Raw genomic sequence first — 57671 nt, 5'->3', positions numbered from 1 at the left:
AACTACGTAGATGTCTTCTGGCAGTTCTTTACCCGCTGGGACGTTGAGTAAGCTCATGTCGGTGTCCTTTAAAATGGATGGTAAACAAGTGGCAGGTATTATAGCCAACTCGCGCTGAATGTCTCCGCCTGTTTTCGCTTTCTCTCCCCGCTTTCTCCACTTTTCAGACCGATTCCATGACAGGAAAATCCATAAACTCAGCCGCATTTTTCATGGCGAAATGAAAGCGATTACAAACTTGTGATTAACGTTTTATTCACTTTTCTGAAGTGTGATGTAACGCAATTCGTTACATATTTCATGGGCTATAGTCATTTCGCAGAACATCTTTTAACCAACAATAAACACCCCTACGAGGACGCTCATATGTGGAAGCGCTTACTTCTTGTCACAGCAGTTTCGGCAGCCATGTCGTCTATGGCGATGGCCGCTCCCTTAACCGTAGGTTTTTCGCAGGTCGGCTCTGAATCTGGCTGGCGAGCGGCTGAAACCAACGTTGCCAAAAGCGAGGCTCAGAAACGCGGCATTACCCTGAAAATCGCCGATGGTCAGCAAAAACAAGAGAATCAGATCAAAGCCGTGCGCTCCTTTATCGCCCAGGGCGTGGATGCCATCTTTATTGCACCCGTCGTGGCGACCGGCTGGGAACCCGTCCTGAAGGAAGCGAAAGACGCTGAGATCCCGGTCTTCCTGCTCGACCGTTCCATCGACGTTAAAGACAAATCCCTCTATATGACCACCGTCACCGCCAACAACGTGCTGGAAGGGCAATTGATTGGCGACTGGCTGGTGAAGCAGGTTGACGGCAAGCCGTGTAACGTCGTTGAGCTGCAGGGCACCGTCGGCGCGAGCGTGGCCATCGACCGTAAAAAAGGCTTTGCTGAGGCCATCGCTAAAGCGCCAAACATCAAGATTATCCGCTCTCAGTCCGGCGACTTTACGCGCAGTAAAGGTAAAGAGGTCATGGAGAGCTTTATTAAGGCTGAAAACAACGGCAAGAACATCTGCATGGTTTACGCCCACAACGATGACATGGTGATCGGTGCGATTCAGGCAATTAAAGAAGCGGGCCTGAAGCCGGGCAAAGATATCCTCACCGGCTCTATCGACGGCGTGCCGGACATCTACAAAGCGATGATTGACGGTGAAGCCAACGCCAGCGTGGAGCTGACGCCAAACATGGCGGGCCCGGCATTCGACGCGCTGGAGAAATTCAAGAAAGACGGCACGATGCCTGAGAAGGTGACGGTCACCAAGTCCACGCTCTACCTGCCTGACACGGCGAAAGAAGAGTTAGAGAAGAAGAAAAATATGGGCTACTAAGACCCGCGCCCCTCACCCCAGCCCTCTCCCCGGAGGGGAGAGGGAGAAAGGCAGGGCGGAGCTGGATATTAACAATTGGCACGATCAATCCCCTCTCCCCTCCGGGGAGAGGGTCAGGGTGAGGGGGAAAACCATGACCACTGAACAACACCAGGAAATCCTCCGCACAGAGGGCTTAAGCAAATTCTTCCCCGGCGTAAAGGCGCTGGATAACGTTGATTTCAGCCTGCGGCGCGGTGAGATTATGGCGCTGCTGGGCGAGAACGGCGCGGGAAAATCGACGCTGATTAAATCCCTCACCGGCGTTTATCATGCCGATCGCGGCACCATCTGGCTGGAAGGCAACGCCATTTCGCCGAAAAATACCGCCCATGCCCAGCAGCTGGGGATCGGGACGGTGTACCAGGAAGTAAACCTGCTGCCGAATATGTCGGTGGCGGATAATCTGTTTATTGGCCGTGAGCCGCGACGTTTTGGCCTGCTGCGCCGCAAAGAGATGGAGGCGCGGGCGACAAAGCTGATGGAATCGTACGGCTTCTCCCTCGACGTCCGCGAGCCGCTGAACCGCTTTTCCGTGGCGATGCAGCAGATTGTCGCCATCTGTCGCGCGATCGATCTCTCCGCGAAGGTACTCATCCTCGACGAACCCACCGCCAGCCTCGATACCCAGGAAGTGGAGATGCTCTTTACCCTGATGCGCCAGCTGCGCGATCAGGGCGTCAGCCTGATCTTCGTTACCCACTTCCTCGATCAGGTATATGAGGTAAGCGATCGTATCACGGTGCTGCGCAACGGCAGTTTTGTCGGCTGCCGCGAAACCCGCGAGCTGCCGCAGATCGAACTGGTGAAAATGATGCTGGGTCGCGAGCTGGAAACTAACGCCCTTCAGCGCGCAGGGCGCACGCTGCTGAGCGAGAAACCGGTCGCCGCGTTCAGCGATTACGGCAAGAAAGGCGTGATATCGCCGTTTAATCTGGAAGTCCGCCCTGGCGAAATTGTCGGGCTGGCGGGCCTGCTGGGCTCCGGCCGGACCGAAACCGCCGAGGTGATCTTCGGGATCAAGCCGGCGGACAGCGGCACCGCGCTGATCAAGGGTAAACCGCAAACCTTACGATCGCCGCATCAGGCCTCCTGCCTGGGCGTCGGCTTCTGCCCGGAAGACCGAAAAACGGACGGCATTATTGCCGCGGCCTCGGTGCGGGAAAATATCATCCTGGCGCTGCAGGCACAGCGCGGCTGGCTGCGCCCGATCCCCCGTAAAGAGCAGAACGCGATTGCCGAGCGCTTCATCCGTCAGCTGGGCATTCGTACCCCGAGCGCGGAACAGCCTATTGAGTTTCTCTCCGGCGGTAACCAGCAGAAGGTTCTCCTCTCTCGCTGGCTGCTGACCAAACCGCAGTTCCTGATCCTCGACGAACCAACCCGCGGCATTGACGTGGGGGCGCACGCCGAAATTATCCGGCTTATCGAAACCCTGTGCGCGGACGGTCTGGCGCTGCTGGTTATTTCGTCCGAGCTGGAGGAGCTGGTGGGCTATGCCGATCGCGTCATCATCATGCGCGATCGCAAACAGGTGGCAGAGATCCCGCTGGATAAGCTGTCCGTTCCGGCGATCATGAATGCCATCGCGGCATAAGGAGTAAATCGTGATGCCCCGTTCGCTTTCGCAAACCGGTGAGTCAAAGCGCCGATTCAGCTGGCCAACCGGCACGCCGCAAATCGCAGCGCTGCTGGTTGTTCTGCTGGTTGATAGCCTGGTCGCGCCGCATTTCTTCCAGATTATCGTGCAGGATGGTCGCCTGTTTGGCAGCCCGATAGACATTCTAAACCGTGCCGCGCCGGTGGCGCTGCTGGCCATCGGGATGACGCTGGTCATCGCCACCGGCGGGATTGACCTCTCCGTAGGCGCGGTGATGGCTATCGCCGGGGCCACGGCAGCCTCCATGACCGTGTCCGGACACAGCCTGCCGGTGGTACTGCTGGCGGCCTTAGGCACCGGCGTGCTGGCCGGATTATGGAACGGCATTCTGGTGGCTGTGCTGAAAATTCAGCCCTTTGTCGCCACCCTTATCTTAATGGTGGCCGGGCGCGGCGTGGCGCAGCTGATCACCTCTGGGCAGATTGTCACCTTTAACTCTCCGAGCCTGGCGTGGATCGGGAGCGGCAACCTTCTGTTCTTCCCGACGCCGGTGATCGTTGCCCTGGCCACGCTCGTCGTCTTCTGGCTTTTCACCCGCAAAACGGCGCTGGGCATGTTCATTGAAGCCGTCGGGATCAACATCCGCGCCGCACGCAACGCCGGGGTCAACACCCGCCTGATGGTGATGCTGACCTACGTGCTGAGCGGCGTCTGCGCCGCCATCGCCGGGGTCATCGTCGCGGCGGATATTCGCGGGGCGGATGCCAACAACGCGGGACTGTGGCTGGAGCTGGACGCGATCCTCGCGGTGGTGATCGGCGGCGGGTCGCTGATGGGCGGGCGCTTTAACCTGCTGCTCTCGGTGATAGGCGCGCTGATCATTCAGGGAATGAACACCGGGATCCTGCTTTCGGGGTTTCAGCCGGAGCTCAACCAGGTGGTGAAAGCGGTGGTCGTGCTTTGCGTGCTGATCGTCCAGTCGCCGCGCTTTGTCAGCATCATTAAGGGGATCCGTGGCCATGATAAAACGTAATTTACCGTTGATGATCACGCTGGGCGTATTTGTGCTGGGGTACCTCTACTGTCTGACGCAGTTCCCCGGTTTTGCCTCCACGCGTGTGATCTGCAATATCCTGACCGATAACGCCTTTTTAGGCATCATCGCCGTCGGGATGACCTTTGTGATCCTCTCCGGCGGGATCGATCTCTCCGTCGGGTCAGTGATCGCGTTTACGGGCGTGTTCCTCGCGAAGGCGATCGGCTTCTGGGGGATCTCTCCGCTGGTGGCGTTTCCGCTGGTGCTGGCGATGGGCTGCGCGTTTGGCGCCTTTATGGGGCTGCTGATCGACGCGCTGAAAATCCCGGCGTTTATCATTACCCTCGCGGGTATGTTCTTCCTGCGCGGGGTGAGCTATCTGGTGTCGGAAGAGTCGATTCCGATTAACCATCCGGTGTATGACACGCTCTCCAGCCTGGCGTGGAAAATTCCCGGCGGCGGCCGCCTGAGCGCGATGGGGCTGCTGATGCTGGGCGTGGTGGTGATTGGCATCTTCCTCGCCCATCGTACCCGGTTTGGCAATCAGGTGTACGCCATCGGCGGTAGCGCTACGTCGGCAAACCTGATGGGGATCTCAACCCGCAGCACCACCATCCGCATCTATATGCTCTCGACCGGCCTGGCGACGCTGGCGGGTATCGTCTTCTCGGTGTATACCCAGGCGGGCTATGCCCTTGCAGGCGTGGGCGTTGAGCTGGATGCGATTGCTTCTGTGGTCATCGGCGGCACGCTGCTCAGTGGCGGGGTGGGCACGGTGCTGGGGACGCTGTTCGGCGTGGCCATCCAGGGGCTGATACAAACCTATATCAACTTTGACGGCACGCTCAGCTCCTGGTGGACGAAGATCGCCATCGGCATTCTGCTGTTTATTTTTATTGCCCTGCAGCGTGGCCTGACGGTGCTCTGGGAGAACCGTCAAAGCTCGCCTGTTACCCGCGTAAACACATCGGTAACAGAGCGATAACACGCTGAATTTGCTTAAAGTCTAAACATTTTCCGGTAGCGGCCGATACTCTTTTTTTATGCCCAGAAATATCTCGCTACCGGAAATAATATCATGCTTAAAACGCTATCGATTCGTACCGGCTTGCTCTCTTTACTGGCCGTTATGACCCTTCTGCTGCTGATTGTCAGCGGCATTGGCATTTATGCCCTCACACAGAGTTCTTCTTCACTGCAGCGTATTAATCACCTTCAGGGTGAGCAGATGGTGCAGCTTAATTCAGGCTATACGCTGATCCTGCGCGCGCGCAATGAGGCGGGCCAGGCCGTCCGCATGATGGAAATCGGCATGCTGGACGATGCGGCCAAAGCGGTAAAAAACATCAATCAGGAAGTTGCCCTGGCCCAGAAAACGCTGAAAGGCGTAATCGACGGCGGCGTGGCTGACGAGCAGGGGCAACAGCTGCTCGATAAAGTGGCGGCCAGCCTGGCGACGTATAGCCAGCAGGGGATCAACCCGATGCTGAAAACCCTGAATGACCAGAGCGCGGACGGGTATTACGATCTGCTGGAGAAGACGCTGATTCCGGTGGCGAAGCAGTTTGATAACGATATGCAGGCGTTTCAGAAATGGAGCGAAGCGCGTGGTCAGGCGGAAGTGAGTGCCGTGCAGGCGAGTAAAACCCACGTACTGATCCTGATTATCGTCGCCGCGCTGCTGACGGCGGGCATTATCGTGCTCGCCTGGCTGGTGCTGCGCCATATGCTGCTCAAGCCGCTCTCTGCATCGATCGCTCAGCTGGAGAACGTGGCGGCGGGTGATTTAACCCATACGCTGAATGCCCCCGCGAGCCAGGAGTTTAACCGCCTCAACGCGGTGATAGAGGAGATGCGACAGTCGCTGATGAACTCGGTTATGCGGGTACGCGATGCCAGCTCGCAAATTGACACCGGCAGCCGCGAGCTGACGCTGGGAAACCGCGATCTTGCAGAGCGTACGGAATCCACCGCCACGTCGCTGGAGCAGACGGCGGCCAGCATGGAACAGATCACCGCGACGGTGAAGCTCAACGCCGATAACGCCGAGCAGGCGCACCAGCTGGCGAAGTCGGTGTCCGACACGGCCGATCACGGCAGCGAAATGGTCTGCTACGTGATTGAAAAAATGCGCGATATCTCCGGCAGCTCGGCGCGCATCGCCGACATCCTGAGCGTGATCGACGGTATTGCTTTCCAGACCAATATCCTGGCGCTTAACGCCTCCGTGGAAGCGGCGCGCGCGGGCGAGCAGGGGCGCGGGTTTGCCGTCGTCGCGGGCGAAGTGCGAAACCTCGCCAGCCGCAGCGCCGACGCGGCGAAAGAGATCCGAACGCTTATCAGTGATTCGCAGACCCACGTTAATGAGGGCAGCGAGCTGGCCCAGCAGGCTGGCGAGACGATGGACGAAATCGCAACAGAAGTGCTGCGCATGACCAAACTGATGCGTGAGATTGCGACCGCGTCTCAGGAGCAGAGCCGCGGTATTGAGCAGGTGAATATTGCGGTGAATCAGATGGACGAAACCGCGCAGCAGAATGCGGCGCTGGTGCAGCAATCCTCCGCCGCGACCCGCTCCCTTGAGGAGCAGTCGCGTCAGCTGATGGAAGCCATGTCATCATTCAAAGTGGCGACTCAGACCGCTGCATAATATTACCCAGCCCCGGTACGTTCTGTGCCGGGGTTTTATTTTTCCCGGAATTAACTGCCGCAATATTATCGTGAATATCACCCATTAATATTTCCAGCGAGCTGGTTAAGGCTAACGCCTTTTCCGTCGGTTCAAGATATAAACCTTTGCGGAAAAATAACGGTTCATCAAAGAGTTGATTAAAACGCTTTAAGGCCAGACTCACCGCCGGACGTGACATCTCCAGACGCAAAGAGGCTTTTGCCATGCTGCCGCAGCGGACGATCTCAATAAATACAGGGATAAGATTTAAATCAATGCCGGTATTAGCACGGGAATAATTTTTCATTGCGATTCTGCTCCACGAAATATCTGTCAAACTGTTATGGAAATAATGCAGGAGCAGTGGTGAATATTAAAGCATGTTTTTTATAAACACTTATACGGTAAAATATATAAATGACCAGGGGAGCCAGAACGGCTCCCCTGTAGAGAGGCATTACGCGTCCGGGTACTCACGGATAAAACGCTCAACGTCTTCAACCATGTGGTTGTTGCCGACGAAGAATGAACGGCGCTGGTGAAGGCTTTCCGGCACGATATCCAGAATACGCTCTTTACCGTCGCTCGCCTTGCCGCCCGCCTGTTCGGCGAGGAACGCCATCGGGTTGCACTCGTACAGCAGGCGCAGCTTCCCGTCCGGGTGGCTGGCGGTGCTTGGGTAGAGGTAGATACCGCCTTTCAGCAGGTTACGGTGGAAATCCGCGACCAGAGAGCCAATATAGCGGGACGTGTACGGGCGCTGGGTCGCTTTATCTTCTTCCTGGCAGAATTTAATGTACTTCTTCACGCCGTTCGGGAAGCGGATGTAGTTGCCTTCGTTGATGGAGTAGGTATTGCCTTTCTCCGGGAAGCGCATGCGTTCCTGGCTCAGACAAAAAACGCCGAGTGAAGGATCGTACGTAAAGGCGTGAACCCCGCACCCGGTGGTGTACACCAGCATGGTGGAAGAGCCATAAACGACGTAACCGGCAGCAACCTGATTAATGCCCGGCTGCAGGAAATCTTCTTCGGTCACCGGCGTGCCAACAGGCGTGACGCGGCGGTAGATGGAGAAAATGGTACCGACAGAAACGTTAACGTCGATGTTTGAGGAGCCGTCGAGCGGATCCATCAGAACAACGTATTTAGCGTGTTCACACCCTTCGAAAACAACAATTTCATCTTCTTCTTCAGAGGCGATACCCGCAACGATGTCGCGCGCGCGCAGTGCAGCTTTCAATTTTTCATTTGCGAACAGATCGAGCTTCTGTTGAACCTCGCCCTGAACGTTCTCGGCACCGCTGGCACCCAGGATATCGACCAGACCGGCCTTGTTGATATCGCGGTGGATGATCTTAGCGCCCAGCTTTATTGCCGACAGCAAAGCAGTGAGTTCACCGGTAGCATGAGAGAACTCGTGCTGCTTTTCGACAATAAATTCACCTAACGTTTTCATAACACTTTCCCTGCATCTTTGTGAGTAGAGCGATTGTATGTTCACTAAAACGACTAAAGCCCAACAATCTTAACAAACATTCAAATATTAGCGCAGAGGTGAATCGCGCCAGCAACATACGGATTTACCTGAAATGCGTTTCACAGCCGCTAACATGTGAGTAAAATGTGCGCCACATTGAAGAAGGATAGTGACGTATGCGCATTCATATATTGGGGATTTGTGGCACTTTCATGGGCGGACTGGCAATGCTGGCGCGCTCGCTGGGCCATGAAGTGACAGGTTCGGACGCCAATGTGTATCCGCCAATGAGCACACTTCTGGAGAAACAGGGCATCTCGTTAATTCAGGGCTACGATGCCAGCCAGCTTGATCCCGAGCCGGACCTGGTGATCATCGGCAACGCCATGACCCGCGGCAATCCGTGCGTCGAGGCGGTTCTGGAACGCAATATTCCGTTCATGTCCGGCCCGCAGTGGCTGCATGACTTCGTCCTGCGCGACCGCTGGGTGGTTGCCGTTGCCGGTACGCATGGCAAAACCACGACCGCGGGCATGGCGACCTGGATCCTCGAAGCCTGCGGCTACAAGCCTGGCTTCGTGATTGGCGGCGTACCGGGTAATTTCGACGTTTCTGCGCGTCTGGGCGACAGCCCGTTCTTTGTGATCGAAGCCGACGAGTACGACTGCGCGTTCTTCGACAAGCGTTCCAAGTTCGTGCATTACTGCCCGCGCACGCTGATCCTCAACAACCTTGAGTTCGACCACGCGGATATTTTTGACGACCTGAAAGCGATCCAGAAACAGTTCCACCACCTGGTGCGCATTGTTCCGGGCCAGGGGCGCATCATCCTGCCGGAGAACGACATCAACCTGAAGCAGACGATGGCGATGGGCTGCTGGAGCGAGCAGGAGCTGGTGGGCGAGCAGGGCCACTGGCAGGCGAAAAAGCTCAACGCCGATGCCTCCGAGTGGGAAGTGCTGCTCGACGGTGAGAAAGTGGGTGAGGTGAAGTGGGGCCTGGTGGGCGAGCACAACATGCACAACGGCCTGATGGCTATTGCTGCGGCGCGTCACGTGGGCGTTCTGCCTGCGGATGCGGCCAATGCGCTGGGCTCGTTTATCAATGCCCGTCGCCGTCTGGAACTGCGCGGTGAAGCCCATGGCGTTACCGTGTATGACGATTTCGCGCACCACCCGACGGCCATTCTGGCAACGCTTGCCGCCCTGCGTGGCAAGGTCGGCGGGACAGCCCGCATCCTGGCGGTGCTGGAACCGCGCTCGAACACCATGAAGATGGGCATCTGCAAAGATGACCTCGCGCCGTCGTTAGGACGTGCCGATGAGGTCTTCCTGCTGCAGCCGCAGCATATTCCGTGGCAGGTGGCCGAAGTGGCCGACGCCTGCATTCAGCCTGCGCACTGGAGCGCGGATGTGGATGTCCTGGCGGATATGGTGGTGAAAGCCGCACAGCCTGGCGACCACATTCTGGTGATGAGCAACGGCGGTTTTGGTGGGATCCATCAGAAGCTGCTGGACGGTCTGGCGAAGAAAGCGGAAGCGGCCGCCGCAGAGTAAAAAAAGCCCGGTGGCGCTTGCGCTTACCGGGCCTACTTTCCCGTGTTTTCTCCCTCGCCCCTCTGGGGAGAGGGCTGGGGTGAGGGGAAGAGATTACTCTTCGTTCTCAGACAGCTCGCGCAGATACTGGAAAATCAGGCGCGCAGACTTCGGCGGCTTATTCCCTTCTTTCTCTTTCTGCGCGTTGCGGATCAAGGAACGCAGCTGCTGGCGGTCGGCATCCGGCCACAGGTTCAGCACTTCCGGTACGGCATCATCACCCTGTTCAATCAGGCGATCGCGGATCTGCTCAAGCTTATGGAAAAACGCAACCTGCTGGTTGTGGCGGTTTTTCAGCTTGTCCAGCGCCTGGCGGATCGGATCGACGTCGCGCTGACGCAGCATTTTCCCGATAAGCTGAAGCTGGCGACGACGGCCTTCTTTCTTGATTTTCTGTGCCAGTTCAATGGCATCACGCAGATCCTGGTCGAGCGGGATCTTGTCCAGCGCGTTTTTACCCAGTTCTACCATTTCTGCGCCAAGCTGTTTTAACTCTTCGGCGTCACGTTTAATTTCACTTTTACTGACCCAGATGATCTCATCATCTTCGTCTTCGATGTCATCACCGGGAACGTCGTCGAGCCAGTCTTCGGGCTGCTTAGTCATGTCAGGCTCCTTAAAAAAAGAGGCTAATGTTACCAGTTAAGACGCGCACTGAAAAACGGTTCTCTGTTAGACTTCAGATAACTCTCTCTTACAGTATGGCATTTGCGATGAAAGTAACCTCACAAGTTGAAGCGCAGCGTAAGATTCTTGAAGAAGCCGTCTCCACCGCGCTGATGCTTGCTTCAGAAAAATCAGATGGCGCCGAAGTGGCGGTCAGCAAAACCACCGGCATCAGCGTGAGTACCCGCTATGGTGAAGTGGAGAACGTAGAATTCAACAGCGATGGCGCGCTTGGGATCACGGTGTATCACCAGAATCGCAAAGGCAGCGCGTCATCCACCGATCTCAGCCCGGATGCCATTGCCCGTACGGTGCAGGCGGCGCTGGATATCGCCCGTTATACCTCCCCGGATCCTTACGCAGGCGTGGCGGATAAAGATCTGCTGGCGTTTGACGCGCCGGATCTCGATCTTTTCCACCCGGCAGAAGTGACCCCGGACGAAGCGATCGAGCTGGCCGCACGCGCCGAGCAGGCTTCCCTGCAGGCTGATAAGCGCATCACCAATACCGAAGGCGGCAGCTTCAACAGCCACTACGGCATTAAAGTCTTCGGCAACAGCCACGGCATGCTGCAGGGCTACTGCTCTACCCGTCATTCGCTCTCCAGCTGCGTGATCGCCGAAGAGAACGGTGACATGGAGCGCGACTACGCCTACACCATTGGCCGCGCGCTGGGGGACTTGCAGTCTCCTGAGTGGGTGGGTAAAGAGTGTGCCGAACGCACGCTGTCGCGCCTGTCGCCGCGTAAACTCTCCACCATGAAGGCCCCGGTCATTTTTGCCAACGAAGTGGCAACCGGTCTGTTTGGCCATCTGGTGGGCGCTATCGCAGGCGGCTCGGTTTACCGTAAATCGACCTTCCTGCTCGACTCGCTGGGCAAGCAGATCCTGCCGGAATGGCTCACCATTGAAGAACATCCGCACCTGCTTAAAGGGCTGGCCTCCACGCCGTTCGACAGTGAAGGCGTGCGCACCGAACGTCGCGATATCATCAAAGACGGTATTCTGACGCAGTGGCTGCTGACCAACTACTCCGCGCGCAAGCTGGGGCTGAAAAGCACCGGACACGCTGGCGGTATCCACAACTGGCGCATTGCCGGACAGGGCCTGAACTTTGAGCAGATGCTGAAAGAGATGGGCACCGGGCTGGTGGTCACCGAGCTGATGGGGCAGGGCGTAAGCGGCATCACCGGCGACTACTCGCGCGGCGCTGCGGGCTTCTGGGTGGAAAACGGCGAAATCCAGTATCCGGTAAGCGAGATTACGATTGCCGGCAACCTGAAGGACATGTGGCGGAATATCGTTACGGTCGGTAACGATATTGAAACACGTAGCAATATACAGTGTGGTTCTGTACTTCTGCCGGAAATGAAAATCGCCGGTCAGTAATACCCGTAAAGGCGTTTTAATAATAAAAAAGGAAGTGAGCAATGCGTAAACATCTGTTAGCGATCGTCGCGGCTTCAACGCTGGTTCTTGGCTCTTCTGCGTTTGCTGCCGATCTTGAAGACGACATGGGCATCCTCGGTCAAAACCTGAAGGTGGTGCAGAAAACCGACAATGCGGCTGAAATGAAAGACGCGCTGACCAAAATGCGTGAAGCGGCGCTGGACGCACAAAAAGCGACGCCTCCGAAGCTGGAAAGCAAAGCGGCAGACAGCGCAGAGATGAAAGACTACCGCCACGGCTTTGACGTGCTGGTCGGCCAGATCGACGGTGCGCTGAAGCTAGCTAACGAAGGCAAAGTGAAGGAAGCCCAGGCGGCGGCCGAGCAGTTTGTGACGACCCGTAACACGTATCACAAGAAATACCGTTAACCGATCGCGCATCTGACAAACAACCAGCGGGGGCCAGTGGCTCCCGTTTTTTTTACGCGGTAATAAGTAAACCCTATCGCCATCACATTTTTGCGTCACCACGCCTGAACGTTTCGTTTCCCCGGCGCGCGTTTTGCCGCTGGAATACGTGATATTCATCACGCAAATACCGGGATTAATTCAGATTCACCGCATTTATGTGGCACAGATCACTGCTGCGGCTCGCCTTTCCACTTCGAAGTGGAAAACAACTCGCTACAAACAATTCCCCCCCAACGTTAGTTTTATTCCAGAGCCATTAACGGGGTAAGACCAGTGATTAACGGAGCGGTAATGAACGACGTTGGGGAACAGGCGGAGCAAACAGAACAGCTCGCGAACACCATGCTGCAGCAGGTTTATGCCCTGCTGGCCCGGAACAACATCATCCCCAATGCGGTACAGGAGCAGATGCTCACTTCCCACGTGCGCGCAATGGCGCACCGGTCCGTGACCGGCGAGCCGCTGCCGGAGGTTGAAGCAGAGCTGTTTGACGAAATTTCACCGGATTCAATGCGGCTCGCCCGTGAAGTGGTCGCGCAGTTTGGCAATCTTCCTGATGAAGAAGCCTGGCTGCTCTCCGTTCACTTTGAAGTCGCGAAAGACAACCTTTAAGGAGCAACACATGGAACAGATTACAGTCGTGATTGGCGATCGCCTGGGTAAAGGTCAGAAAGTGGCTGCCGGTGTGGAAAAAGCAGGTGGACGCGCGGTGGTTGTGCCGGGCATGGCGGCGGACATGAAGCTCGGCGACATGATGAAGGCGGAAAACGCCACCTTCGGCATCTCCTTCTGCGGCAGCGGCGGCGCGGGTGCCATCACTGCCCAAACCAAATATGGCTACAAGGCCAAATACGGCATGCGTTCGGTGGAAGAAGGCGTGACCGCCATCAACGAAGGCTGCAACGTGCTGGGCTTTGGCTTTATGGATAAAGAAGAGCTGGGCGAGCGTCTGGTACAGGCGTGGCAGAAGAAATACGGCGCATAAGCATGAAAGAACAGTTCACAACCACGGTGAGAGTGAAGGGAAAAGGCGACGCCAAAGCGCGCGCCTTTGCCGACGCGCTCAACCACGTTCAGGCCGCGGTGATGAAAGCCTCACCGCATATCTTACTGCGTATTGAGCCACAGGATGTGCAGGTCGTTCAGGCGCAAGAAGCGGTGCGTAAAGAAGCGTTTCTGTTCTTCTTTCTGCGCCGGGAAAGACGCACCTACAGCGTGGAGCTGGATGTGACCGTCAACGTGACCGCTATCAATCTTGACCAGGTGGATTTCGTCACGCAACGCTGATTATTCATAAAAGGGCAGACTGATGTTCTTAATTATATTAATAAAATCGCTCATCATTGGCGGCCTGGTTGGCGTCGGTGTCGGAGCCGGGGCTGCACGCATGTTTCATGCGCCTACCACTCAGGGTATGGGCGCGTTTCGTACGTTGGGGGAACTGAACTCCTGTGAAGGGGATCCGGCGTCCCACTTCTCCTTTGGGTTAGGTTTCTTCTTTAACGCCTGGGCCTCTTCCGTGGCCGCAGGTGCCTTCACACAGGACGTTGACCACCGCATCATCCCGAACTGGGGTGCTGCTGCACTGATGATCAAAAACCGTAACGTCGGCGAAACGCTGCACGACCCGCGCAAAATGGCGATTGCCTGCGGCGTGATCGGCATGCTCGTCGTCACCTTCCTGAACCTGACCGCCTCCTCCGTTCCGGCAGCGCTCCAGGTCACCGCGGTCAAGGTGCTGGTGCCTGCGGCAAACCTGCTGGTGAACACCGTCATGCCGGTGATCTTCTGGCTGGCGGCCATCGACGCGGGTAAAAAGTCGGGCTTCTGGGCCACCATCTTTGGCGGCGCGGCGCAGCTGATTATGGGCAACGCCGTACCGGGCCTGGTGCTGGGGATCCTGATCGGGAAAGGCGTGGAAGAGAGCGGCTGGAACCACGTCACCAAAGTGATGATGGCGGCGATCGTCCTGCTCTTCGTGCTGAGCGGCTTCTTCCGCGGCTTCGACATGAAGATGATCGAATCCTTCCATCTGACCGTGCCGAACTGGCTCGACATGATCCACAACTCGCTCAGCGGTAAATAACAGGAGCCTCTAAATGGAACAGAATAAAGGTTTTTGGTATGCCGACTGGTCGTTCCCGATCTTCGTTGGCCTGCTCTCCTCCGGCGTCTTCGCCGGGACGCACATGTACTACCTCTACGGCATCGGTGCGTTTAACGAAGTGGCCTTCGTGGCGATGCTGAAAGCGGGGATAGATACCGGCGTCTACGGCGCGGTGGCGGCATTTGGCGCGAGCTTCCTGTTCGCCCGTATTATCGAAGGCTCGCTGGTGGGGATTCTCGATATCGGCGGTGCGATCCAGACCGGCGTGGGCCTCGGCGTTCCGGCGCTGCTGCTGGGCGCGGGCATCATGTTCCCGGTGACCAACTTCATTGCCGCGCTAATTACCGGCCTGGTGATTGGTCTGGCGATTGGCTACGTCATCATCCTGGCGCGTAAGTTCACCATCAACCAGAGCAACTCTACCTACGGTGCAGACGTAATGATGGGCGCGGGTAACGCCTCCGGCCGCTTCCTCGGGCCGTTGATTATCCTCAGCGCCATGACCGCCTCCATTCCTATCGGCGTCGGTTCCCTGCTGGGTGCGCTGGTGTTCTACATCTGGCAGAAGCCGATCACCGGTGGCGCCATTCTCGGCGCAATGCTGTTGGGCTGGCTGTTCCCGGTCGCCCTTTAATACCCGCGGGCGCTCAGGCGCCCGCCTTATCAGGAGATCCTCATGTTTGATTTACTCCTGCGCCGTGCGCGCCTTGCCGACGATACCCTGACCGATATCGCCATTCAGGACGGGAAGATCGCGGAGCTGGGCGAGATTAACGCCCCCGCGCATAAAACGGTTGAGCTGAACGGCGACGTGTTCGTCAGCGCAGGCTGGATTGACTCCCACGTTCACTGCTACCCGAACTCCCCGATTTACCACGACGAGCCCGACAGCGTGGGCATTGCTACCGGCGTCACCTCCGTGGTGGACGCGGGCAGTACCGGTGCCGACGACGTGGACGATTTCTACGACATCACCCGCAGGGCCTCTACCGAGGTGTTTGCCCTGCTGAACATCTCCCGCGTGGGGCTGATCGCTCAAAACGAGCTGGCCAACATGGCGAATATTGATGCCGACGCGGTGAAGCAGGCGGTGAAGCGCCACCCTGATTTTATCGTCGGCCTGAAGGCGCGCATGAGCAGCAGCGTGGTCGGTGAAAACGGCATTACGCCGCTGGAGCGGGCGAAAGCCATTCAGAAAGAGAACGGCGACCTGCCGCTGATGGTGCATATTGGCAACAACCCGCCGAACCTCGACGAAATTGCCGAGCTGCTGAGCTCCGGCGACATCATCACCCACTGCTACAACGGCAAGCCCAACCGCATTCTGACGCCCTCCGGCGAGCTGCGCGCCTCCATCACCTCCGCCCTGAAGCGCGGCGTGCGTCTGGACGTCGGCCACGGCACGGCGAGCTTCAGCTTTGAGGTGGCGAAACGCGCCATCGCGATGGGCATTCTGCCGCACACCATCAGCTCGGATATCTACTGCCGCAACCGCATCAACGGCCCGGTGGGCTCGCTGGCAAGCGTAATGTCTAAATTCCTGGCCATCGGCATGTCGCTGCCGCAGGTGATTGACTGCGTGACCGCGAACGCCGCCGACGGCCTGCGCCTTGCGCGCAAGGGCCGCATCCAGCCGGGTCTCGACGCCGACCTGACGCTGTTCACGCTCAAACGCCAGCCGACGGTGCTGACGGATGCTGAAAACGACAGCCTGCAGGCTGAACACATTCTGGTGCCGCTTGCCGCGATCCGCGCGGGCAAGGGCTACATGACCGAACAAGGGAGCACGGAACATGCCTTCGATTTATGAGAAGTACAACTTAAAGCAGGTTATCAACACCTCTGGCCGCATGACGGCGCTGGGCGTTTCCACGCCGCGCCCGGAAGTGGTGCAGGCGGCGATGGACGGCATGAATCACTATTTCGAGATGAAGGATCTGGTCAACAAAACCGGGGAATACATCGCGAAGCTGCTGGATGTGGAAGGCGCGACGGTGGTCTCCTGCGCGTCGGCGGGCATTGCCCAGTCCGTGGCGGCGGTGCTGGTGAAAGACAGCGACTGGCTGCTGGAAAACCTGCATGTGACTCCGATTGAGAACAACGAAATCGTCCTGCCGAAAGGCCACAACGTGAACTTTGGCGCGCCGGTGGGCACCATGGTGGCGCTGGGCGGCGGCAAGCTGGTGGAGGCGGGCTACGCCAACGAATGCTCTGCCGATCAGCTGGCGGCGGCGATCACTCCGCGCACCGCGGCGATCCTCTACATCAAATCTCACCACTGCGTGCAGAAAAGCATGCTCAGCGTCGAGCAGGCGGCGGTTGTGGCGCGCAAGCACGATCTCCCGCTGATCGTCGATGCGGCGGCGGAAGAAGATCTGCACGCGTACTACCGATCCGGCGCCGATCTGGTGATCTACAGCGGCGCGAAGGCGATTGAAGGCCCAACCAGCGGGCTGGTGATCGGCAAAACCCAGTACGTTGAATGGGTGAAGCGCCAGACCGCGGGCATTGGCCGCGCCATGAAAGTGGGCAAGGAGGGCATTCTTGGCCTGACCTGCGCCATCGAACACTACCTGACGGCGACCAAAGAGAGCGGGGCCGAGATGGTGGCGAAGATGACGCCGTTTATCGACGCGCTCAATACCCTGAACGGCGTGACCGCTCGCGTGGTCTGGGACAGCGCCGGTCGCGATATCGCCCGTACAGAGATTAAGTTCGACGAAGCCGCAACGGGCGTCGGCACGGGCGATCTGGTGGCGAAGCTGAAACAGGGGGAATACGCCATTTACTTCCGTGGCTACAAGGCCAACGAAGGGATTATCGAGGCGGACGTGCGCAGCGTGAACGCTGACCAGCTGAACATCGTGTACCGCCGCATTAGCGAAGTATTAGGACAGGAGAAAAAAGCATGAAACTGACCCCCAACTTTTACCGTGACCGCGTCTGCCTGAACGTGCTGGCAGGATCGAAAGCCAACGCCAGCGCCATTTACGAGGCGGCGGAAGGTCACGTGCTGGTGGGCGTGCTCTCCAAAAATTACCCGGACGTGGCGAGCGCCGTTGCCGATATGCGTGAATATGCCGCGCTGATTGATAACGCACTCTCCGTAGGCCTCGGCGCCGGGGATCCGAACCAGTCTGCTATGGTGAGTGAAATCTCCCGTCAGGTGCAGCCGCAGCACGTCAACCAGGTCTTCACCGGCGTGGCCACCAGCCGCGCGCTGCTGGGGCAGAATGAATCGGTGGTTAACGGTCTGGTCTCTCCGACCGGCACCGTGGGCATGGTCAAAATCTCCACCGGACCGCTGAGCAGTAACGCGCCGGACGGCATCGTACCGGTTGAAACCGCGATTGCCCTGCTGAAGGATTTCGGCGGCAGCTCCATCAAATACTTCCCGATGGGCGGCCTGAAGTGCCGTGACGAGTACAAAGCGGTGGCGGAAGCCTGCGCCCGTCACGACTTCTGGCTGGAGCCGACCGGGGGTATCGATCTGGAAAATTATGAGGAGATCCTGCAGATCGCCCTCGACGCGGGCGTGAGTAAAATCATCCCGCATATCTACAGCTCGATTATCGACAAAGCCAGCGGCGATACGCGCCCGGAAGACGTGCGTACGCTGCTTGCGATGACGAAGAAGCTGGTGAAGTAGTATCTGCCCTCACCCTAACCCTCTCCCTTTGGGAGAGGGCCGGGGTGAGGGAAAACAAACCGCACAAATATAAAGGAGCCACCATGCACACCCGTACCCTGCTTGTTGCTTCACTCTCAATGTTCGCCACCGCCGCCATCGCCCAGACGCAGTACGCCTGGGTGGGCACCTACAACCCCAACGGCGAAGGGCTGTACCGCTTTACCGTTGACCCGCAAAGCGGCGCGCTGGCGAATAAAACGCTGGTGAGCAAGCTGCCGAACGCTGCGCAGCTGGCCGTCTCGCACGACGGAAAAACGCTCTATCTGGCAAGCGAAGTGGAGCAGGGCGTGGTGCAGGCGCTGAGGGTGGGGGATAACGGCGCGCTGAGCGAGCTGAATCAGGTGGCCTCCGGCGGCGCGGGGCCGGTGTATCTTTCCCTGACGCCGAACGGTCGCCATCTGCTGGTGGCGAACTACGTCAGCGGATCTATCGCAGTGCTGCCCGTTAAAGCAGACGGCAGCCTGGGTGAGGCGACGGATAAGCATCAGGATCAGGGCGAGCCGGGCGCGGCGAAGCCGGAAGCGGCAGCGGAGGGCAGCTTTGCCATCAGCGATCATAACGGCCCCCACGCGCACATGATCGCCGCCGATCCGAGCGGGAAATACGTCTTTTCCACCGATCTTGGGCTGGATCGCCTCTACCAGTACCGTTTTGACGATCGAACAGGGAAGCTGACGCCGAACGATCCGCCGTTTATCAGCGCCTCCTCAAAAGGCGCCGGGCCGCGCCACTTTGTCTTTACGCCAAAAGGCGATGCCCTGTGGCTGATTAACGAAGAGGCATCTACGCTCACCCATTATACCGTGAGCGCCAACGGCACCTTAAAAGAGGGCAAAACGCTTTCAGCCCTGCCGGAAGGTTACAAAGGCACCAGCTTTGCTGCCGGGCTCGCATTAAGCGCCGACGGTAAACAGCTGTATGTGGCTAACCGTTTGCATAACAGCATCGGGCACTTTACCGTAACAGCGGAGGGCACGCTGACGCATCAGGACGACGTGTGGACGCGCGGCGACTACCCGCGCACCCTGACGCTTGATAAGCAGGGGCGCTGGCTGTACGTCATGAACCAGCGCAGCGACAACATTACCCGTTTCCGCGTGGCGCAGGACGGCAAATTGAGCTTCGAGCCAGACTACACACCGGTCGGCAGCCCATCCCAGATGGTCATTTCACCTTAAGCCGTAAGAGGACAAACCCGTGCGATTTCCGAACCAACGTTTAGCGCAACTGTTCGATCTGTTGCAAAACGAGACGCTGCCGCAGGACGAGCTGGCGCAGCGGCTGTCGGTCTCCACGAGAACCGTCCGTGCCGATATCACCGCCCTGAACGCGCTGCTGGCAGGCCACGGCGCGCAGTTTATATTGAGCCGGGGCAACGGCTACCAGCTCAAAATTGATGATGCCCAGCGCTACCAGCAGCTGCAGGCATCCCACCCGCGCGCGCTGCGTATTCCCCGGACCGGGCCGGAGCGCGTGCACTATCTGGTGGTGCGTTTTCTCACCTCGGCATTTTCTCTTAAGCTCGAGGATCTGGCTGACGAGTGGTTCGTCAGCCGCGCCACGCTGCAAAGCGACATGGCCGAAGTGCGCGAGTGGTTTCACCGCTACAACCTGACGCTGGAAACGCGTCCGCGCCACGGCATGAAGCTGTTTGGCAGCGAGATGTCGACCCGCGCCTGCCTGACCGATCTGCTCTGGGAGCTGGCGCAGCAGGACAGCCTGAACCCGCTGGTGACCGACGTGGCGCTGAATGCAGGCGTGGTGGAGCAGATGGTGCCTGTGCTGCACGAGGCGCTGACGCGTCATCACATCCGTCTGACCGATGAAGGCGAACTGTTCCTGCGCCTGTACTGCGCGGTGTCGGTGCGGCGCATCAGCGAGGGCTATCCGCTGCCGGAATTCCATGCCGAAGACGTGGAAGAGAACGTGCGCGAGGCGGCGAAGGATATCGCCGTTACTATCCAGCAGCTGGCGGGCAAAGCGCTTTCACCTTCGGAGGAGAGCTGGCTCTGCGTGCACATTGCGGCGCGGCAGATCCAGGAGATTGCCCCGAGCGCAATTAACGCGGATGACGACGAAGCGCTGGTCAACTACATCCTGCGCTATATCAACACCCACTATAACTACAACCTGCTCAGCGACGAGCAGCTGCACGCGGACCTGCTCACGCACATCAAGACGATGATCACCCGCGTGCGGTATCAAATCATGATCCCCAACCCGCTGCTGGATAACATCAAGCAGCACTACCCGATGGCGTGGGATATGACCCTCGCGGCGGTATCGAGCTGGGGAAAATACACGCCGTATGTGATCAGCGAAAACGAGATCGGCTTCCTGGTGCTGCATATCGGCGTCGGGCTGGAGCGCCATTACAACATCGGCTACCAGCGCCAGCCGCGCGTGCTGCTGGTGTGCGACGCCGGGAATGCCATGGTCCGCATGATTGAAGCGGTGCTGCAGCGTAAATACCCGCAGATTGAGGTGACGCGAACCCTCACCCTACGCGAGTACGAATTGGCCGACTCTATCGGCGAAGACTTCGTGATCGCCACAGCCCGCGTGAGCGAAAAGTCTAAGCCGGTGGTGACGATCGCCCCGTTCCCGACCGATTACCAGTTAGAGCAGATCGGCAAGCTGGTGCTGGTGGACCGCACCCGCCCGTGGATGCTGGATAAATACTTCGACGCGGCCCATTTCCGCATTCTCGACAAGCCCGTTGACCAGCAAACGCTGTTCCGCGAGCTGTGCGCGCAGCTTGAAGGCGAAGGTTTCGTTGGCGCGGAGTTTCTGGATTCGGTCGTCGAGCGTGAAGCCATCGTCAGCACCATGCTCGGCGACGGTATTGCGCTGCCGCACTCCCTCGGCCTGCTGGCGCAGAAAACGGTAGTCTATACCGTGCTAGCCCCGCACGGCGTCCAGTGGGGCGACGAAACCGCGCACGTCATCTTCCTGCTCGCCATCAGCAAAAGCGAATACGAAGAGGCGATGGCGATTTACGATATCTTCGTCACCTTCCTGCGTGAACGGGCGATGTCGCGGCTCTGTAGCTGCGGAGATTTTGCCGGGTTTAAGGCGGTGGCGATGGAGAGTTTGAGCCGGTTTTGAGAGGCGTTATCCAGAATTCGATGTAATGCGAATGTAATGCTAAACTGCATTACAAATTCGATTTTACCGGAGGCATAATGGCCACGCTGAACGTCCGTCTGGATGACAAACTCAAAAACGAGGCTTATGCCGTGCTGGAAAAACTCAATATCACCCCAACGGAAGCCGTGCGATTACTGTTTCAGTACGTCGCGGAGACGGGACGTATGCCGGTGAAAACGGTCACGATTAGCGACAGTGAAGATGCGCTGATACAGACGGTCCGGGAGCGACTGGCGAATCCGCAAAAGGGAATTAAGGTTAGTCTGGATGACTTATGAACTGGCATTTGATCCGAGGGCGTTAAAGGAGTGGAGCAAGCTGGGGGAGACTGTAAAAGACCAGTTTAAGAAGAAACTTGCGGAGGTGTTGGTGAATCCCAGGGTCGAATCGGCCCGCCTGCATGGTCTACCGGATTGCTACAAAATAAAACTCAGATCGCAGGGTTATCGTTTGGTCTATCAGGTTCAGGACAACGTTGTAACGGTATTTGTTATCGCTATCGGTAAGAGAGAGAAATCAGCCGTTTATCATGATGCAAACAAACGGCTTTAGCTATCACCGCAAATGATGCACTACCTGGTTACTGCTGCCGCGCCAAATCAGAGCCGGATCTTTTAAATCCTGCACAAACTTGCCGTCGACCAGGACGTTAATCAGATCCACCACTTCCATTTGCTGCGCGTTCAGCTCATCCAGCTTATAACCCGTCCAGACCCAAATATCTTTGCCTGCACATTCGCGGCGAATGCGCTTCACCAGCTTCAGGATATCCGGCACGTTTTGCGGGTGCAGGGGGTCGCCGCCGGAGAGCGAAATCCCCTGGCGTTTGATGCGCGTATCGTTCAGGTCGTTGACGATCCGGTCTTCCATTTCGGCGGTGAACGGCATGCCGGAATTTAAGCGCCAGGTGCTTTTGTTATAGCAGCCGGGGCATTCGTGGACGCAGCCTGAAACAAACAGGGTGCAGCGGGTGCCGGGGCCGTTGACGATGTCGACGGGGTAGTATTGATGGTATCGCATAGAAAATGTCCAGAGAATGTGTGCGCGCTGATGCCCTCACCCCGACCCTCTCCCACAGGGAGAGGGGTAGGGTGAGGGGGGAGAACCCTGCGCAGAACTTACCCGATCTGCCCATTCCCCAAATGCTTCACGCGACGCTTCACCTCTTCCTGCTTGCCGGCGTTAAACGGACGCGCGTCCGGGCTGCCGAGATAGCCGCACACGCGACGGGTCACGGAGACGCGGGCCGCATCGTGGTTGCCGCATTTCGGGCAGGTGAAGCCTTTGCTCGTACATTCGAACTCACCGGTAAAGCCGCACTCGTAGCACTCGTCGATTGGCGTGTTGGTTCCGTAATACGGCACGTGCTGATAGCTGTAATCCCACACGTCTTCCAGCGCCTTCAGGTTGTGCTGAATGTTCGGATACTCGCCGTAGCAGATGAACCCGCCGCTGGCGATCGGCGGATACGCCGCTTCGAAGTCGATCTTGTCGTACGGGGTCACCTTTTTCTCCACGTCGAGGTGGAAGCTGTTGGTGTAATACCCTTTGTCGGTCACGCCTTCCACAATCCCGAACTCGGCGGTGTCCAGACGGCAGAAGCGGTCGCACAGGTTCTCGCTCGGCGTGCTGTAGAGGCTAAACCCGTAGCCGGTTTCCTCTTTCCACTGGTCTACCGCGTCGCGCAGGCGCTGAACAATCGCGATGCCTTTCTCACGCAGGGCCTCGCTGTCGTACATATGCGTGTCGCCAGCCAATGCGTTGATGGTCTCGTGAATGCCGATATAGCCCAGCGAAATGGACGCGCGACCGTTTTTGAAGATCTCAGACACGTCATCGTCCGCCTTCAGGCGCACGCCGCAGGCCCCTTCCATATAAAGGATCGGCGCCACGCGGGCTTTCACCCCTTCAAGGCGCGCAATGCGGGTCATCAGTGCCTTACGCGCCAGCTGCAGGCGCTCGTCCAGCAGCGTCCAGAATTCCGCTTCATTCCCTTTCGCCTCCAGCGCGATGCGCGGCAGGTTAAGGCTGATGACGCCCAGGTTGTTGCGCCCGTCGTGGATCTGCTCGCCGTTTTCATCTTCGTACACGCCGAGGAAGCTGCGGCAGCCCATTGGCGTTTTAAATGAACCGGTCACTTTGACGACCTGATCGTAGTTCAGGATGTCCGGGTACATGCGCTTGCTCGCGCACTCCAGCGCCAGCTGTTTGATGTCGTAGTTCGGATCGCCAAACTTGTGGTTCAGGCCGTCGCGGATAGCGAATACCAGTTTCGGGAACACCGCGGTTTTGCGGTTTTTGCCGAGGCCGGAAATGCGGTTGCGCAGGATGGACTGCTGGATCAGGCGCGATTCCCAGCTGGTGCCCAGACCAAAACCGAAGGTCACAAACGGCGTCTGGCCGTTGGCGGTGTGCAGCGTGTTTACCTCATACTCCAGCGACTGGAAGGCGTCGTAGCACTCTTTCTCGGTGCGGGAGTGCGCATAGCCGTCGGCGTCCGGGATCTGCCACTCTTCGGCCGTTTTACGATGCTTGTTGAAGCTTGCCGTCACGAACGGGGCCAGCACTTCATCAATGCGGTTAATCGTGGTGCCGCCATAAATATGGCTGGCGACCTGAGCGATAATCTGCGCGGTGACGGCGGTGGCCGTGGAGATCGACTTAGGCGGTTCAATCTCGGCGTTACCCATTTTAAAACCGTGGGTCAGCATGCCCTTCAGGTCGATCAGCATGCAGTTGAACATCGGGAAGAACGGCGAATAGTCGAGATCGTGGTAGTGAATTTCACCGCGCTCGTGCGCCGACACCACGTCGCGCGGCAGCAGATGCTGACGGGCATAGTGTTTGGCGACGATACCGGCCAGCAGGTCGCGCTGGGTCGGGATCACTTTGCTGTCTTTATTGGCGTTTTCATTGAGCAGGGCGGAGTTGGTCTGCTCCACCAGGCCACGGATTTCCTGGTTCAGACGACCGCGCTTCTCACGCTGCACGTCACGATCGTGACGGTACTCAATGTAGGCGCGCGCCAGCTGTTTGTAAGGCCCCGCCATCAGCTGGTTCTCAACCGCGGTCTGGATCTCGTTGATATCAACCTGGCTGCGTTCGTTCATCTGGCTGCTAACGACTTCTGCGACGGTGGCGCAGTAATCTGCGTCATCGACTCCCGCTGCTTTAGCTGCACGCAGAATGGCTTCCTGGATGCGCTCTGATTTAAACGGCACTTTACAGCCATCACGTTTCATCACATGCGGTGTCATGATCACTCCATTTTTTGAAAACAGGTTATCCACAGAGGTGGAGAAGTATTCACCGGGCGTATTCCCCGCCGGGCCAAAGACTTCCCGCGTGCCCAGCTCGTGTTATCCACAATTCCGGCCAGCGTAAGCGCCGTCTTGTTGTTGGAATAGTAGACGATAAATACAAGATGTTGGGTCGGCGTGCATTTTAAGTGCTACATATAGTGATTTGCATCAAACATGTTTGCGTTTTATTTGATGCAGAACAAAGTAAAAAGACGAGAGTACAAACGGCGGGCGCTTCAGCGATTGTAAAGGCGAGCGAGAAAAATCTGATTAATTATTCAACAAAAACAGTAAAATAAGCCGGGTGCAGGGCTGCACCCGGCAGGACGGTTACTGCTGCAGCCACCAGACGGCTTCAAACGGACGGAGCGACGTCGTTTGCGGTGCCGGGTAGTTACTCATCAGCATCTGCGACTTATCGCTGAGAGCGTCTGTCTGCCATTCCTGAGGCGTAGGACTCAGGTTTGCCGCCACTATCAGCGTCTGCCCCTGCCACTGAAGACGGTAGCACCAAAGAGAAGGATGTTCCGGCAGGAGATCTTCATAATCTCCCCACGTCAGCACCGGCAGGGTTTTGCGCAGGCTAATCAGCGACCGGTAGGTGTAGAACACCGAATCCGGGTCGTCCAGCGCCGCGCGGGCGTTCACGGTTTCGTAGTTATCGCAGACGCCAATCCACGGCTCGCCCTCGGTAAAGCCCGCATTGTGCGAGGCGTCCCACTGCATTGGGGTTCGACCGTTATCACGAGACTTACTCGCCAGAATCGCCAGCAGTTCATCCGGCTCGCGGCCGCTGGCCCGCAGTTCCGCAAACATGTTCAGGCTCTCCACGTCGCGATAGTCGGTAATGCGGCTGAAGTGCGGGTTGGTCATCCCCAGCTCTTCGCCCTGGTAGATATACGGCGTGCCCTGCATGCCGTGCAGCACCATGCCGAGCATCTTCGCGGCCTGAACGCGGTATTCTCCTTCGTCACCAAAGCGCGACACGATGCGCGGCTGATCGTGGTTACACCAGAACAGCGCGTTCCAGGCCCTGTTGTGCATCCCCTGCTGCCAGTGGCGGAAGAGGGTTTTCAGCGCCACGAAGTCCGGCTTCGCCTTCGTCCATTTTTCGCCGCCGGGGTAGTCCACCTTCAGGTGGTGGAAGTTAAAGGTCATCGACAGCTCGCGTCCGTCGAGCGAGGCGTACTGCTGGCAGTTCTCCAGCGAGGTCGAGGACATCTCGCCCACCGTCATCAGGTTGCGTGGGGTGAAGACGTCGCGGCTCATCTCCTGCAGATATTCGTGAACGCGCGGCCCGTCGGTGTAGAAGCGGCGGCCGTCTCCGATGTTGTCGTCCGGGAAATCCTGGTCTTTTGAAATCAGGTTAATCACGTCGAGACGCAGGCCGTCCACGCCGCGATCGGCCCAGAACTCGCATACCTTTTTCAGCTCGGCGCGCACTTCAGGGTTTTCCCAGTTGAGATCCGCCTGCTCCGGAGCGAACAGGTGCAGGTAATACTGCTCGCTCTCGGCGTGCCAGCGCCAGGCGTTGCCGCCAAACTTGGAGCGCCAGTTGTTGGGAAGCTGCTCCGGCGTGCCGTCGCGCCAGATGTAGAACTGGCGGTACGGGCTCGCTTTGTTCAGCGATTCGCGGAACCAGGCGTGCTGCGTGGAGGTGTGGTTAAACACCATATCCAGCACGATGCGAATGCCGCGCTCGTGCGCCCGGGCAACCAGCTCGTCGAAATCATCCAGCGTACCGTAGGCCGGATCGATGGCGGTGTAATTCGCCACGTCGTAGCCGTTATCCACCTGCGGGGAGATATAAAATGGCGTCAGCCAGATGGCGTCGATGCCGAGGGTTTTCAGGTAGTCCAGACGCTGCGTCACGCCGCGCAGATCGCCGGTGCCGCTGCCGGTGGTGTCCTGGAAGCTCTTTGGGTAAATCTGATAGATGACGCCGTTCTGCCACCAGTGAGGAAGGGTATTCATAGTGCGTTCCTGCAAATGCGAAGGGGCGCAACTGCGCCCCGAAAGAAGAAGTTAAACAATCTGCAGCGAGCCCTGACGGAACTTACGCTGGTAAACCACGGTGGTGAGCGCCATTGGGACGATGATCGCGATGGCCATCGCCAGGGCAAACACCTGCCAGTAAGCGGGCTGGATGGAGAGGATGCCCGGCAGGCCGCCGACGCCAATCCCGTTCGCCATCACGCCGTTCAGACCGCACACCAGGCCCGCCAGACCGGAACCGATCATCGCGCAGAGCATCGGGAAGCGGTATTTCAGGTTGATACCGTACATCGCCGGTTCGGTGACGCCGAGGTAAGCAGAGATGGCCGCCGGAACGGAGATCTCACGCTCGTTATGCTTGCGGCTGACGATGATGATGCCGGTAACTGCCGACGCCTGCGCAATGTTAGACAGGGCGATAATCGGCCAGACCGGCGTGCCGCCGAGGCTCTGGATCATCTGCATGTCGATAGCCAGCGTGGTCTGGTGCACGCCGGTGATCACCAGCGGGGCGTACAGGAAGCCAAACAGCGCGGCACCGACTGGCGCGAAGCTGCCGGTCATCAGGTGACGCACCGCGAAGGCCACGCCGTCGCCGATCATGCGGCCAAACGGACCGATAAAGGCGTGCGCCAGGAACACCGCCAGGATCAGCGAGCAGACCGGCACCACCACCAGATAGAGGTAATCGGGCACGATGCGTTTCAGGCGCGTTTCAATAAAGCCCAGTGCCAGACCGGCCAGTAATGCCGGAATGACCTGCGCCTGATAGCCCACTTTGGCGATGGTAAACAGGCCGAAGTTCCACACTTCAGGCACCTGCTGACCAAGTAAGTAAGCGTTCATTAACTGCGGAGAGACCAGCGTGACGCCCAGCACGATACCGAGAATCGGCGTGCCGCCCATCTTGCGCACCGCGGACCAGCAAATCCCGACCGGCAGATAGAAGAAGATCGCCTCGCCAATCAGCCACAGGAAATCGTAAACGGTTTTCAGCGCCGGATACATCTGCGCCAGGGTTTTGCCGTCGCTCATCGGCACATCGCCGATGACGTTACGGAAGCCTAAGATTAAGCCCCCGCTGATCAGCGCGGGCAGCAGCGGGAAGAAAATTTCCGCGAAGTGGGAAATCAGCTGCTCGTGCCACTTCATATTCTGGCGCGCGGCCTTCTTCGCCTGCTCTTTATCGGCAGAAGAGTGCCCGGTTGTCGCCAGCAGAGCCTGATAGTAATCGCCCACTTCGGTACCAATAACGACCTGGAACTGCCCGGCGTTGGTGAAGCAGCCTTTGACCATGGAAAGTTCTTCAATGGCCTTTGGGTTGGCTTTGGCCGGCTCGTTCAGCACGAAGCGCAGGCGGGTAATGCAATGGCTGACGGTAGCGATGTTTTCGCGTCCGCCGACCAGGACGATCAGCCGATCGATATCTGCTTGTTTGACTTTACTCATCATGAAACCTCATGACAGATGGTGAGGGGGTGTAATGACCTGAGCGCAAGCCTACTCCTTCAGCGTGACGGCGAAAATGGGAACGTTCCCGAAATCAGGCGAAGATCACAATAATCTGTTTTAGAGGGGTTACGAAAGGTGAGCGGGAATGACGATCTGACGCGGGTCTGCGCGCCCGTTTATCTGCTCGATCAGCTGCGCGGCGGCCTGTCTGCCGGACTCGGCGTAGCCCGGATCGACGGTGATGATCTCCGGGTGCAGGAACTTCATCAGCGGCGTGCTGCCGACGCTCGCCACCTGCAGATTATCGATGCGCTGTTCCTGCAGATATTTGCTGGCACCCAGCGCCAGGGTATCCGTGGCGCACACCAGCGCCGTGGTCTGCGGCGTCAGAACGCTGGCGACCTGCTCGTAGCCCTGCTTCATGCCCAGCCCCGGGAGAGAGGCCACGGCGGAGAGATTGTGCTTTTTGCAAAAGGCCAGATAGGCCTCATGACGGCGCTTGCCGGTGGTGACGTCCGCGTGCGGGACGCCGAGGAAGCTGATGTGGCGATGGCCTTCGTCAAACAGGCGCTGCATCAGGGTGATAATCGCGCCCTCGTCGTCATAGCAGACGGAGGCAAAGCCGTGGGCATCGCGCGCCAGCAGCACCAGCGAAGGCTGCCAGGGTTTCAGCATCTCGTCTTTAATGCCGGTAAAACCGAACAGCACCACGCCATCAATGTTGCGCCGCTGGAGCATGCCCAGATGCTCTTCAACCAGCTGCACAGAGAACTGACTCTCCATCATGATCGGATCATACCCCTGCTCGTAGAAGGCGGGCAGCATGGTCTGCACGGCGAGATTTTCAGACAGAGAATCCAGACGCGAAACAATAATGGCGACCACCTTGTCACTCTGCCCGCGCATGGCGCGCGCGGAGCGGGAAGGGGAAAAACCGTGTTGATTCATGACCGCCTCAACGCGCTCGCGGGTGCGTTCGCTGACGCCGCTTTCGTTGTTCAGCACGCGTGAGACGGTCGATTTCCCCACGCCGCTTAAACGTGCGATGTCTTTAATCGTTAGGCGGTTCTGCATGCTGTATTCCCTGTAACAACGACAATGTAGTGAATTGAGCCTAATGCTATAGCGCGATTTCGCTATGGGCAAAGTCTGGTTTACGTTCGGTTTATTTGCAGGGGGGTATAATACCGCCCGAATCGTCACAAAGGGTACGCTTAAATCCCTATACTGCGCGGCGACACCCTACTTTTTACTTACCGGAGGCCACATGGATCCCGATCCCACACCTCTCCTGAGCGGGAGAAAACGTTCTTTCCGGTAAGCCAGCCTTGTTGCTGTCTCACCGGCGTGAGGCAGTAGCGTCTTAAACGTTCCTGCTTGAAAAATTAAGTGCCTCTCAGGTACGGCCTTGCCACGCCTGAAGGAAATGCTGCGTCCGCCCCTGCGGATGCGGAGGAATGCCTATGTTTAAAAATATCACCCGGCAGCTGCAGGCCCTGCTGAGCCGCCACCTGCCACACCGTCTTGTTCAGCGCGACCCGCTGCCAAACGCCAAAAACATGGCGGGGGCGGCGATCCCCACGTCCCTGACCGAACGCTGCCTGAACGTGGCGGCGATGGATGAAAACGAAGTCTGGCGCGCGTTCGGCGGACACCCGGAAGGGCTAAACGCGGCCGAAGTGGAAAAAATCCGCGCCGTGCACGGCGATAACCAGATCCCGGCGCAAAAGCCGTCTCCGTGGTGGGTGCACCTGTGGCTCTGCTACCGCAACCCGTTCAACCTGCTGCTGACCGTGCTCGGCCTTATCTCTTACGCGACGGAAGATCTGTTTGCCGCAGGGGTGATCGCTCTGATGGTGGGTATCTCCACGCTGCTGAACTTTATTCAGGAGGCCCGCTCCACCAAAGCGGCGGATGCCCTGAAGGCGATGGTCAGCAACACCGCGACCGTCTCGCGCGTGATTAACGATCTCGGCGAAAATGCCTGGGTGGAACTGCCTATCGACCAGCTGGTGCCGGGCGATCTGGTGAAGCTGGCCGCGGGGGACATGATCCCGGCGGATTTACGCATCATCCAGGCGCGCGATCTTTTCGTCGCGCAGGCCTCGCTGACCGGCGAATCCCTGCCTGTTGAAAAGGTGGCGCGCAGCCGCGACCCGCAGCAGATGAACCCGCTCGAGTGCGATACCCTGTGCTTTATGGGCACCACGGTGGTCAGCGGCACCGCGCAGGCGATTGTCACCGCCACCGGGGGCGACACCTGGTTTGGACAGCTTGCCGGGCGCGTCAGCGAGCAGGAGAGCGAGCCAAACGCCTTCCAGAAAGGGATTGGCCGCGTCAGCATGCTGCTGATCCGCTTTATGATGGTGATGACGCCAATCGTGCTGCTGATCAACGGCTACACCAAAGGCGACTGGTGGGAGGCGGCCCTGTTTGCGCTCTCCGTGGCCGTTGGCTTAACACCTGAAATGCTGCCGATGATTGTCACCTCCACGCTGGCGCGCGGGGCGGTGAAGCTCTCTAAACAGAAAGTGATCGTCAAACACCTCGACGCCATTCAAAACTTTGGCGCGATGGACATCCTCTGCACCGATAAAACCGGCACCCTGACGCAGGACAAAATCGTGCTGGAGAACCACACCGATATCTCCGGCAAAACCAGCGAGCGCGTCCTGCACAGCGCGTGGCTGAACAGCCATTACCAGACCGGGCTGAAAAACCTGCTCGACGTCGCAGTGCTGGAAGGGGTGGATGAGGAATCCGCCCGCACGCTCTCCGGCCGCTGGCAGAAGGTGGATGAGATCCCGTTCGACTTCGAGCGCCGCCGCATGTCGGTGGTGGTGAGCGAGCAGACGGACGTGCATCAGCTGATCTGCAAAGGGGCGCTGCAGGAGATCCTCAACGTGTCGACGCAGGTTCGCTATAACGGCGACATCGTGCCGCTGGACGACACCATGCTGCGCCGCATCAAGCGCGTCACCGACAACCTGAACCGTCAGGGGCTGCGCGTGGTGGCGGTCGCGAGCAAGTTCCTGCCCGCGCGCGAGGGTGACTATCAGCGTATCGACGAATCCGATCTGATCCTCGAGGGCTACATCGCCTTCCTCGATCCGCCGAAAGAGACCACCGCGCCGGCGCTGAAGGCGCTGAAGGCGAGCGGTATTACCGTCAAAATTCTCACCGGTGACAGCGAGCTGGTGGCGGCCAAAGTATGCCATGAAGTGGGGCTGGACGCGGGCGACGTGGTGGTGGGGAGCGATATTGAGCACCTGTCCGATGACGAACTGGCGAAGCTTGCCCAGCGTACCACGCTGTTTGCCCGCCTGACGCCGATGCACAAAGAGCGCATCGTCACCCTGCTCAAGCGCGAAGGGCACGTGGTGGGCTTTATGGGCGACGGCATCAACGACGCGCCCGCGCTGCGTGCGGCGGATATAGGTATCTCCGTGGACGGCGCGGTGGATATTGCCCGCGAGGCGGCGGATATTATCCTGCTGGAAAAGAGCCTGATGGTGCTGGAGGAGGGCGTGATCGAAGGACGCCGCACCTTTGCCAACATGCTCAAGTACATCAAAATGACCGCCAGCTCCAACTTCGGTAACGTCTTCAGCGTGCTGGTGGCGAGCGCGTTTCTGCCGTTCCTGCCGATGCTGCCGCTGCATCTGCTGATCCAGAACCTGATGTACGACGTGTCTCAGGTGGCGATCCCGTTTGATAACGTGGACGACGAGCAGATCCAGAAGCCGCAGCACTGGAACCCGGCGGATCTGGGGCGCTTTATGCTGTTCTTTGGGCCGATCAGCTCCATCTTCGACATCCTGACCTTCTGCCTGATGTGGTTTGTATTCCATGCCAACACCCCGGAACACCAGACGCTGTTCCAGTCCGGCTGGTTCGTGGTGGGTCTGCTGTCGCAGACGCTGATTGTGCATATGATCCGCACCCGCCGCATTCCGTTCATCCAGAGCCGCGCCGCGTGGCCGCTGATTGTGATGACGGGGATTGTGATGGCGCTCGGCATCGCGCTGCCGTTCTCGCCGCTGGCAGGCTACCTGCAGCTGCAGGCGCTGCCTCTGAGCTACTTCCCGTGGCTGGTGGCAATCCTCGCGGGCTATATGGTGCTGACACAGATGGTGAAAGGATTCTATGCGCGTCGGTACGGGTGGCAGTAATTTTTTACCCTCACCCTAACCCTCTCCCTGGAAGGGAGAGGGGACCGCTCGGTGCCGCCTTTCACCCTCGCCCCTTTGGGGAGAGGGGACTGGCTTTCCTCCCAAATTCAACAACCTGTGATCTCCGTCGGCGCATTCGCTTGACGACAAATTGAGCGCATGTTAACAGAATGTTTTGCCTTTATTTGGCCCGTCAGATAAGGAACATTCATGTTACGGTACAGTCTCTTAACCGCCGGGCTGATGCTCGGCGCCTCAGCCTTTGCCGCCCCGGCAGGCGATCTCCCCTTAATGCCCTGGCCTGCCAAGGTTGAACGCCCGACGACACAGGGCGCGCTGGTGCTTAATGATAAAATCTCTGTCAGCGTCAGCGGCGACGATCTGGGCGACGCCGTCAACCGCCTGCGCCAGCGCATGGCCCTGCAAACCGGCTGGACGCTGCAGCCGCAGGCTGAAAAGCCAGACAAACCGACCATCCGCATCGCGGTTGCCAAAAAGGTAAAACCGCAGCCGCTGCCGGACAGCGATGAAAGCTACAGGCTCACGGTGGATGCCAACGGCGTCGATATCTCCGCCAACACCCGCTTCGGCGCGCTGCGCGCCATGGAAACCCTGCTCCAGCTGATGCAGAACGGGGCGGAAAACACCTCGCTGCCGTGGGTCACCATTGAAGATTCGCCGCGCTTCTCGTGGCGCGGGCTGCTGCTCGACTCGGCTCGTCACTTTATTCCGCTGCCGGATATCAAGCGCCAGATCGACGGCATGGCCGCGGCGAAGCTCAACGTCCTGCACTGGCACTTAACCGACGATCAGGGTTGGCGCTTCAGCTCGAAGCGCTACCCTAAGCTGACGCAGCTTGCCAGCGACGGGCTGTTCTACACGCCTGAACAGATGCGCGAAGTGGTGCGTTACGCCGCCGAGCGCGGTATCCGCGTGGTGCCGGAGATCGACATGCCGGGCCACGCCTCGGCGATTGCCGTGGCCTATCCGGAGCTGATGAGCGCCCCGGGGCCGTACGCCATGGAGCGCCACTGGGGCGTGCTGAAGCCAGTATTAGATCCCACAAAAGAGGCAACCTACGCCTTTGCTGACGCGATGGTCAGCGAACTGGCGGCGATCTTCCCCGATCCGTATCTGCATATCGGCGGTGACGAGGTCGACGACAGCCAGTGGAAAGCGAATGCCGCGATCCAGAATTTCATGCGCGACAACAGGCTGGCGGACAGCCACGCGCTGCAGGCGTATTTCAACCGCAAGCTGGAAACGATCCTTGAGAAACACCACCGGCAGATGGTCGGCTGGGACGAGATCTATCATCCCGACCTGCCGAAAAGCATTCTGATCCAGTCCTGGCAGGGCCAGGACGCGCTGGGGCAGGTGGCGCAGAACGGCTACAAGGGCATTCTCTCCACCGGTTTCTATCTCGACCAGCCCCAGTCCACCGCCTATCACTACCGCAACGAAATTGTCCCGCAGGGGCTGAACGGCGTGGATGTGATTGCAGACACGGACAGCGTCCAGAGCTGGGCCTTTTCCATGCCGCGCCTGAAGGGCAAGCCGGTGGAGGGGAGCTTCACGCTGGTGAAAGGGGACGCAGGCTGGCGCGGGTTTATTGATTTTGCCGGGAAATCGCGCCGCGCGGTGCAGGATATTGAATGGCGTGACGACAGCCAGGTGACCTTCACCGTCGATACGTGGATGGGCGAGACGCGCCCTGTGGTCTCCGTTGATAACGACAAGCTCACCGGCTATTTCCTGGTGGGGAATACGCGTTACCCAATCAGCGGCACGCGTCTGGACGCGGTGCCGAAAGGCATTCCGCCCGTCGTGCCGGACGTGGCGAATCAGGCCAACCTGCTCGGCGGGGAAGCCGCGCTGTGGGCGGAGAACGTGGTGGCGCCGGTTCTGGATATCCGCCTGTGGCCGCGCACCTTCGCGGTGGCGGAGCGCCTTTGGTCCGCGCAGGACGTCAACGACGTCGACAACATGTACACCCGCCTGCAGGCGATGGACAGCTGGTCGACGGTGTCGGTTGGGCTGCAGCAGCATACCCAGCAGCAGGTGCAGTTCACGCGCCTCGCCGGTAATGCCGACACGCTGCCGCTGCAGATCCTCGCTCAGGCGGTAGAGCCCGCGCAGTATTACACCCGCCAGCACCTGAAGTTCCAGGCGGGAAATTATCATCAGTTCGAACCGCTCAACCGCTTCGCCGATGCGCTTAACGCCGAAAGCGCCACCGTGCGCCAGATGAAAAAATGGGCGGACCGCCTGGTGAGCGATGCGGAAGACGCGGAAAGCGCCGACGCGCTGCGCCACGTCTTTAACCGCTGGCAGAGCAACACCAGCGACGCGCTGGCGTTAAGCGAAAACAGCTATCAGCTGAAGGCGATGAAGCCGGTGATCCAGGAGGTGGATAAGCTGGCCTCCATTGGCCTGCGGCTGACGGATCTGGTCGCGCGCCAGGGCACGCTGGATGATAAAGAGATAGCCTCGATTCAGAGCGAGCTGGATAACGCGGCGAAGGTCCAGGACGAGGTGGTGATTGCGGCGGTGTATCCGCTGGAGACGCTGCTCAGGGCGACGCGGAATCAGTAGCAAGCAACAAAAAAGGCAGCCTGGGCTGCCTTTTTTTATCGCCAAAGCGAATTAGCGACGTACCGCAATCGCTTCGATTTCAATTTTCACGTCTTTTGGCAGACGGGCCACTTCCACGCAGGAGCGCGCCGGGAAGGTGGCGTTGTGCTCGGTGAAGAACGCTTCGTAAGTGGCGTTAACGGTCGCGAAATCGTTCAGATCTTTCACGAAAACGGTGGTTTTGACGATGTCGCCCACTTTCAGACCGGCAGATTCAACGATGGCCTGCACGTTTTCCAGCGACTGACGCGCCTGTGCCGCGACGTCTTCCGGCACCGCGCCGGTTTTTGGGTTCACCGGGATCTGCCCGGAAGTGATGATCATGCTACCCAGATCAACGCCCTGAACGTAAGGGCCGATAGCCGCTGGTGCATTTTCCGTCGCGAGTACTTTGCTCATGTTTTCTCCAGAATTACAGCGTTAAGAATGTTCCCGGCCATTATAACAGCCGGGATTTCATTACCAACCTCAATTAGTTGGCCAGCACCACATAATGAGAAAACTCTTTTTCGCAGTATTTGCATTTGAGCGCGATGTCATCGGCGCGTTTTTTCACTGCAAAGCTGGAAGAAACCGGCTCAGCGTGACTGATGCAGTTGCTGTTCGGGCAGACCAGCACGCTTTCGATACGATCCGGCAGGCTCGGACGGGATTTGCCGACCACTTCATACTCGTCGATGCGGTTGACGGTGGCGTCCGGCGCGTACAGCGACAGCTGGTTGACCTGCTCGTCGGTCAGGAAGGTGTTCTCGATTTTAATCAGGTCTTTGCGGCCCATCTCGCCCGACGGCAGGTTCAGGCCGATGGTGATGCGCTGGTCGGTTTCGGTCAGTTTGAACAGCGTCAGCAGCTTAAAGCCCACCTGCGCAGGGATGTGGTCAATCACGGTGCCGCGCTTGATGGCTTCAACCTGGAGTTTGTTATCGTGTGTCATGGTCGTTTCCCCTTACAGTGCCAATTCGCGATTCAGAACCAGTGCCAGTAACGCCTGGCGGGCGAAGATGCCGTTTCCGGCCTGCTGGAAGTACCAGGCGTGCGGCGTTTTGTCCACGTCTGTGGTGATCTCATCGATGCGCGGCAGCGGATGCAGCACCTTCATGTTGTCGCGCGCCCCCTCGAGGTCGCTGGCGCGCAGCACGAACTGCGCCTTCACGTTGGCGTATTCGGACGGGTCCAGACGCTCTTTCTGCACCCGGGTCATGTAGAGAATATCCACGTGGCTCATCACCTCTTCGATGCTGGCGTGCAGGCTCCACTGAATGCCTTTCTCATCCAGCATGTCGAGAATGTACTGCGGCATCGCCAGCGCGTCAGGCGCGATGAAGAAGAAGCGGTTGCCGTTAAATTTCGCCAGCGCCTGGGTCAGGGAGTGGACGGTGCGGCCATATTTCAGGTCGCCGACCATGGCGATATTCAGGTTCTCGAGCTTGCCCTGCGTCTCCTGAATGGTGAACAGATCCAGCAGGGTCTGCGTCGGGTGCTGGTTGGCACCGTCACCGGCGTTCAGCACCGGAATGCCGCCGGAAAACTCGGTCGCCAGACGCGCCGCGCCCTCCTGCGGGTGACGCATCACAATCGCGTCGACGTAGGTGCTGATCACTGAAATGGTATCCGCCAGGGTTTCGCCTTTTTTACCCAGCGACGTGTTGCTGCTGTCCGAGAAGCCCACCACGCTCGCGCCCAGGCGGTGCATGGAGGTTTCAAAGGAGAGGCGGGTGCGGGTCGAGGCTTCGAAGAAGCAGCTCGCAATCACCTTGTGCTTCAGCAGCTCCGGTTGCGGATTGGCCTTCAGTTTTGCCGCGGTTTCCAGAACCAGTTCCAGCTCTTCGCGGCTGAGGTCGTTTATGGAAATGATGTGTTTTTGATAAAGCGGATTCATGTTTATCTCCTGACGCCGGGCAAAAAAAAGCCCCTCAAATGAGGGGCTCTGGGAATAGGTTTAGCAACGGGAAGAAAAACGGCAGGCCAGCGTCTGATTTCAGACGCGGTAAGACGTTATGTCGTACACGCTTGACCATGCTTCCTCCCGGCAAATTGTCGGGCATTATACGCAGCTCGCTTTTCTGATCAAGCGATTTAATGCACGCTTTACTCAATGCAAACGGTTCTTTATGAATATTAATGCGTTCTGAGTAAATAATTAATTTGCTTATGCACCAGTGCGGTGCGCTTCACGACCCGGGGAGCGACCCAGACGATACTGCTGCCGGCTACCACGCCTAAAATTTCCGGTAGCTGGTGATAATCCAGAATACGCGCCACCGCGCGGCCATATCCGGCGACGGTATGAACAAGGATAAACTCGCTATTGTGCTCGACGCTGACCACCATTTCGGACACGGTACGCGCGGCGTCGGGGGCAGGGCGCAGCTGGGGATTCAGCGAATAAATCTTTAGCCCTTTGGCATTTCGAATTTTTATGACACCGAGCAATTTAAGCAGACGTGAAACGGTGGACTGGCTGATGGTCTCAAAACCACGCTCCTGCAAATCCCGGCGGATCTCCTCCTGAGAGAGATAGCTCTTTTCTGCGATCAGGCGCTGGCAGACCGTCAGCTGTAGTTGCTCTTTGGGAGAGTACTCTTCGTAATCCATCATAGTTCCCATATCAGTTCCTGAAATAACCGGTGGCACCGCACCGATCCGTAGGCCGGATAAGCGCAGCGCCATCCGGCAAATCACAACAAGGCACCCAGACTTAACGCCACCATAATCACCACCGTTAAAATGCCCAGCAGCGGCGCCACCCATTTCAGATAACGCACGTAGGGCACGCGGGCGATAGCCAGCCCGCCCATCACGACGGCAGAAGTGGGCGTGACGAGGTTAACGATGCCGGAGGCCGACTGGTAAGCCGTCACCACCAGGTCGCGGTTGACGTTAGCGAAATCGGCAAGCGGCGCCATGATCGGCATCGTCAGAACGGCCAGGCCGGATGAAGAAGGCACAAGAAATGACAGCACGACCTCCAGCCAGTACATCACGTTGATAAACGCTACCGTGGACAACCCGCTGACCAGCCCTTCCGCGCTGTGCAAAATGGTGTGGGTAATCATGCCCTTATCCATGATGACTACGATACCGCGCGCGATGCCGATAATCAGCGCGACGCCCAGCAAATCTCGCGCGCCGTTGATAAACGTCGACGTCAGCTCCTCTTCGCTCATGCGGGCAATCAGGCCGACGATAATCGCGCTGGCGAGAAACACCGCCGAGATCTCCGCCATCCACCAGCCCAGCACCGCCACGCCGTAGATCATCACCGCGAAGGCGAGGGCGAAAATCACCAGGATGATTTTGCGCACCGGGGTGAATTCCAGCGACTGTTCGCCCTTGTCGCCGAGGAAATGGGCGCGGTTCTCTTCCTGTTTGTCTGCGACGATCGACAGCGACGGATCCTGGCGCACCTTACGGGCGTAGCGCATCACCCACGCTACGCAGATGATCCAGCCGATGACCAGCAGCGCCACGCGCAGGGCAATGCCGTTAGTAAAGGGGATCCCGGCAGCGTTGGCGGCGATCACCGTGGCGAACGGGTTAATGGTGGAGCCGAGGGTGCCGATCCCCGCCCCGAGCAGCACGGTAGAGGCGGCGACCACCGGATCGAACCGGGCGGCCAGCATCACCGGCACCAGCAGGGTGTAGAACGGCAGCGACTCTTCAGCCATGCCGTAAATCGTGCCGCCCGCGGCAAACAGCGCCATCAGGATCGGGATCATCCACTCCTCGCGTCCGCGCAGCCGGGTGGTGACGCGTTCAATCCCGGCGTCAATCGCCCCGGTTTTGGTGACGATCCCGAGAAAACCGCCGATGATCAGGATAAACAGCGCGACGTCGATCGCCCCGGCCTGGCCGGAGACCGGATCGTACAGCCCGGCGATGGGCGCCATCAGGACGGAAACCAGCCCCTGCGGATGTGCCGCCACGTGCGCGTACGTTCCGGCAATCGGGACTTCTTTACCGAGGGTTTCGTTCATCGCCATCTGGTACTGACCGGCGGGGACGACCCAGCTCAGCGCCGCCACAACGGCAATCAGGAAAAAGAGAATGGTGTAAGCGGAGGGAAACTTAAACTTGCCCATGATGTGCTCCTTAAACCCGGCGCACCCCGCGGCGCGCCGGGCGGTGATTAGTCGCCGAGTGTCGCCACCATGACCGCTTTAATGGTGTGCATGCGGTTCTCTGCTTCGTCGAAGACGATGGAGTTCGGTGATTCGAAGACCTCTTCCGTCACCTCCAGCCCCTTCAGGCCGTACGCCATCTCGATCTCGCGGCCCACCCTGGTGTGCTCGTTGTGGAACGCCGGCAGGCAGTGCATGAACTTGACGTTCGGGTTGCCGGTGGCTTTCATCACGTCCGCGTTGATTTGATACGGCTTCATCAGGCTGACGCGCTCGGCCCAGGCTTCCTTCGGCTCGCCCATGGAGACCCACACGTCGGTGTAGAGGAAATCGGTCCCCCGCACTCCTTCTTCCACGTCGTCGGTGAGGGTGATGCGCGCGCCCGTCTCTTTCGCGATGGCGCGGCACTGCTCAACCAGCCCGGCTTCCGGCCAGAAGGATTTCGGCGCGACGAGGCGGATATCCATCCCCATTTTGGCCGCCCCGACCATCAGCGAGTTGCCCATGTTGTTGCGCGCGTCGCCGAGATAGGCAAAGCTCAGCTCCGGCAGGGTTTTGCCCGGCGCGTGCTCCAGCATGGTCATCAGGTCGGCGAGGATCTGCGTTGGGTGGAACTCGTCGGTCAGGCCGTTCCACACCGGCACGCCCGCGTACTCGCCCAGCTCCTCAACGATGGCCTGGCCGTAGCCTCGGTATTCGATACCGTCATACATGCGGCCCAGCACGCGGGCGGTGTCCTTCATCGACTCTTTATGGCCGATCTGCGAGCCGCTTGGGCCGAGGTAGGTCACCTGCGCGCCCTGGTCGAACGCACCCACTTCGAATGCGCAGCGGGTGCGGGTGGAGGTTTTTTCAAAAATCAGGGCGATGTTTTTCCCGACCAGGGTTTGCTTTTCACGTCCGGCTTTTTTGGCGGCCTTCAGCTCGATGGCGAGGTCGATCAGGTATTGGATCTCCGCCGGGGTGTAGTCCAGCAGTTTCAGGAAGTTGCGGTTTTTCAGGTTGATGGTCATCTGGGAAATCCTTTTAAAAATTTAGCTGTCTGATGCCCTCACCCCGGCCCTCTCCCTTAGGGAGAGGGTTAGGGTGAGGGGAAAACGACTCAGTTACGAATCAACGTGCCTTTCTCGCCCGCCAGGATCTCCGCGCCGTCGGCCAGCGCGCCGATCCCGGCCATGCCGTTGCAGGCTTCAACAAACTCGCGGCAGGCGGCCACTTTCGGGCCCATCGATCCGGCGTCGAACTGCATGCCTCTGAGCAGCTCCGGCGTCACCTGCGCCAGTGGGCGCTGGGTCGGCTTGCCCCAGTCGAGGTACACCGTGTCGGCATCGGTCAGGATCAGCAGGGCGTCGGCCTCGATCTGCCTCGCCAGCAGGGCGGCGGAGAGGTCTTTGTCGATCACCGCCTCAATGCCGCGATAGCCGTTGGCGTTCTCCACTACCGGTACGCCGCCGCCGCCGTTGCAGATCACCAGGTGGTCACGCTGGATCAGCGCCGTGATGGCGTCGCTCTCGACGATACGCTTCGGCTGCGGCGACGGCACCACGCGGCGGACGTAGCTCCCGTCGGCCCTGAACACCCAGCCTTTTTCCGCGGCCAGCGCTTTCGCCTGGGCTTCGCTGTACACCGGGCCGATGTATTTGGTCGGGTTGCTGAAGGCCGGGTCGGCAGCGTCCACTTCCACCTGCGTGAGCAGGACGCTCACCTCGCGCTGCGGCAGATTGTTTTTCAGCGCCTGCTGGAGCATGTAGCCAATCATTCCCTGGCTTTCGGCGCCGAGAACGTCCAGCGGGTAGGGCGTGACTTTGTCGTAGGCGCTGTTCTGCAGCGCCAGCAGCCCGACCTGCGGCCCGTTGCCGTGCACCAGCACCACGCGCCACTGTTCCGTCAGCCCGGCGATGGTGCGGGCGGCCTGCTCGATGTTCTGGCGCTGGATTTCGGCTTCCAGCGGCTCGCCGCGCTTGAGCAGCGCGTTGCCGCCCAGGGCCACAACCAGAGTGGGTTTTCGTTCCATGATGGCTCCTTTAAATTCCGTCGCGTTCCAGCGGGCAGCTCATGCAGCGCGCGCCGCCGCGGCCGCGTCCGAGTTCGTCGCCCGGGATGGGCAGCACGGTGATGCCCGCTTTGTCGTACTTCTCGTTGGTCCAGACGTTGCGCTCGTAGCCGATCACCACGCCCGGGCGGATGGTCAGCACGTTGTTGGCGTCGTTCCACTGCTCGCGTTCGGCTTCAAAGGCGTCGCCGCCGGTGGTGATCAGGCGCACCTGGTTAATGCCGAGCGCTTTCTCGATGGCGTGCAGCAGGTCGGTTTCCTGGGTGCGCAGCAGGCCGCCGCGTCCGTCCGGGGTGAGCGTCCAGCACTGGGCGTCCTTGCGCACCACTTCCGGGTAGACGGAGAAGGTGTCCACGTCGATGTGGGTCATGACGGTGTCGAGGTGCATGCAGGAGCGGTGTTTTGGCAGCTCAACGGCGATCACGCGCTCGGCCTGGCGGTGTTTGAACAGGCTGTTGGCGAGGAACTCCACGCCCTGCGGCGTCGTGCGCTCGGACATGCCGATCAATACCGCCCCGCGGCCAATCACCAGTACGTCGCCGCCTTCTAACGTGGCGTGGTCGTAATTAATATTCTCGTCGCCGAAATACTTAATAAAATCGCCGTCGGCAAATGCCGGGTGCCAGCGATATATTGCCCGCAGGTTATTGGTTTCACGCTGACGGGCCGGTTTCGCCATGGGGTTAATAGAGACGCCGTTATAAATCCAGCACGAGGTGTCGCGGGTAAATAAATGGTTCGGCAGCGGCTTCATAATAAAATCATTCGCCGTGTGGGTATCCACCACCATATTTTTAATCGCCGCCGGAATTTCGCCGTAGGTTAATCCGCCGCTCAGTCTGCGCGCCAGTTCCCGGTGCGGCATATCCGCCAGCCAGCCGCGCACGTCGCCGGCAAAGGTTGGACCGAGGCGATAGTCGGAGATTTGGGTATCCAGCAGCCAGGCTTTCGCTTCTGCAATATCAAGGCTTTGTGTCAAAAGGTCGGTCAACAGCAGGACTTCCACACCCTGCTCACGCAGCGTGTTGGCGAAGATGTCATGCTCCTCACCCGCCCGCTCAACCGAGAGCACGTCATCGAAAAGCAGCTCCTGACAGTTTGATGGCGTTAAACGTTTCAGACTTAAATTTGGGCGGTGCAGCATAACGCTACGCAATTGACCAATTTCAGAACCGACGTAATGCTTTTCCATAATTATTCCTTTAACTGTTTTTCAGAATAAAAAGGGCATGCGCCATGTGATGTATTTAATTTCATGACGGCTAAGCTCAATTGATTTCGTGATTCATACTAGGCAGTTAAATAATCCGTATTGTGATATTGCTCACGCGAAACCGGATATTTAGCGGTTTATTTTCATTTGCATGATTCGCATCAGATAATGATTAATTTCATATTATTAAGGGGTGAATAGCTAAGCAGGATCCGGTGGCATTATTTGAGGTTGTTATTGTTTTGTAGATTTTAATCTTTTGAAATATGTTGTTATGTGGCTGATTTTAAATGATAAATATTATAAGCAAGAATGGCTATGCAATTAACGTAATTAACTATTTTTGACTTAAGAAAAATCAATAAATAATTATGGTTTTTTAGAGCAAATTATCAAAACAGTAAAGTGTGAGGCGGCAACGGGTTTTGTTAATTAGAGAGCATGATCAAGAGGTTAGAACAGCCATGCGATAAGCGCGGATCGAGGTTATGCATAACCCCTGCATAATTGCCTGGACAGGATTAACAGTGGGTTAACACCTTTCCCGATAAACATGCGCTCGCGCAAACCTCTTCGAAAAAGGGCTGGTATGGCAGTCTTAACTCTCGTATAAAAGATAAAAATGAAACGTTGTTTTACATAGAGGGATTTCACATGATTATCGGCAACATCCACCATCTGCAACCCTGGCTGCCTGACGCGCTGCGCCAGGCCATTGAGCACGTTAAAGCCCACGTCACCGACGCCACGCCGCTCGGCAAACACGACATCAACGGCAACAGCCTCTTTTATCTGGTCTCTGAAGACATGACCCAGCCGTTCGCCGAGCGCCGCGCCGAGTACCATGCGCGCTACCTTGATATCCAGATCGTGATGAAAGGAGAGGAAGGGATGACCTTCAGCACATTGCCGCACGGCGCGCCGGACACCGACTGGCTGGCGGACAAAGACATCGCGTTCCTGCCGGAAGGCGAGCAGGAGAAAACCGTGGTGCTTAGCGAAGGGGATTTTGTAGTGTTCTGGCCGGGCGAAGTGCATAAGCCGCTGTGCGCGGTTGGGACGCCTGCACATGTGCGTAAGATAGTGGTGAAGATGCTGATCGGTTAAACGGGTTTACTCCCTCTCCCTGTGGGAGAGGGCAGGGGTGAGGGCACCAGACCGCACCCACGCATAATGTGATCCAGCTTAAATTTCCCGCACTCCCTCTTCCCTTCCCATTTACCTGCGCTTTTTCTGCGTCATAGTATGATCGTTAAATTAATGAACGCTGTTCTATAATGTAGAACAAAATGATTCAGCAAGGAGATCTCATGCCGCAGTCCGCGTTGTTCACGGGAATCATTCCCCCTGTCTCCACCATTTTTACCGCCGACGGCCAGCTCGATAAGCCGGGTACCGCCGCGCTAATCGACGATCTCATAAAAGCAGGCGTTGACGGCCTGTTCTTCCTGGGCAGCGGCGGCGAGTTCTCCCAGCTGAGCGCCGAAGAGCGTAAAACCATTGCCCGCTTTGCTATCGATCATGTCGATCGTCGCGTGCCGGTCCTGATCGGCACCGGCGGCACCAACGCCCGGGAAACCATTGAACTGAGCCAGCACGCGCAGCAGGCGGGCGCGGACGGCATCGTGGTGATTAACCCCTACTACTGGAAAGTGTCGGAAGCGAACCTGATCCGCTATTTCGAGCAGGTTGCCGACAGCGTCACGCTGCCGGTGATGCTCTATAACTTCCCGGCGCTAACCGGGCAGGATCTGACTCCGGCGCTGGTAAAAACCCTTGCCGACTCGCGCCGCAATATTATCGGCATCAAAGACACCATCGACTCCGTCGCCCACCTGCGCAGCATGATCCATACCGTCAAAGGCGCCCATCCGCGCTTCACGGTGCTCTGCGGCTACGACGATCACCTCTTTAATACTCTGCTGCTCGGCGGCGACGGGGCGATCTCGGCGAGCGGTAACTTTGCACCGCAGGTTTCGGTGAATCTTCTGAAAGCCTGGCGCGACGGGGACGTGGCGAAAGCGGCTGAGTATCATCAAACCTTACTGCAAATTCCGCAGATGTATCAGCTGGATACGCCGTTTGTGAACGTGATTAAAGAGGCGATCGTGCTCTGCGGTCGCCCTGTCTCCACGCACGTGCTGCCGCCCGCCTCGCCGCTGGACGAGCCGCGCAGGGCGCAGCTGAAAACCCTGCTGCAACAGCTCAAGCTCTGCTGAGCCGGACGATAACGATGACCATTGAGAAAATTTTCACCCCACAGGACGACGCGTTTTATGCGGTGATCACGCACGCGGCGGGGCCGCAGGGCGCGCTGCCGCTGACCCCGCAGATGCTGATGGAATCCCCCAGCGGCAACCTGTTCGGCATGACGCAGAACGCCGGGATGGGCTGGGACGCCAACAGGCTGACCGGCAAAGAGGTGCTGATCATCGGCACCCAGGGCGGCATCCGTGCCGGAGACGGACGCCCAATCGCGCTGGGCTACCACACCGGGCACTGGGAGATCGGCATGCAGATGCAGGCGGCGGCGAAGGAGATCACCCGCAGCGGCGGGATCCCGTTTGCGGCCTTCGTCAGCGATCCGTGCGACGGGCGCTCGCAGGGCACGCACGGCATGTTCGATTCCCTTCCATACCGCAACGACGCGGCGATCGTGTTTCGCCGCCTGATCCGATCCCTGCCGACGCGCCGGGCGGTGATCGGCGTGGCAACCTGCGATAAAGGGCTGCCCGCCACCATGATTGCGCTGGCCTCGATGCACAATCTGCCGACCATTCTGGTGCCGGGCGGGGCGACGCTGCCGCCGACCGTCGGGGAGGACGCGGGCAAGGTGCAGACCATCGGCGCGCGCTTCGCCAATCACGAACTCTCCCTGCAGGAGGCCGCCGAGCTGGGCTGCCGCGCCTGCGCCTCGCCGGGCGGCGGGTGTCAGTTCCTCGGCACGGCGGGCACCTCGCAGGTGGTCGCGGAGGCGCTGGGCCTGGCGCTGCCGCACTCCGCGCTGGCACCGTCCGGGCAGGCGGTGTGGCTGGAGATCGCCCGCCAGTCGGCGCGCGCGGTGAGCCAGCTGGATAACCGCGGCATCACCACGCGGAATATCCTCACCGACAAATCCATCGAAAACGCGATGGTGATCCACGCGGCGTTCGGCGGCTCCACCAATTTACTGCTGCACATTCCGGCCATCGCCCACGCGGCGGGCTGCACGATCCCGGACGTTGAGCACTGGGCGCGCGTCAACCGCAGGGTGCCGCGCCTGGTGAGCGTGCTGCCCAACGGCCCGGACTATCATCCGACCGTGCGCGCGTTCCTCGCGGGCGGCGTGCCGGAGGTGATGCTCCACCTGCGCGATCTCGGCCTGCTGCACCTGGACGCCATGACCGTAACCGGCCAGACGGTGGGCGAGAACCTCGACTGGTGGCAGGCGTCCGAGCGCCGGGCGCGCTTCCGCCAGTGCCTGCGCGAGCAGGACGGCGTGGATCCTGATGACGTGATCCTGCCGCCGGAGAAGGCAAAGGCGAAAGGGCTGACCTCGACGGTCTGCTTCCCGACGGGCAACATTGCGCCGGAAGGTTCGGTGATCAAGGCCACGGCGATCGACCCGTCGGTGGTGGGCGAAGATGGCGTGTACCGCCACACCGGCCGGGTGCGGGTGTTTGTCTCGGAAGCGCAGGCGATTAAGGCTATCAAGCGGGAAGAGATCGAACAGGGCGATATCATGGTGGTGATCGGCGGCGGGCCGTCCGGCACCGGCATGGAAGAGACCTATCAGCTCACCTCCGCGCTGAAGCATATTTCGTGGGGCAAGACGGTGTCGCTCATCACCGATGCGCGCTTCTCGGGCGTGTCGACGGGCGCCTGCTTCGGCCACGTGTCGCCGGAGGCGCTGGCGGGCGGGCCGATAGGCAAGCTGCGCGATAACGACATCATCGAGATAGCGGTGGACCGCCTGACGTTAACAGGCAGCGTGAACTTTATCGGCACGGCGGACAACCCGCTGACGCCGGAGGAGGGCGCGCGCGAGCTGGCGCGGCGGCAGACGCACCCGGACCTGCACGCCCACGACTTTTTGCCGGACGACACCCGGCTGTGGGCGGCGCTGCAGTCGGTGAGCGGCGGCACCTGGAAAGGCTGTATTTATGACACCGATAAAATCATTGAGGTAATTAACGCCGGTAAAAAAGCGCTCGGCATTTAATTATTTTCTAAGATAAAACCGTCTGCGGGAAATATTCCGCGGACGGCTTTGTCATTTCTGTTATTTATCAATATAAACAATGAGTTGAGATATATCGTCGGCGTCACAAAAGCAAAATAACGTAATTCGGAAATAAGATATGACCATTGCTGGTTAATTGAACAGCTCATTACACTCCATTAACACGATGTTGTAATTCAGCACACTACATAAGGGTGTAATTCTGATGACGCAATTAACCATGAAAGACAAAATTGGCTACGGGCTGGGTGACACCGCCTGCGGCTTCGTCTGGCAGGCCACGATGTTCCTGCTGGCCTATTTCTACACCGACGTCTTCGGCCTGTCGGCGGGCATAATGGGCACGCTGTTTTTGGTCTCCCGCGTGCTCGACGCCGTCACCGACCCGCTGATGGGGCTGCTGGTAGACCGCACCCGCACGCGGCACGGCCAGTTCCGCCCGTTCCTGCTGTGGGGCGCCATCCCGTTCGGCATCGTCTGCGTGTTGACCTTCTACACGCCGGACTTCTCCGCGCAGGGCAAAATCATCTACGCCTGTGTGACCTACATTCTCCTGACCCTGGTCTACACCTTCGTTAACGTGCCGTACTGCGCCATGCCGGGCGTCATCACCGCCGACCCGAAAGAGCGTCACGCCCTGCAGTCCTGGCGCTTCTTCCTGGCGGCGGCGGGCTCGCTCGCCATCAGCGGCATCGCGCTGCCGCTGGTGAGCATCATCGGCAAAGGGGACGAGCAGGTGGGCTACTTCGGCGCCATGTGCGTGCTGGGGCTGAGCGGCGTGGTGCTGCTCTACGTCTGCTTCTTCACGACTAAAGAGCGCTACACCTTTGAGGTTCAGCCGGGTTCGTCGGTGGCGAAAGATCTCAGGCTGCTGCTGGGCAACGGCCAGTGGCGCATCATGTGTGCGTTCAAGATGATGGCGACCTGCTCCAACGTGGTGCGCGGCGGGGCGACGCTCTACTTCGTGAAATACGTGATGGATCACCCGGAGATGGCGACCCAGTTCTTACTCTACGGCAGCCTCGCCACCATGTTCGGCTCGCTCTGCTCCTCCCGCCTGCTGGGCCGCTTCGACCGCGTCACCGCCTTCAAGTGGATCATCGTCGCCTACTCGCTGATCAGCCTGCTGATTTTCGTCACCCCGGCGGAGCACATCGCGCTGATTTTTGCCCTCAACATCCTCTTCCTGTTCGTCTTCAACACCACCACGCCGCTGCAGTGGCTGATGGCCTCTGACGTGGTGGATTACGAGGAGAGCCGCAGCGGTCGCCGCCTCGACGGGCTGGTGTTCTCCACCTACCTGTTCAGCCTGAAGATTGGCCTGGCGATTGGCGGGGCGGTGGTGGGCTGGATCCTGGCGTACGTCAACTACTCCGCCAGCAGCAGCGTGCAGCCGGTTGAGGTGCTCACCACCATCAAAATTCTGTTCTGCGTGGTGCCGGTGGTGCTCTACGCGGGCATGTTCATCATGCTGTCGCTCTACAAGCTCACCGATGCCCGCGTAGAGGCTATCAGCCAGCAGCTGATCAAACACCGCGCGGCGCAGGGCGAGGCCGTTCCCGACGCCGCGACAGCCGCATCCCATTAACCGGAGGCAATATGGAAATCACTAACCCGATACTCACCGGCTTCAACCCGGACCCGTCCCTGTGCCGCCAGGGCGAAGACTACTACATCGCCACCTCGACCTTCGAGTGGTTCCCGGGCGTACGCATCTACCACTCCCGCGACCTGAAAAACTGGTCGCTGGTCAGCACGCCGCTGGACCGCGTGTCGATGCTGGACATGAAGGGCAACCCGGACTCCGGCGGCATCTGGGCGCCGTGCCTGAGCTATGCCGACGGTAAATTCTGGCTGCTCTACACCGACGTGAAGATTGTCGACTCGCCGTGGAAAAACGGCCGCAACTACCTCGTCACCGCACCGTCCATCGAGGGGCCGTGGAGCGAGCCGATCCCGATGGGCAACGGCGGGTTTGACCCGTCCCTGTTTCACGACGACGATGGCCGAAAATATTATATCTACCGCCCGTGGGGGCCTCGCCACCACAGCAACCCGCACAACACCATCGTGATGCAGGAGTTTGACCCGCAGACCGGCACGCTCTCGCCCGAGCGCAAAACGCTGTTTACCGGCACGCCGCTCTGCTACACCGAAGGCGCGCACCTGTATCGCCACGCGGGATGGTACTACCTGATGGTCGCCGAGGGCGGCACCAGCTACGAGCACGCCGTCGTGGTGCTGCGTTCCAAAAATATCGACGGGCCGTACGAGCTGCACCCGGACGTGACGATGATGACCAGCTGGCACCTGCCGGAGAACCCGCTGCAGAAGAGCGGCCACGGCTCGCTGCTGCAGACGCATACGGGTGAATGGTACATGGCCTATCTCACCAGCCGCCCGCTGCGCCTGCCCGGCGTACCGCTGCTGGCCTCCGGCGGACGCGGCTACTGCCCGCTGGGGCGCGAGACCGGCATCGCCCGCATTGAATGGCGCGACGGCTGGCCGTACGTGGAAGGCGGCAAGCACGCGCAGCTGACCGTGAAAGGCCCGCAGGTGGCCGAGCAGCCCGTTGCCGTTCAGACGACCTGGCGGGACGATTTCGACTCCAGTTCGCTTGACCCGGAGCTGCAGACCCTGCGCATTCCGTTCGACGACACCCTCGGCTCGCTCACCGCGCGCCCCGGCTATTTACGGCTCTACGGCAACGACTCGCTCAACTCGACCTTTACCCAGTCGACCGTGGCGCGCCGCTGGCAGCACTTCGCTTTCCGTTCAGAAACGCGGATGCAGTTCTCGCCGGTCCACTTCCAGCAGAGCGCGGGGCTGACCTGCTACTACAACAGCAAAAACTGGAGCTACTGCTTTGTGGACTATGAGGAGGGGCAGGGGAGAACGATTAAGGTGATCCAGCTCGACCACAACGTGCCGTCATGGCCGCTGCACGAGCAGCCGATTCCGGTGCCGGAGGGTGCGGAGAGCGTCTGGCTGCGGGTGGATGTGGATACGCTGGTCTACCGCTACAGCTACTCGTTCGACGGCGAGACGTGGCACGCCGTGCCGGTCACCTATGAGGCGTGGAAGCTGTCGGACGACTACATCGGCGGGCGCGGCTTCTTCACCGGCGCGTTTGTGGGGCTGCACTGCGAGGACATCAGCGGCGACGGCTGCCACGCGGACTTCGACTACTTCACCTACGAGCCGGCCTAACGGCTCAGGCCGGGTAGCCCAGCGCGCGCGAGAGCGCGAGCCCGGCCTGCTGAAGCTGCTCGCGGAAATTAGCCAGCTCTGCGTCGTCAACGCGGGAGGTCAGCGTCGACAGGCTCAGTGCGGCGATGACGCGGGACTCGTGGTTCCACACCGGCACCGCCACGCAGCGCACGCCCTGCTCGTTCTCTTCGCTGTCCAGGGCGTAACCCTGCTCGCGGGTCTGCGCCAGGGCGCTCATTAAGGCTTCACGAGAGGCGAGGGTAGCGGGCGTAAAGGTGGTGTACTGATAGCCCTCCAGCAGGGCGTTCAGCTCGGGCTCGCCCAGCCAGGCAATCAACACCTTGCCGATGGCGGTGGCGTGAACCGGCAGGCGGCGGCCGATGCGCGAATAGGCGATGGCGGCCAGCTTGCCTTCAATCTTCTCGATATAGACCCCTTCACGCCCGTCCAGGATCCCCAGGTGGGTGGTCTGCCCGGTCCGCTGGGACAGCTCCGTCAGCCAGCCTTTTGCCTTTTGCCGAATATCGATGGAGCCCACGACAAAATGGCCGCGCTCGACCAGCTTCATGCCGAGACGATATTTACCGTTTTCCGGGTTCTGATCGATATAGCCGTGAAGCTGCAGGGTTTTCAGCAGCGAGTGGAGGGTACTCTTGCTCAGCCCCATCAGTTTGCTGATGTCGGTGATCTTAAGCTCGGTGGCCTGCTCGTTGAACAGGTCGAGGATCTGCAACGCACGTTCAACAGACTGAATAATCGGCATAATGCTGGCATGTCCACGCTGGAATTAAGGCGAAAACGTACCTTTTTCGGGGTGAAAAATCAATGAAATGGAGGTAAAAGCAAAAACGACAATCTTGTTGTCGTTTTTTAGTGTTTTCTCCCTCTCCCCGTGGGAGAGGGCCGGGGTGAGGGCACCCGCGCGCAGAGGACTAAATCACTCCCCAAGCGTCGCCACCATCACCGCTTTAATCGTATGCATCCGGTTTTCCGCCTGGTCGAACACGATGCTCGCCGCCGACTCAAACACCTCGTCCGTCACTTCCATCCCGCCGTGCAGATCGAACTCTTTCGCCATCTGCTTGCCGAGCGTGGTCTGGTCGTCATGGAACGCCGGCAGACAGTGCAGGAACTTCACGTTAGGGTTGCCGGTCAGCGCCATCATCTGCGCGTTCACCTGATACCCGCGCAGCAGCGCGATCCGCTCCGCCCACTTCTCTTTGGCTTCGCCCATCGACACCCACACGTCGGTATAGATAAAGTCCGCGCCCTTCACGCCCGCCGCCACGTCTTCCGTCAGGGTGATCTTCCCGCCGTGCTTCTCCGCCAGCGCGCTGCACTCCGCCACCAGGTTCTCTTCCGGCCAGCAGGCCTTCGGGGCCACCAGGCGCAGATCCAGCCCGGTCAGCGCCGCGGCTTCCAGCATCGAGTTGCCCATGTTGTTGCGCGCGTCGCCCGCGTAGACCAGCGTCATCTCGTTAAACGCCTTGCCCGGCAGGTGCTCCTGCATGGTCAGCAGGTCCGCCAGCAGCTGGGTCGGGTGGAACTCGTTGGTCAGCCCGTTCCACACCGGCACGCCCGCATACTGCGCCAGCGTTTCGACCACTTCCTGGCCGTGGCCGCGATACTGAATGCCGTCATACATCCGCCCGAGAACCCGCGCGGTGTCCTTAATTGACTCTTTATGCCCAATCTGGCTGCCGCTCGGGCCTAAATACGTGACGCGCGCGCCCTGGTCAAATGCGGCAACTTCGAAAGAGCAACGTGTACGGGTCGAGTCTTTTTCGAAGATGAGCGCGATGTTTTTACCGGTAAGCTTCTGTACTTCCTTGCTATTTTTTTTATCGGCTTTGAGCTGTGCGGCAAGGGTCAGCAGAGAAGTGAACTGTGCAGGGGTAAAGTCGAGCAATTTCAGAAAGTGTTTCTTGTATAAATCGGACATCTTATCCTCGCATGGCGAACGCCACTTATTGAATTAAAATTCACTTTATATGTGTAATTATTCATTTGCAACCCCGTTTCACAATTCTTTCTTACAAAGGTGGAGGCAAACCCGTCCGTGTGTGAAAATAGAAGTATCTGCCGCACTTTAAAGAGGATTGAGCCATGGCAAACCCGGAACACCTGGAAGAGCAACGCGAAGAGACGCGTCTGATTATTGAAGAACTGCTGGAAGACGGTAGCGATCCGGACGCGCTGTACACCATCGAGCACCATTTCTCTGCGGATGATTTCGACGCGCTGGAAAAACTGGCCGTGGAAGCCTTCAAGCTGGGTTACGAAGTAACCGAGCCGGAAGAGTTGGAAGTGGAAGAGGGCGACACCGTCATCTGCTGCGACATCCTGAGCGAAGGCGCGCTGAAGGCGGAGCTTATCGACGCGCAGGTAGAACAGCTGATGAACCTGGCCGAGAAGTTTGAAGTGGAATACGACGGCTGGGGAACCTACTTCGAAGATCCGAACGGTGAAGACGGCGAAGAAGGCGACGACGAAGATTACGTCGACGAAGACGACGACGGCGTGCGTCACTAAGCGTTTCAGGCGGTGGCGCGCGCCACCGCTTTTTCAAGGCAGAACCATGGATTACCCGCAGATACTCGCCCCCGTACTCAACTTCCTCCAGTGCCCGACCCCGCAAGCATGGATTGATAAAGCCCGCGACCCGGCGAACCTGCCGCTGCTGCTCACCGACCACATGGTGTGCGAGCTCAAGGCCGCCCAGACCGCGTTATTACTCGTGCGTAAATACGTCGCCGACGAAAGTGGTGCCGACGCGCTGCTCGACTGGCTCAAGCCCTACGAACAGTTCACCTTCCGCGACGGCCCGGAGCCGGACTTCATCGCCCTGCACAAGCAGATTGGCAAAAGCGTGATGCCCAAAACCGACGACCCGTGGGGCCAGGCGCTCATCGACAGCATGGTTATGCTGATTAAAGAGGAGCTGCACCACTTCTGGCAGGTGCGCGAGGCGATGCTGGCCCGCGACATTCCGTACGTCAAAATTACCGCCAGCCGCTACGCCAAAGGGATGCTGAAGGAAGTGCGCACCCACGAACCGCTGACGCTGATCGACAAGCTCATCTGCGGCGCCTACATCGAAGCCCGCTCCTGCGAACGCTTCGCCGCGCTGGCCCCGTTCCTCGACGACGACCTGCAGAAGTTCTATCTCTCGCTGCTGCGCTCGGAAGCGCGCCATTATCAGGACTACCTGACGCTGGCCCAGCAGGTGAGCGACGACGATATCTCACCGCGCATACAGCATTTTGGCGAAATTGAAGCCACACTTATCTCGACACCGGACAACGAGTTTCGCTTCCACAGCGGCGTGCCGGTGTAAACCGGCATAACTCAAGGATAAGGATGCGAGATGAATAAAACGTGGACCCGTACCGTGATGGTTGTTGTGGTGGCCGCCGCCGTGGCGTTCTGGGTGTTCTTCGACAGGCAGCGCGCTCCGGAACGGCAGATGGATTCCGCTCTTAACGCGATGCCCGCCTGGCAGGTGATTAAGGAGCAGGAGCCTGTGCTGCATCAGCGCATTCTCGACCAGATGGCCGCCCTGCAAAAGGCCGGCGAGCCGGAGCAGCACATTATCGACACCATCCAGCCGCAGATCCTGCATCTGCAGATGTCGCGCCTGCAAAACGCCCCGGACGCCAACGTGGTGAACTACATGACCATCAACATGGAGCAGACCGCCGCCATTCAGAAGGTGAGCGACGACGCCTGCTTCCGCTTCCTCTACCCGACGGTGAAGGGCGGCGTGAACCCGATGCGCATGCTGGATAAAGACCTGATGGCGCGGCGCATGCAGGCCGACGCCGACATGATGCGCGCGGCCTACGGCAAAAACCGTCACACCGTGACGCAGGCTGAACGCGAGGCGGCTGTCGAAGACGTGCGGCCGATTATGAAGCAACTTGCCGATAAGTACGGCGAGGACATCCAGCAGCTGCAGATGCCGGAGAAGGCGGCGGGCAAAGCGAAGCTCTCCTGCGATATGGTGCAGGAGATGTGGGCGAAGGTGCTGGCGCTGCCGGAGCAGAAGGCGGCGGGTGTGATTCGTCTGGCGGTGTCTGAGCTGGAGTGACGAAGGACGCTGGTTTTTTGGGCACTTAGCGCGGGTTTAGCGCGTCGTCGCTTGCATGGCGGCGCGCGACAGGTATAATCCACAACGTTTCCGCATCCCCTTCAGTGCCGAAGTGGCGAAATCGGTAGACGCAGTTGATTCAAAATCAACCGTAGAAATACGTGCCGGTTCGAGTCCGGCCTTCGGCACCATACAAAGCTTTTTTCAAGTCTACTAACATCTACTTTAGTCCATAAAAACAGTAAGTTAAGCAGGTTTCTGGCTTTTCTTAGTCTGTACACGTCTACTCAATTCCTTGAACATATACCAACTGATGATGGTATAACTGATGGTATTCCCGGTTCGATTGATTTTGGTACCAACACTGGAGGTATCAACTGATGGCTCTCACCGATATCAAAGTTAGGACTACCAAGCCCTCCGACAAACCTTTCAAACTCACAGATGGGCAGGGTATGCACCTGCTGATCAACCCCAATGGTTCAAAATACTGGCGACTCCAATACCGTTTCGAGGGCAAACAAAAAGTTTTAGCATTGGGTGTTTATCCAATGGTCTCTCTTGGTGAAGCTCGCAGGAAACGAGATGAGGCCAAAAAGTTGGTATCTGATGGTATCGACCCTTCCGAGAAGAAAAAAGCAGACAAGATCGAGCAGAGCGAAGCCCTGACATTCGAAGCTGTTGCAAGGGACTGGCATACTGCCTGTAAAAGGAAATGGTCAGATTCCCACAGCGAAAGAGTTCTAAAAAGCATGGAAGATGGTCTCTTTACTGCTATTGGTAAAAGAAAAATATCCGAACTTAATACCAGAGATCTTCTTGCCCCTATCAAGGCTGTTGAAGCTTCTGGGCGACTGGAAGTTGCTTCCCGATTACAGCAAAGAACAACGGCAGTAATGAGATATGCTGTCCAGAACGGGCTGATAGATTACAACCCTGCCCAGGAGATGGCAGGAGCTATTGCGGTAGCTAAAAGAGTTCACAGGCCAGCTTTGCCATTCGAACGATTCTCAGAACTTTTAGAACGAATTGATAGTTTCAAGGGGAGAAAACTCACGAAGTTAGCCGTAAAGCTGACATTGCTCATTTTCATTCGTTCCAGTGAACTCAGATTCGCAAGATGGTCGGAAATCGATTTCAAGAATGCAATGTGGACTATTCCCTCTGAACGAGAACCACTACCCGGAGTGAAACATTCGCACCGTGGTTCGAAAATGCGAACTCCACACCTTGTTCCTTTGAGTTGTCAGGCATTGTCTGTGTTGATGGAAATTAAAGAGATCAGCGGTGACCATGAACTTGTGTTCATTGGCGACCATGATTTCAGAAAGCCTATGAGTGAAAATACGGTAAACAAGGCTTTGAGGTCTATGGGCTATGACACAACCGTGGAGGTCTGTGGACATGGATTCAGGGCTATGGCTTGTAGTGCCTTGATTGAATCCGGCTTGTGGTCGAAAGATGCTGTTGAACGGCAAATGAGCCATCAGGAGCGGAACTCAGTTCGTGCTGCCTACATACATAAAGCAGAGCACCTTGATGAGAGAAAGCTTATGTTGCAGTGGTGGGCCGACTACCTTGACCTCCTTAGAATACGACAAGTTTCACCATTTGATTTTAAAAAGACTTAACTATGAATAAATAGTTAATTAATCGTTCTCCCTTATCAACCTTGTTAAGGGAGAATTAATTCAAATAAGCAGTGTTAACTCATTCAAGCTTTGAATACAGTGGAGGGATTAATGAAAGTAGTAAGCCCTTATGAAGAATTAAAAAGCTGGTTTAGTCTCGAAAACTATGAGCAGTTAAAATCACTAACAATCAAAGAACTGCATACTGAGCTTGCCTTTAGAGAAGCGATTTTCGACAGTGTAAATTTTGGATGGGAAGATGATAATCAAAATTTAAGGTCTATCCTTGAAGGTAATCCTATTTTAAGCAGACAAGATAATAATCATGGCCTTTTTGGCAAGGGCCAAAGACATGTTGCTCAGGTTAGCTTTGGTGATATAAAAAAATTAGAGAACAAGTTAATGATGTTTAGCATGGATTTTTTTGAAGAAAATGGCGATTTCAAAAAAGAATTGAAAAAGAAACCAATAACAAAAACTATGAGAGACTTTTTTTTGAACCAAAATAGCAGCAAGATGTATGTTTCATTTGATTTAGGAATGTCCAGCGATGAAGAAATTATAACAGCCTTACAAACGATGCTACCCATTCTCAGGAAAGAATATGAAATTGAGCCAGTCAAAACAGAAAAAATTGGACTGGCAAAGATAAGAAAACTTGTCGATTACAATATTATCCCAATGATGGATCTATTGATTTGGGCAAAATTTAAAAAAGTAAAAATCTCAAATATGGTCTTGTCTCGTGTCTTGTATCCCGACTTTACAAGTGAGATCAGAGGAGAAGATCACATTAAAGATACAGACAGGCCTGTTGCAGAGAAGTCATTGAATGGAGAAACAACCCGTAGTCTCGAATATTTTATCAGCAAAAACAGCCATCTCCTCAACATACCGATTTCTGAACTCGGCTCTTTCTAGTTGTAAATCATCATGTTAATTGTCAAGGGGAGGGCGTAAATATTTTTCTTCCCCGGAATTTCCTTTCATTCTTCCCTCATCTAACTTTTCAGTTATCAGCATTCCCTTCATAGATACAAATCTGTGTGGCTAATATCTCCGTAACGGAAACGGAGGAGACAGCCAAATGAATACAATCAATCAAAGCTTAATTCGTTTACCAGAAGTCTTGAAACGAACTGGTTTCGGCAAAGCCTGGATCTATCGTCTGATCAGTGAAGGTCGGTTTCCGGCACCAGTGAAGATCGGTGTTCGTGCCGTTGCTTTTGTCGAGAGTGAAGTTGACGAGTGGATTCAATCAGTTATCGAAACAAGTCGAAATAATGTTGCTTAGTTAATTTGGGGAGACATGTTATGAATATCGAAGAATTTGTGAGTGAAGATAACCATATGTGCAATTTAGGCGATGATCTTTTTTACAAGATCTTCGAACCCGGAGCAATTTATGATTTACCCAATAACGAATTTAATAAAGAAATCATTTACTGGCTCAGTCAGTACCTTGTAGGAAATTTGAGAGAACCTTTAGACTCAATCTCTGAGCTTGATATTTTCAAGCAGTTTTATGTTTACGAGACATGGTTCTCGCTAATTAAATGTCCCGTTGAAATTAGAAATCTTTCAAAGCGAATAATTCAATACCAGATTGGGCTGAAAACTCTTTTGTAAAAATGTAAAGTTTGGACCCATATTTTGGCTTAAAACCTTACAAAATAATTTACATTATTTTGGTTGCCGTTTATTAGCAAGGCAGTGAGATAGTTTCCGAAGTATTAGGTGTACATAATATTAACTAGATCTACCAGATGATAATTTGACAGGAATATTCGTCTATCTCACTGTTTTAATTTAACTAAATGACTTAATCGATTCAAATAAATTTGTAAATCTACGAAATGCTTATTATTAATATATTGGAATTATACTTTTTGTAAGGTTTAGGAGGAAAATATGCGTAGTATTTGTGTGGATTCTTTTATGTTCGAAAATGGTGAGAGATATTGTCATATTGTAAATAAAAATACTGGTGAACCATTGTATTATCCTAACTTGTATATAACAACACAGGTCAGGAATCGGTCAGAGTCTATATCAACAATGAAGGTTATTGCCGGTAGCATTTCATTGTTATATCGATTCTTTATGAGGAAAGAGATCAATATTGATGAAAGAATTCAGAAAAAAATATTTCTGGCTCCTCATGAAATTGAAGATTTGATTGAATTCACTTCATTCAATTTCCGAGATGGCGAGGATGATAATTTTAGGAGTTCAAATGTCAAAAAACCAACTAAGTACTTTCGGATTACAACCATAGCTAACTATCTGGAATGGCTGTGCAAAATACATCTTTCTCATACAGGACAGAAGGATACTCTCAAATATATTTTAGATTTCATTAA

General features: G+C 57.6%; 55 protein-coding genes, 1 tRNA gene and 2 pseudogenes (1 of these 58 running past the window's edge). 37 read left to right on the top strand and 21 right to left on the bottom strand.

Annotation, left to right across the window (positions count from 1 at the left end):
- Positions 1-57, bottom strand: partial view of an inorganic diphosphatase gene (gene ppa / locus DFO52_RS20250; protein ID WP_010427397.1) — the start only. The gene continues 474 nt to the left of window position 1, outside the view; 57 of the gene's 531 nt are visible here — the first part of the coding sequence; the start codon lies at positions 55-57; its stop codon lies off the left edge, out of view.
- Positions 58-366: 309 nt separating this feature from the next.
- On the opposite strand from ppa, the gene ytfQ reads away from it, so the two are divergent.
- The 5 genes from ytfQ to DFO52_RS20225 all read left to right on the top strand — a co-directional run bounded on the left by ytfQ (position 367) and on the right by DFO52_RS20225 (position 6648).
- On the top strand, positions 367-1323 hold the full coding sequence (gene ytfQ, locus DFO52_RS20245; protein ID WP_014882271.1) for a galactofuranose ABC transporter substrate-binding protein YtfQ: 957 nt from the start codon (positions 367-369) through the stop codon (positions 1321-1323).
- Between the two features lie 133 nt (positions 1324-1456).
- Positions 1457-2959, top strand: a complete 1503-nt coding sequence (ytfR, locus tag DFO52_RS20240) for a galactofuranose ABC transporter, ATP-binding protein YtfR (RefSeq protein ID WP_029741733.1) — start codon at positions 1457-1459, stop codon at positions 2957-2959.
- A gap of 10 nt (positions 2960-2969) precedes the next feature.
- Entirely contained in the window at positions 2970-3995 is a 1026-nt protein-coding gene (gene ytfT / locus DFO52_RS20235) for a galactofuranose ABC transporter, ATP-binding protein YtfT (RefSeq protein WP_166642373.1), read from the top strand.
- Positions 3982-4983: a galactofuranose ABC transporter, permease protein YjfF gene (yjfF, locus tag DFO52_RS20230; RefSeq protein ID WP_023310175.1), complete on the top strand. Its 1002-nt coding sequence runs from the start codon at positions 3982-3984 to the stop codon at positions 4981-4983. The genes ytfT and yjfF overlap by 14 nt, the downstream gene beginning before the upstream one ends.
- Positions 4984-5076: 93 nt before the next feature.
- The gene (locus tag DFO52_RS20225; protein WP_038417684.1) at positions 5077-6648 is read left to right on the top strand and encodes a methyl-accepting chemotaxis protein; all 1572 of its coding nucleotides are present in this window, start codon (positions 5077-5079) and stop codon (positions 6646-6648) included.
- Here the strand turns inward: DFO52_RS20225 and DFO52_RS20220 are convergent.
- Positions 6620-6976: a LysR family transcriptional regulator gene (locus tag DFO52_RS20220; protein WP_029739255.1), complete on the bottom strand. Its 357-nt coding sequence runs from the start codon at positions 6974-6976 to the stop codon at positions 6620-6622. The two genes, DFO52_RS20225 and DFO52_RS20220, sit on opposite strands and share 29 nt — an antisense overlap.
- Before the next feature lie 150 nt (positions 6977-7126).
- The gene (gene fbp, locus DFO52_RS20215; RefSeq protein WP_023310178.1) at positions 7127-8125 is read right to left on the bottom strand and encodes a class 1 fructose-bisphosphatase; all 999 of its coding nucleotides are present in this window, start codon (positions 8123-8125) and stop codon (positions 7127-7129) included.
- A 197-nt stretch (positions 8126-8322) separates the two neighbouring features.
- Between fbp and mpl the strand changes: the two genes are divergently transcribed.
- Entirely contained in the window at positions 8323-9702 is a 1380-nt protein-coding gene (gene mpl, locus DFO52_RS20210; RefSeq protein WP_133551081.1) for a UDP-N-acetylmuramate:L-alanyl-gamma-D-glutamyl-meso-diaminopimelate ligase, read from the top strand.
- Positions 9703-9795: 93 nt separating this feature from the next.
- On the opposite strand, the gene yjgA is transcribed toward mpl, so the two are convergent.
- The gene (yjgA, locus tag DFO52_RS20205) at positions 9796-10347 is read right to left on the bottom strand and encodes a ribosome biogenesis factor YjgA (RefSeq protein ID WP_029739257.1); all 552 of its coding nucleotides are present in this window, start codon (positions 10345-10347) and stop codon (positions 9796-9798) included.
- Positions 10348-10442: 95 nt separating this feature from the next.
- Here yjgA and pmbA point away from each other — a divergent pair, with 95 nt between their 5' ends.
- The 14 genes from pmbA to DFO52_RS20135 all read left to right on the top strand — a co-directional run bounded on the left by pmbA (position 10443) and on the right by DFO52_RS20135 (position 21765).
- Positions 10443-11795, top strand: coding sequence for a metalloprotease PmbA (gene pmbA / locus DFO52_RS20200; RefSeq protein WP_023310180.1), 1353 nt, complete (start codon positions 10443-10445; stop codon positions 11793-11795).
- Positions 11796-11836: 41 nt separating this feature from the next.
- Entirely contained in the window at positions 11837-12223 is a 387-nt protein-coding gene (gene cybC / locus DFO52_RS20195; RefSeq protein WP_008501412.1) for a cytochrome b562, read from the top strand.
- A 315-nt stretch (positions 12224-12538) separates the two neighbouring features.
- On the top strand, positions 12539-12877 hold the full coding sequence (locus tag DFO52_RS20190) for a glycine dehydrogenase (protein ID WP_025911967.1): 339 nt from the start codon (positions 12539-12541) through the stop codon (positions 12875-12877).
- Positions 12878-12887: 10 nt separating this feature from the next.
- Positions 12888-13250 (top strand): SFCGS family glycine-rich protein, encoded by a 363-nt coding sequence (locus DFO52_RS20185; RefSeq protein ID WP_010427372.1) that lies wholly within the window; start codon positions 12888-12890, stop codon positions 13248-13250.
- Positions 13251-13252: 2 nt separating this feature from the next.
- Complete coding sequence (locus tag DFO52_RS20180) at positions 13253-13552, top strand: DUF4312 family protein (RefSeq protein ID WP_006810338.1); 300 nt, start codon at positions 13253-13255, stop codon at positions 13550-13552.
- A gap of 22 nt (positions 13553-13574) precedes the next feature.
- A complete protein-coding gene (locus DFO52_RS20175) occupies positions 13575-14351 on the top strand; it encodes a DUF4311 domain-containing protein (RefSeq protein ID WP_023310182.1) in 777 nt (258 codons plus the stop codon).
- Positions 14352-14364: 13 nt separating this feature from the next.
- Positions 14365-15006, top strand: coding sequence for a DUF4310 family protein (locus DFO52_RS20170; RefSeq protein ID WP_023310183.1), 642 nt, complete (start codon positions 14365-14367; stop codon positions 15004-15006).
- 42 nt (positions 15007-15048) lie between these two features.
- Complete coding sequence (locus tag DFO52_RS20165; protein WP_133551080.1) at positions 15049-16182, top strand: amidohydrolase/deacetylase family metallohydrolase; 1134 nt, start codon at positions 15049-15051, stop codon at positions 16180-16182.
- Positions 16166-17284, top strand: a complete 1119-nt coding sequence (locus DFO52_RS20160; RefSeq protein WP_029739261.1) for a DgaE family pyridoxal phosphate-dependent ammonia lyase — start codon at positions 16166-16168, stop codon at positions 17282-17284. Before DFO52_RS20165 ends, DFO52_RS20160 begins: the two co-directional genes overlap by 17 nt.
- Positions 17281-18021, top strand: a complete 741-nt coding sequence (locus DFO52_RS20155; protein ID WP_029739262.1) for a KDGP aldolase family protein — start codon at positions 17281-17283, stop codon at positions 18019-18021. The genes DFO52_RS20160 and DFO52_RS20155 overlap by 4 nt, the downstream gene beginning before the upstream one ends.
- Before the next feature lie 83 nt (positions 18022-18104).
- Positions 18105-19241: a lactonase family protein gene (locus DFO52_RS20150; RefSeq protein WP_133551079.1), complete on the top strand. Its 1137-nt coding sequence runs from the start codon at positions 18105-18107 to the stop codon at positions 19239-19241.
- Between the two features lie 19 nt (positions 19242-19260).
- On the top strand, positions 19261-21171 hold the full coding sequence (locus DFO52_RS20145; RefSeq protein ID WP_133551078.1) for a PRD domain-containing protein: 1911 nt from the start codon (positions 19261-19263) through the stop codon (positions 21169-21171).
- Positions 21172-21248: 77 nt separating this feature from the next.
- Entirely contained in the window at positions 21249-21491 is a 243-nt protein-coding gene (locus tag DFO52_RS20140) for a type II toxin-antitoxin system RelB/DinJ family antitoxin (protein ID WP_008501400.1), read from the top strand.
- The gene (locus DFO52_RS20135; RefSeq protein WP_054829936.1) at positions 21481-21765 is read left to right on the top strand and encodes a type II toxin-antitoxin system RelE/ParE family toxin; all 285 of its coding nucleotides are present in this window, start codon (positions 21481-21483) and stop codon (positions 21763-21765) included. The genes DFO52_RS20140 and DFO52_RS20135 overlap by 11 nt, the downstream gene beginning before the upstream one ends.
- 3 nt (positions 21766-21768) lie before the next feature.
- Here the strand turns inward: DFO52_RS20135 and nrdG are convergent, their stop codons facing one another.
- The 5 genes from nrdG to treR form a co-directional block, all read right to left on the bottom strand.
- Entirely contained in the window at positions 21769-22233 is a 465-nt protein-coding gene (gene nrdG, locus DFO52_RS20130; RefSeq protein ID WP_047646504.1) for an anaerobic ribonucleoside-triphosphate reductase-activating protein, read from the bottom strand.
- A gap of 98 nt (positions 22234-22331) precedes the next feature.
- Complete coding sequence (gene nrdD, locus DFO52_RS20125) at positions 22332-24470, bottom strand: anaerobic ribonucleoside-triphosphate reductase (RefSeq protein WP_133551077.1); 2139 nt, start codon at positions 24468-24470, stop codon at positions 22332-22334.
- Positions 24471-24845: 375 nt separating this feature from the next.
- Complete coding sequence (gene treC / locus DFO52_RS20120; RefSeq protein ID WP_133551076.1) at positions 24846-26489, bottom strand: alpha,alpha-phosphotrehalase; 1644 nt, start codon at positions 26487-26489, stop codon at positions 24846-24848.
- A 51-nt stretch (positions 26490-26540) separates the two neighbouring features.
- On the bottom strand, positions 26541-27959 hold the full coding sequence (gene treB, locus DFO52_RS20115; protein WP_133551108.1) for a PTS trehalose transporter subunit IIBC: 1419 nt from the start codon (positions 27957-27959) through the stop codon (positions 26541-26543).
- 129 nt (positions 27960-28088) lie between these two features.
- The gene (gene treR / locus DFO52_RS20110) at positions 28089-29036 is read right to left on the bottom strand and encodes a trehalose operon repressor TreR (RefSeq protein WP_133551075.1); all 948 of its coding nucleotides are present in this window, start codon (positions 29034-29036) and stop codon (positions 28089-28091) included.
- A gap of 389 nt (positions 29037-29425) precedes the next feature.
- Here treR and mgtA point away from each other — a divergent pair, with 389 nt between their 5' ends.
- Both mgtA and DFO52_RS20100 read left to right on the top strand, forming a co-directional pair.
- Positions 29426-32134, top strand: a complete 2709-nt coding sequence (gene mgtA, locus DFO52_RS20105; protein ID WP_133551074.1) for a magnesium-translocating P-type ATPase — start codon at positions 29426-29428, stop codon at positions 32132-32134.
- Between the two features lie 210 nt (positions 32135-32344).
- Entirely contained in the window at positions 32345-34729 is a 2385-nt protein-coding gene (locus DFO52_RS20100; RefSeq protein WP_133551073.1) for a family 20 glycosylhydrolase, read from the top strand.
- 51 nt (positions 34730-34780) lie between these two features.
- Here DFO52_RS20100 and ridA read toward each other — a convergent pair whose 3' ends face one another.
- The 4 genes from ridA to DFO52_RS20080 form a co-directional block, all read right to left on the bottom strand.
- On the bottom strand, positions 34781-35167 hold the full coding sequence (gene ridA, locus DFO52_RS20095) for a 2-iminobutanoate/2-iminopropanoate deaminase (RefSeq protein ID WP_008501391.1): 387 nt from the start codon (positions 35165-35167) through the stop codon (positions 34781-34783).
- A gap of 73 nt (positions 35168-35240) precedes the next feature.
- The gene (pyrI, locus tag DFO52_RS20090) at positions 35241-35702 is read right to left on the bottom strand and encodes an aspartate carbamoyltransferase regulatory subunit (RefSeq protein WP_023310197.1); all 462 of its coding nucleotides are present in this window, start codon (positions 35700-35702) and stop codon (positions 35241-35243) included.
- Between the two features lie 12 nt (positions 35703-35714).
- Entirely contained in the window at positions 35715-36647 is a 933-nt protein-coding gene (pyrB, locus tag DFO52_RS20085) for an aspartate carbamoyltransferase (RefSeq protein WP_023310198.1), read from the bottom strand.
- 34 nt (positions 36648-36681) lie between these two features.
- Positions 36682-36786 carry a pyrBI operon leader peptide gene (locus DFO52_RS20080; RefSeq protein WP_022646880.1) on the bottom strand — a complete coding sequence of 35 codons (105 nt, stop codon included), beginning with the start codon at positions 36784-36786 and terminating at the stop codon, positions 36682-36684.
- Between DFO52_RS20080 and DFO52_RS20075 the strand changes: the two are divergent.
- Positions 36766-36890 (top strand): annotated as a pseudogene (locus DFO52_RS20075) (hypothetical protein). The gene DFO52_RS20080 and the pseudogene DFO52_RS20075 overlap by 21 nt on opposite strands.
- On the opposite strand, the gene DFO52_RS20070 reads toward DFO52_RS20075, so the two are convergent.
- From DFO52_RS20070 to arcA, 5 genes are all read right to left on the bottom strand, one after another.
- Positions 36887-37366 (bottom strand): ArgR family transcriptional regulator, encoded by a 480-nt coding sequence (locus DFO52_RS20070; RefSeq protein ID WP_029739272.1) that lies wholly within the window; start codon positions 37364-37366, stop codon positions 36887-36889. The pseudogene DFO52_RS20075 and the gene DFO52_RS20070 overlap by 4 nt on opposite strands.
- 80 nt (positions 37367-37446) lie before the next feature.
- Positions 37447-38850, bottom strand: coding sequence for a YfcC family protein (locus tag DFO52_RS20065; RefSeq protein ID WP_029739273.1), 1404 nt, complete (start codon positions 38848-38850; stop codon positions 37447-37449).
- A gap of 47 nt (positions 38851-38897) precedes the next feature.
- A complete protein-coding gene (argF, locus tag DFO52_RS20060) occupies positions 38898-39902 on the bottom strand; it encodes an ornithine carbamoyltransferase (RefSeq protein WP_133551072.1) in 1005 nt (334 codons plus the stop codon).
- Between the two features lie 89 nt (positions 39903-39991).
- Positions 39992-40903, bottom strand: coding sequence for a carbamate kinase (gene arcC, locus DFO52_RS20055; RefSeq protein WP_133551071.1), 912 nt, complete (start codon positions 40901-40903; stop codon positions 39992-39994).
- A gap of 10 nt (positions 40904-40913) precedes the next feature.
- Positions 40914-42134, bottom strand: coding sequence for an arginine deiminase (gene arcA, locus DFO52_RS20050; protein WP_045355667.1), 1221 nt, complete (start codon positions 42132-42134; stop codon positions 40914-40916).
- A gap of 675 nt (positions 42135-42809) precedes the next feature.
- Here arcA and DFO52_RS20045 point away from each other — a divergent pair.
- The 5 genes from DFO52_RS20045 (at position 42810) to DFO52_RS20025 (ending at position 49587) form a co-directional block, all read left to right on the top strand.
- Entirely contained in the window at positions 42810-43262 is a 453-nt protein-coding gene (locus DFO52_RS20045; RefSeq protein ID WP_133551070.1) for a YhcH/YjgK/YiaL family protein, read from the top strand.
- A 203-nt stretch (positions 43263-43465) separates the two neighbouring features.
- Complete coding sequence (gene yagE, locus DFO52_RS20040; protein WP_133551069.1) at positions 43466-44374, top strand: 2-keto-3-deoxygluconate aldolase; 909 nt, start codon at positions 43466-43468, stop codon at positions 44372-44374.
- 14 nt (positions 44375-44388) lie between these two features.
- Entirely contained in the window at positions 44389-46356 is a 1968-nt protein-coding gene (gene yagF, locus DFO52_RS20035) for a xylonate dehydratase YagF (protein WP_133551068.1), read from the top strand.
- A gap of 226 nt (positions 46357-46582) precedes the next feature.
- On the top strand, positions 46583-47965 hold the full coding sequence (locus DFO52_RS20030) for an MFS transporter (protein ID WP_133551067.1): 1383 nt from the start codon (positions 46583-46585) through the stop codon (positions 47963-47965).
- Between the two features lie 11 nt (positions 47966-47976).
- Positions 47977-49587 carry a glycoside hydrolase family 43 protein gene (locus tag DFO52_RS20025; protein WP_133551066.1) on the top strand — a complete coding sequence of 537 codons (1611 nt, stop codon included), beginning with the start codon at positions 47977-47979 and terminating at the stop codon, positions 49585-49587.
- Between the two features lie 4 nt (positions 49588-49591).
- On the opposite strand, the gene xynR is transcribed toward DFO52_RS20025, so the two are convergent.
- From xynR to DFO52_RS23335, 3 genes are all read right to left on the bottom strand, one after another.
- On the bottom strand, positions 49592-50350 hold the full coding sequence (xynR, locus tag DFO52_RS20020; RefSeq protein ID WP_133551065.1) for a DNA-binding transcriptional repressor XynR: 759 nt from the start codon (positions 50348-50350) through the stop codon (positions 49592-49594).
- A 174-nt stretch (positions 50351-50524) separates the two neighbouring features.
- Positions 50525-51529: an ornithine carbamoyltransferase gene (argF, locus tag DFO52_RS20015; protein ID WP_133551064.1), complete on the bottom strand. Its 1005-nt coding sequence runs from the start codon at positions 51527-51529 to the stop codon at positions 50525-50527.
- A complete protein-coding gene (locus DFO52_RS23335; protein WP_213705005.1) occupies positions 51499-51594 on the bottom strand; it encodes a hypothetical protein in 96 nt (31 codons plus the stop codon). The genes argF (DFO52_RS20015) and DFO52_RS23335 overlap by 31 nt, the downstream gene beginning before the upstream one ends.
- Before the next feature lie 99 nt (positions 51595-51693).
- Here DFO52_RS23335 and rraB point away from each other — a divergent pair, with 99 nt between their 5' ends.
- The 9 genes and pseudogenes from rraB to DFO52_RS19970 all read left to right on the top strand — a co-directional run.
- Positions 51694-52119 carry a ribonuclease E inhibitor RraB gene (gene rraB, locus DFO52_RS20010; protein WP_029739283.1) on the top strand — a complete coding sequence of 142 codons (426 nt, stop codon included), beginning with the start codon at positions 51694-51696 and terminating at the stop codon, positions 52117-52119.
- 46 nt (positions 52120-52165) lie between these two features.
- A complete protein-coding gene (gene miaE / locus DFO52_RS20005; protein WP_133551063.1) occupies positions 52166-52924 on the top strand; it encodes a tRNA isopentenyl-2-thiomethyl-A-37 hydroxylase MiaE in 759 nt (252 codons plus the stop codon).
- A 30-nt stretch (positions 52925-52954) separates the two neighbouring features.
- Complete coding sequence (locus DFO52_RS20000) at positions 52955-53677, top strand: topoisomerase II (RefSeq protein ID WP_133551062.1); 723 nt, start codon at positions 52955-52957, stop codon at positions 53675-53677.
- Positions 53678-53783: 106 nt separating this feature from the next.
- Positions 53784-53868: transfer RNA gene (locus DFO52_RS19995), tRNA-Leu, on the top strand.
- Between the two features lie 189 nt (positions 53869-54057).
- On the top strand, positions 54058-55308 hold the full coding sequence (locus tag DFO52_RS19990) for an integrase arm-type DNA-binding domain-containing protein (protein WP_133551061.1): 1251 nt from the start codon (positions 54058-54060) through the stop codon (positions 55306-55308).
- Between the two features lie 111 nt (positions 55309-55419).
- On the top strand, positions 55420-56229 hold the full coding sequence (locus tag DFO52_RS19985; RefSeq protein ID WP_133551060.1) for a DUF6387 family protein: 810 nt from the start codon (positions 55420-55422) through the stop codon (positions 56227-56229).
- Positions 56230-56395: 166 nt separating this feature from the next.
- Positions 56396-56602 carry an AlpA family transcriptional regulator gene (locus DFO52_RS19980; RefSeq protein WP_001092369.1) on the top strand — a complete coding sequence of 69 codons (207 nt, stop codon included), beginning with the start codon at positions 56396-56398 and terminating at the stop codon, positions 56600-56602.
- 20 nt (positions 56603-56622) lie between these two features.
- Positions 56623-56937 carry a hypothetical protein gene (locus DFO52_RS19975; RefSeq protein WP_133551059.1) on the top strand — a complete coding sequence of 105 codons (315 nt, stop codon included), beginning with the start codon at positions 56623-56625 and terminating at the stop codon, positions 56935-56937.
- A 282-nt stretch (positions 56938-57219) separates the two neighbouring features.
- Positions 57220-57671: pseudogene (locus DFO52_RS19970) on the top strand (site-specific integrase); the annotation flags it as partial.

This window comes from Enterobacter sp. AG326, from assembly GCF_004362415.1.
Lineage (GTDB): Bacteria > Pseudomonadota > Gammaproteobacteria > Enterobacterales > Enterobacteriaceae > Enterobacter > Enterobacter asburiae.
This window is presented reverse-complemented; position numbering and strand designations above follow the sequence as displayed.

Coding starts and splice junctions, on each gene's coding strand:
- ytfQ (WP_014882271.1), top strand. CDS start 367: ATGTGGAAGCGCTTACTTCTTGTCACAGCAGTTTCGGCAGCCATGTCG.
- ytfR (WP_029741733.1), top strand. CDS start 1,457: ATGACCACTGAACAACACCAGGAAATCCTCCGCACAGAGGGCTTAAGC.
- yjfF (WP_023310175.1), top strand. CDS start 3,982: ATGATAAAACGTAATTTACCGTTGATGATCACGCTGGGCGTATTTGTG.
- DFO52_RS20225 (WP_038417684.1), top strand. CDS start 5,077: ATGCTTAAAACGCTATCGATTCGTACCGGCTTGCTCTCTTTACTGGCC.
- DFO52_RS20220 (WP_029739255.1), bottom strand. CDS start 6,976: ATGAAAAATTATTCCCGTGCTAATACCGGCATTGATTTAAATCTTATC.
- fbp (WP_023310178.1), bottom strand. CDS start 8,125: ATGAAAACGTTAGGTGAATTTATTGTCGAAAAGCAGCACGAGTTCTCT.
- mpl (WP_133551081.1), top strand. CDS start 8,323: ATGCGCATTCATATATTGGGGATTTGTGGCACTTTCATGGGCGGACTG.
- yjgA (WP_029739257.1), bottom strand. CDS start 10,347: ATGACTAAGCAGCCCGAAGACTGGCTCGACGACGTTCCCGGTGATGAC.
- pmbA (WP_023310180.1), top strand. CDS start 10,443: ATGGCATTTGCGATGAAAGTAACCTCACAAGTTGAAGCGCAGCGTAAG.
- cybC (WP_008501412.1), top strand. CDS start 11,837: ATGCGTAAACATCTGTTAGCGATCGTCGCGGCTTCAACGCTGGTTCTT.
- DFO52_RS20185 (WP_010427372.1), top strand. CDS start 12,888: ATGGAACAGATTACAGTCGTGATTGGCGATCGCCTGGGTAAAGGTCAG.
- DFO52_RS20180 (WP_006810338.1), top strand. CDS start 13,253: ATGAAAGAACAGTTCACAACCACGGTGAGAGTGAAGGGAAAAGGCGAC.
- DFO52_RS20175 (WP_023310182.1), top strand. CDS start 13,575: ATGTTCTTAATTATATTAATAAAATCGCTCATCATTGGCGGCCTGGTT.
- DFO52_RS20170 (WP_023310183.1), top strand. CDS start 14,365: ATGGAACAGAATAAAGGTTTTTGGTATGCCGACTGGTCGTTCCCGATC.
- DFO52_RS20165 (WP_133551080.1), top strand. CDS start 15,049: ATGTTTGATTTACTCCTGCGCCGTGCGCGCCTTGCCGACGATACCCTG.
- DFO52_RS20160 (WP_029739261.1), top strand. CDS start 16,166: ATGCCTTCGATTTATGAGAAGTACAACTTAAAGCAGGTTATCAACACC.
- DFO52_RS20155 (WP_029739262.1), top strand. CDS start 17,281: ATGAAACTGACCCCCAACTTTTACCGTGACCGCGTCTGCCTGAACGTG.
- DFO52_RS20150 (WP_133551079.1), top strand. CDS start 18,105: ATGCACACCCGTACCCTGCTTGTTGCTTCACTCTCAATGTTCGCCACC.
- DFO52_RS20140 (WP_008501400.1), top strand. CDS start 21,249: ATGGCCACGCTGAACGTCCGTCTGGATGACAAACTCAAAAACGAGGCT.
- DFO52_RS20135 (WP_054829936.1), top strand. CDS start 21,481: ATGACTTATGAACTGGCATTTGATCCGAGGGCGTTAAAGGAGTGGAGC.
- nrdG (WP_047646504.1), bottom strand. CDS start 22,233: ATGCGATACCATCAATACTACCCCGTCGACATCGTCAACGGCCCCGGC.
- nrdD (WP_133551077.1), bottom strand. CDS start 24,470: ATGACACCGCATGTGATGAAACGTGATGGCTGTAAAGTGCCGTTTAAA.
- treC (WP_133551076.1), bottom strand. CDS start 26,489: ATGAATACCCTTCCTCACTGGTGGCAGAACGGCGTCATCTATCAGATT.
- treB (WP_133551108.1), bottom strand. CDS start 27,959: ATGAGTAAAGTCAAACAAGCAGATATCGATCGGCTGATCGTCCTGGTC.
- treR (WP_133551075.1), bottom strand. CDS start 29,036: ATGCAGAACCGCCTAACGATTAAAGACATCGCACGTTTAAGCGGCGTG.
- mgtA (WP_133551074.1), top strand. CDS start 29,426: ATGTTTAAAAATATCACCCGGCAGCTGCAGGCCCTGCTGAGCCGCCAC.
- DFO52_RS20100 (WP_133551073.1), top strand. CDS start 32,345: ATGTTACGGTACAGTCTCTTAACCGCCGGGCTGATGCTCGGCGCCTCA.
- ridA (WP_008501391.1), bottom strand. CDS start 35,167: ATGAGCAAAGTACTCGCGACGGAAAATGCACCAGCGGCTATCGGCCCT.
- pyrI (WP_023310197.1), bottom strand. CDS start 35,702: ATGACACACGATAACAAACTCCAGGTTGAAGCCATCAAGCGCGGCACC.
- pyrB (WP_023310198.1), bottom strand. CDS start 36,647: ATGAATCCGCTTTATCAAAAACACATCATTTCCATAAACGACCTCAGC.
- DFO52_RS20080 (WP_022646880.1), bottom strand. CDS start 36,786: ATGGTCAAGCGTGTACGACATAACGTCTTACCGCGTCTGAAATCAGAC.
- DFO52_RS20070 (WP_029739272.1), bottom strand. CDS start 37,366: ATGATGGATTACGAAGAGTACTCTCCCAAAGAGCAACTACAGCTGACG.
- DFO52_RS20065 (WP_029739273.1), bottom strand. CDS start 38,850: ATGGGCAAGTTTAAGTTTCCCTCCGCTTACACCATTCTCTTTTTCCTG.
- argF (WP_133551072.1), bottom strand. CDS start 39,902: ATGACCATCAACCTGAAAAACCGCAACTTCCTGAAACTGCTGGACTAC.
- arcC (WP_133551071.1), bottom strand. CDS start 40,903: ATGGAACGAAAACCCACTCTGGTTGTGGCCCTGGGCGGCAACGCGCTG.
- arcA (WP_045355667.1), bottom strand. CDS start 42,134: ATGGAAAAGCATTACGTCGGTTCTGAAATTGGTCAATTGCGTAGCGTT.
- DFO52_RS20045 (WP_133551070.1), top strand. CDS start 42,810: ATGATTATCGGCAACATCCACCATCTGCAACCCTGGCTGCCTGACGCG.
- yagE (WP_133551069.1), top strand. CDS start 43,466: ATGCCGCAGTCCGCGTTGTTCACGGGAATCATTCCCCCTGTCTCCACC.
- yagF (WP_133551068.1), top strand. CDS start 44,389: ATGACCATTGAGAAAATTTTCACCCCACAGGACGACGCGTTTTATGCG.
- DFO52_RS20030 (WP_133551067.1), top strand. CDS start 46,583: ATGACGCAATTAACCATGAAAGACAAAATTGGCTACGGGCTGGGTGAC.
- DFO52_RS20025 (WP_133551066.1), top strand. CDS start 47,977: ATGGAAATCACTAACCCGATACTCACCGGCTTCAACCCGGACCCGTCC.
- xynR (WP_133551065.1), bottom strand. CDS start 50,350: ATGCCGATTATTCAGTCTGTTGAACGTGCGTTGCAGATCCTCGACCTG.
- argF (WP_133551064.1), bottom strand. CDS start 51,529: ATGTCCGATTTATACAAGAAACACTTTCTGAAATTGCTCGACTTTACC.
- DFO52_RS23335 (WP_213705005.1), bottom strand. CDS start 51,594: ATGAATAATTACACATATAAAGTGAATTTTAATTCAATAAGTGGCGTT.
- rraB (WP_029739283.1), top strand. CDS start 51,694: ATGGCAAACCCGGAACACCTGGAAGAGCAACGCGAAGAGACGCGTCTG.
- miaE (WP_133551063.1), top strand. CDS start 52,166: ATGGATTACCCGCAGATACTCGCCCCCGTACTCAACTTCCTCCAGTGC.
- DFO52_RS20000 (WP_133551062.1), top strand. CDS start 52,955: ATGAATAAAACGTGGACCCGTACCGTGATGGTTGTTGTGGTGGCCGCC.
- DFO52_RS19990 (WP_133551061.1), top strand. CDS start 54,058: ATGGCTCTCACCGATATCAAAGTTAGGACTACCAAGCCCTCCGACAAA.
- DFO52_RS19985 (WP_133551060.1), top strand. CDS start 55,420: ATGAAAGTAGTAAGCCCTTATGAAGAATTAAAAAGCTGGTTTAGTCTC.
- DFO52_RS19980 (WP_001092369.1), top strand. CDS start 56,396: ATGAATACAATCAATCAAAGCTTAATTCGTTTACCAGAAGTCTTGAAA.
- DFO52_RS19975 (WP_133551059.1), top strand. CDS start 56,623: ATGAATATCGAAGAATTTGTGAGTGAAGATAACCATATGTGCAATTTA.